Origin of the sequence: Paraburkholderia phenazinium (assembly GCF_900100735.1) — a bacterium.
Taxonomy (GTDB): domain Bacteria; phylum Pseudomonadota; class Gammaproteobacteria; order Burkholderiales; family Burkholderiaceae; genus Paraburkholderia; species Paraburkholderia phenazinia.
Genome location: NZ_FNCJ01000001.1, coordinates 824910 through 868734 on the forward strand (window position 1 = coordinate 824910; position 43825 = coordinate 868734).

35 protein-coding genes (1 of these 35 running past the window's edge) are annotated in these 43825 nt (G+C 62.0%); 17 read left to right on the top strand and 18 right to left on the bottom strand.

Features of this window, described 5'->3' with window-relative positions; translation table 11 throughout:
* A protein-coding gene (locus BLQ92_RS03725; RefSeq protein WP_090681758.1) for a PaaI family thioesterase crosses the window boundary here: on the bottom strand, window positions 1-434 show its 5' portion. It extends 1 nt beyond the left edge of the window; 434 of the gene's 435 nt are visible here — the first part of the coding sequence; it begins with the start codon at window positions 432-434; the stop codon is cut by the window's left edge — 2 of its three bases fall inside, at window positions 1-2.
* Between the two features lie 247 nt (window positions 435-681).
* Here BLQ92_RS03725 and BLQ92_RS03730 point away from each other — a divergent pair, with 247 nt between their 5' ends.
* A complete protein-coding gene (locus BLQ92_RS03730; protein ID WP_090681918.1) occupies window positions 682-2295 on the top strand; it encodes a methyl-accepting chemotaxis protein in 1614 nt (537 codons plus the stop codon).
* A gap of 182 nt (window positions 2296-2477) precedes the next feature.
* Here the strand turns inward: BLQ92_RS03730 and BLQ92_RS03735 are convergent, their stop codons facing one another.
* Entirely contained in the window at window positions 2478-3578 is a 1101-nt protein-coding gene (locus BLQ92_RS03735) for an AGE family epimerase/isomerase (protein WP_090681760.1), read from the bottom strand.
* Between the two features lie 154 nt (window positions 3579-3732).
* Here BLQ92_RS03735 and BLQ92_RS03740 point away from each other — a divergent pair, with 154 nt between their 5' ends.
* From BLQ92_RS03740 to BLQ92_RS03765, 7 genes are all read left to right on the top strand, one after another.
* Window positions 3733-4419, top strand: coding sequence for an MgtC/SapB family protein (locus BLQ92_RS03740; RefSeq protein ID WP_090681761.1), 687 nt, complete (start codon window positions 3733-3735; stop codon window positions 4417-4419).
* A 121-nt stretch (window positions 4420-4540) separates the two neighbouring features.
* Complete coding sequence (locus BLQ92_RS03745; RefSeq protein ID WP_090681763.1) at window positions 4541-6265, top strand: hypothetical protein; 1725 nt, start codon at window positions 4541-4543, stop codon at window positions 6263-6265.
* Window positions 6266-6546: 281 nt separating this feature from the next.
* A complete protein-coding gene (locus tag BLQ92_RS39830; protein WP_175772175.1) occupies window positions 6547-6705 on the top strand; it encodes a hypothetical protein in 159 nt (52 codons plus the stop codon).
* Between the two features lie 448 nt (window positions 6706-7153).
* Window positions 7154-7462, top strand: a complete 309-nt coding sequence (locus BLQ92_RS03750) for a hypothetical protein (protein WP_090681765.1) — start codon at window positions 7154-7156, stop codon at window positions 7460-7462.
* A 189-nt stretch (window positions 7463-7651) separates the two neighbouring features.
* Window positions 7652-8527, top strand: coding sequence for a 3-hydroxyacyl-CoA dehydrogenase family protein (locus BLQ92_RS03755; RefSeq protein ID WP_244106138.1), 876 nt, complete (start codon window positions 7652-7654; stop codon window positions 8525-8527).
* A 143-nt stretch (window positions 8528-8670) separates the two neighbouring features.
* Window positions 8671-9285: a flavin reductase family protein gene (locus BLQ92_RS03760; protein WP_090681768.1), complete on the top strand. Its 615-nt coding sequence runs from the start codon at window positions 8671-8673 to the stop codon at window positions 9283-9285.
* A 140-nt stretch (window positions 9286-9425) separates the two neighbouring features.
* A complete protein-coding gene (locus BLQ92_RS03765) occupies window positions 9426-9860 on the top strand; it encodes a cupin domain-containing protein (RefSeq protein WP_090681770.1) in 435 nt (144 codons plus the stop codon).
* A 21-nt stretch (window positions 9861-9881) separates the two neighbouring features.
* Here the strand turns inward: BLQ92_RS03765 and BLQ92_RS03770 are convergent, their stop codons facing one another.
* Window positions 9882-11279 (bottom strand): polyhydroxyalkanoate depolymerase, encoded by a 1398-nt coding sequence (locus BLQ92_RS03770; RefSeq protein ID WP_090681920.1) that lies wholly within the window; start codon window positions 11277-11279, stop codon window positions 9882-9884.
* A gap of 227 nt (window positions 11280-11506) precedes the next feature.
* On the opposite strand from BLQ92_RS03770, the gene BLQ92_RS03775 reads away from it, so the two are divergent.
* Window positions 11507-12160, top strand: a complete 654-nt coding sequence (locus BLQ92_RS03775) for a glutathione S-transferase family protein (protein WP_090681771.1) — start codon at window positions 11507-11509, stop codon at window positions 12158-12160.
* 26 nt (window positions 12161-12186) lie between these two features.
* Here the strand turns inward: BLQ92_RS03775 and BLQ92_RS03780 are convergent, their stop codons facing one another.
* On the bottom strand, window positions 12187-14163 hold the full coding sequence (locus tag BLQ92_RS03780; RefSeq protein ID WP_090681773.1) for a methyl-accepting chemotaxis protein: 1977 nt from the start codon (window positions 14161-14163) through the stop codon (window positions 12187-12189).
* Between the two features lie 242 nt (window positions 14164-14405).
* Between BLQ92_RS03780 and BLQ92_RS03785 the strand changes: the two genes are divergently transcribed.
* Window positions 14406-14747 (top strand): helix-turn-helix domain-containing protein, encoded by a 342-nt coding sequence (locus BLQ92_RS03785; protein WP_090681774.1) that lies wholly within the window; start codon window positions 14406-14408, stop codon window positions 14745-14747.
* Window positions 14748-14888: 141 nt separating this feature from the next.
* Here BLQ92_RS03785 and BLQ92_RS03790 read toward each other — a convergent pair whose 3' ends face one another.
* Together BLQ92_RS03790 and BLQ92_RS03795 are read right to left on the bottom strand one after the other, a co-directional pair.
* Window positions 14889-17291 (bottom strand): heavy metal translocating P-type ATPase, encoded by a 2403-nt coding sequence (locus tag BLQ92_RS03790; protein WP_090681775.1) that lies wholly within the window; start codon window positions 17289-17291, stop codon window positions 14889-14891.
* A gap of 246 nt (window positions 17292-17537) precedes the next feature.
* Window positions 17538-18179, bottom strand: a complete 642-nt coding sequence (locus BLQ92_RS03795; RefSeq protein WP_090681776.1) for an FMN-binding negative transcriptional regulator — start codon at window positions 18177-18179, stop codon at window positions 17538-17540.
* 206 nt (window positions 18180-18385) lie between these two features.
* Between BLQ92_RS03795 and BLQ92_RS03800 the strand changes: the two genes are divergently transcribed.
* On the top strand, window positions 18386-19804 hold the full coding sequence (locus BLQ92_RS03800; RefSeq protein ID WP_090681778.1) for a DUF1254 domain-containing protein: 1419 nt from the start codon (window positions 18386-18388) through the stop codon (window positions 19802-19804).
* 181 nt (window positions 19805-19985) lie between these two features.
* Window positions 19986-23816: a DUF748 domain-containing protein gene (locus BLQ92_RS03805; RefSeq protein ID WP_090681779.1), complete on the top strand. Its 3831-nt coding sequence runs from the start codon at window positions 19986-19988 to the stop codon at window positions 23814-23816.
* A gap of 26 nt (window positions 23817-23842) precedes the next feature.
* Here BLQ92_RS03805 and BLQ92_RS03810 read toward each other — a convergent pair whose 3' ends face one another.
* The 8 genes from BLQ92_RS03810 to BLQ92_RS03840 form a co-directional block, all read right to left on the bottom strand.
* On the bottom strand, window positions 23843-25210 hold the full coding sequence (locus BLQ92_RS03810) for a tetratricopeptide repeat protein (RefSeq protein WP_342342383.1): 1368 nt from the start codon (window positions 25208-25210) through the stop codon (window positions 23843-23845).
* Between the two features lie 292 nt (window positions 25211-25502).
* Window positions 25503-26954 (bottom strand): efflux transporter outer membrane subunit, encoded by a 1452-nt coding sequence (locus BLQ92_RS03815; RefSeq protein ID WP_090681782.1) that lies wholly within the window; start codon window positions 26952-26954, stop codon window positions 25503-25505.
* Between the two features lie 12 nt (window positions 26955-26966).
* The gene (locus BLQ92_RS03820) at window positions 26967-28109 is read right to left on the bottom strand and encodes an ABC transporter permease (RefSeq protein WP_090681784.1); all 1143 of its coding nucleotides are present in this window, start codon (window positions 28107-28109) and stop codon (window positions 26967-26969) included.
* Complete coding sequence (locus tag BLQ92_RS03825; protein WP_090681785.1) at window positions 28106-29050, bottom strand: ABC transporter ATP-binding protein; 945 nt, start codon at window positions 29048-29050, stop codon at window positions 28106-28108. The genes BLQ92_RS03820 and BLQ92_RS03825 overlap by 4 nt, the downstream gene beginning before the upstream one ends.
* On the bottom strand, window positions 29047-30006 hold the full coding sequence (locus tag BLQ92_RS03830) for an HlyD family secretion protein (protein WP_090681787.1): 960 nt from the start codon (window positions 30004-30006) through the stop codon (window positions 29047-29049). The genes BLQ92_RS03825 and BLQ92_RS03830 overlap by 4 nt, the downstream gene beginning before the upstream one ends.
* Complete coding sequence (locus BLQ92_RS03835; RefSeq protein WP_090681788.1) at window positions 30003-30797, bottom strand: TetR/AcrR family transcriptional regulator; 795 nt, start codon at window positions 30795-30797, stop codon at window positions 30003-30005. The genes BLQ92_RS03830 and BLQ92_RS03835 overlap by 4 nt, the downstream gene beginning before the upstream one ends.
* A gap of 98 nt (window positions 30798-30895) precedes the next feature.
* Complete coding sequence (locus tag BLQ92_RS41230) at window positions 30896-31201, bottom strand: glycosyltransferase family 9 protein (protein WP_342342385.1); 306 nt, start codon at window positions 31199-31201, stop codon at window positions 30896-30898.
* A 9-nt stretch (window positions 31202-31210) separates the two neighbouring features.
* Window positions 31211-32485, bottom strand: coding sequence for a tetratricopeptide repeat protein (locus BLQ92_RS03840; protein ID WP_342342384.1), 1275 nt, complete (start codon window positions 32483-32485; stop codon window positions 31211-31213).
* A 387-nt stretch (window positions 32486-32872) separates the two neighbouring features.
* On the opposite strand from BLQ92_RS03840, the gene BLQ92_RS03845 reads away from it, so the two are divergent.
* From BLQ92_RS03845 to BLQ92_RS03865, 5 genes are all read left to right on the top strand, one after another.
* Complete coding sequence (locus tag BLQ92_RS03845; RefSeq protein WP_090681789.1) at window positions 32873-33934, top strand: OmpA family protein; 1062 nt, start codon at window positions 32873-32875, stop codon at window positions 33932-33934.
* Between the two features lie 64 nt (window positions 33935-33998).
* Complete coding sequence (locus BLQ92_RS03850; protein WP_090681791.1) at window positions 33999-34628, top strand: response regulator transcription factor; 630 nt, start codon at window positions 33999-34001, stop codon at window positions 34626-34628.
* 18 nt (window positions 34629-34646) lie between these two features.
* Window positions 34647-36209 carry an ATP-binding protein gene (locus BLQ92_RS03855; protein WP_175772180.1) on the top strand — a complete coding sequence of 521 codons (1563 nt, stop codon included), beginning with the start codon at window positions 34647-34649 and terminating at the stop codon, window positions 36207-36209.
* On the top strand, window positions 36206-37279 hold the full coding sequence (locus BLQ92_RS03860) for a hypothetical protein (protein ID WP_143016503.1): 1074 nt from the start codon (window positions 36206-36208) through the stop codon (window positions 37277-37279). Before BLQ92_RS03855 ends, BLQ92_RS03860 begins: the two co-directional genes overlap by 4 nt.
* Before the next feature lie 186 nt (window positions 37280-37465).
* On the top strand, window positions 37466-38326 hold the full coding sequence (locus BLQ92_RS03865; RefSeq protein WP_090681796.1) for a prolyl hydroxylase family protein: 861 nt from the start codon (window positions 37466-37468) through the stop codon (window positions 38324-38326).
* 186 nt (window positions 38327-38512) lie between these two features.
* Here BLQ92_RS03865 and acnA read toward each other — a convergent pair whose 3' ends face one another.
* The 4 genes from acnA to BLQ92_RS03885 form a co-directional block, all read right to left on the bottom strand.
* Window positions 38513-41230 (bottom strand): aconitate hydratase AcnA, encoded by a 2718-nt coding sequence (gene acnA / locus BLQ92_RS03870; protein ID WP_090681798.1) that lies wholly within the window; start codon window positions 41228-41230, stop codon window positions 38513-38515.
* 40 nt (window positions 41231-41270) lie between these two features.
* Window positions 41271-42722, bottom strand: coding sequence for a bifunctional 2-methylcitrate dehydratase/aconitate hydratase (locus BLQ92_RS03875; protein WP_090681799.1), 1452 nt, complete (start codon window positions 42720-42722; stop codon window positions 41271-41273).
* 25 nt (window positions 42723-42747) lie between these two features.
* On the bottom strand, window positions 42748-43263 hold the full coding sequence (locus tag BLQ92_RS03880) for a hypothetical protein (protein ID WP_090681802.1): 516 nt from the start codon (window positions 43261-43263) through the stop codon (window positions 42748-42750).
* A 102-nt stretch (window positions 43264-43365) separates the two neighbouring features.
* On the bottom strand, window positions 43366-43825 hold a 460-nt coding region (locus tag BLQ92_RS03885; RefSeq protein WP_280517434.1), incomplete at its 5' end, for a citrate/2-methylcitrate synthase.

Genomic DNA, 43825 nt, shown 5'->3' on the forward strand with positions numbered 1-43825 from the left:
CAATTGGTCGGCACGGTTTCTCCGCCGTCGCCGATCCGGTTGATGGTTCCTTGCGCGACCGCGACGAGCCGCTCGCGATCGCCATCCATCACAAAGATATTGCACTGACAGGTCGCCTGATGCCGCCCGGCATAGACGACCTGCGCCCGCGCTACCAGCATGCCGTTCATTGCTGGCCGCAGATAGTTGATCTTGTATTCGCCCGTGACGACCCGTGGTCCGAGCGCGAGCGCCCCGGCGAAGGTGAGCGCATTGTCGGCCAGATAACTGATCACTCCCCCGTGGACGAAGCCGTGTTGTTGCCGTAGCTCATCGCGAATCGGCAGGCAGAGCGTCAGCTCGTTGGTGCTCGTGTGCATCAGTTCGGCACCGAGCAACATGCTGAACGGCTGAGCGTGGAGTGCGCCGCGCGCCCGGTCCAGTAAATCTGTCATCGTCGAATCCTTCGGGCGATGCCCGTGGTGGCGTCCCTACCCACTCTAGGAAGTGCTTCCGCGCCGCGTCAAGGTGAATCGCAAAAATGACGTCCAGATTATTGTGTAAAACAATGTCAATAGAGGCATTGCGCGACGAAAGAGCACGTAAGACGGCTTTTCGCTGCGTTTTGCTCAAGAGAACGTTTGCGTTGCCGTAAACATCGTCGTAGCTCCCCCGTCATTTATTGCAACTCAGGTGTTCACGATGTTTAGCAAGATCAAGGTCGCATCCGGCCTGCTGTGTGTTTTGGCCGCTTTCTGCTTGCTGCAGCTTGTGACGGAAGGATTGGGCTTCTGGTCGCTGACGCGGACCCACGACGACGTCGGCGATCTGTCGAATGTCGCGTTGAAGCAGGTCGACGCGGTGAACCGCACCACCCAGGCGATGATGGACGCGCGTATCAATCTGTCGCGTGCCGGCACGCGGATGGTGAAGGGCGGCGCCGAGCCGACCGACATCGTTCAGCATGCTCGCGACCAGTTGGCGGTGGCGGACCAGTCGTTCAGCGCCTTCACCAACGCCCCCAAGATCAACGACGACAACAGCGCCCGTGCCGCTGCGTTGGCCGAGCGCTATCAGAAGCTGCACTCGGCGTTGGGCGAGCTGGCGCAGGACCTCGATTCCGGCAACATCCAGGCTTTCCTCGACCAGCCGACCCAATCGTTCCAGGACGCTTACCTTGCCGAGTTGCACAATTTCGTGCAGTACGGCGACGCCGCGAGCCGGGCATCGCTCGATTCGATCGACAGCCGCCTTGCGCTGTTCCGCAGCGTCGGCGCGGTGATTCTGCTGTTGCTGATGGCGGGCACGGTGGGCGTGTACGTGGCGCTCAAACGCGGCGTAGTAGCGCCGCTCGAAGAAGCGGGCCGCCATTTCGACCGGATTGCCCAAGGCCGCTTGGATCAGGCGATCGCCTCGCGCGGCACCAACGAGATCGGCCATCTGTTTTCCGGGCTGGCGCGGATGCAGGCAAGCGTCGCGCGCACGGTGAAGACGGTGCGCGAATCAGCCGATTCGATCCACCTCGGTGCAGACGAAATTGCCACCGGCAACGCGGATCTGTCGGCGCGCACGGAGAACCAGGCTGCCTCGCTGGAAGAGACCGCTTCGAGCATGGAAGAGCTGACGGCGACCGTGCGGCAGAATGCCGATCACGCCCGCGAAGCCAATGCGCTGGCGCAGACCGCCTTGGACGCCACCTCGCGCGGCACTGATGTGGTCAACCAGGTGGTCGACAAGATGCATGGGATCGCGCAAAGCTCGGACAAGATTGCGGAAATCATCTCGGTGATCGACGGCATTGCGTTTCAGACCAACATCCTCGCGCTGAACGCGGCGGTCGAAGCAGCACGGGCTGGTGAGCAAGGCCGCGGCTTCGCGGTGGTGGCGGGCGAAGTGCGCGGGCTGGCCCAGCGCAGCGCGCAGTCGGCCAAGGAAATCAAGACGCTGATCAGCGAGTCGGTCACGGAAATCAAGGGCGGCTCGACGCTCGTCGAGCACGCGGGCGACGCGATGCGCAACGTCTCGGCGTCGATTTCGCGCGTCACTCAGATGATGGCGGAGATCAGCGCGTCGTCGCTCGAGCAGAGCACGGGCATCGAGCAGGTCAATCAGGCGGTGGTGCAGATGGACGAGATGACGCAGCAAAACGCGGCGCTCGTTGAACAAGCCGCAGCGGCTGCGGCCTCGTTGCATCAACAGACCCAGCAGTTGAAGGAAGCGGTGTCAGTGTTCGAGATTTCCGATGTTGTGCTGAGGACGCAGCACTTCGGCGCCGTACAGGCGCATGAGCAGGAGTTTTCGTTCGGGGCGGCGTAGGCCGGTCTAGACGCTTTTTCTCATCGGGACATAGCAAGGCCCGCGAACCGAACGGTTTCGCGGGCCTTGTTCTTTGTGGTGCGGTGAGCCTGTTTGTTGGGCCGAGCTGACCTGACCTGACTTGGTTCGGCTACCTCAATGCCATGGCTGTCCGCTCACTTACCAGGAGCTGCGCGCCCCGCTTAGGCTGGCAGCGCGGCATACGCGGTGGCGAGATGGTATGGCGTCGTCGACGGCATGTCGGCGCGCGACACCTCGCCCGCAGCCGTCTTGCATTCGTACCACCCCTTCGCGTGCAGGAAGCGCTGCTGGAAGCGCTCGATCTGCCCGGGCAAGATAGCGCGCGCTGCAGCGTCGTCGCGCGTGGCGAGGGCGCGCAGATATTCGCTTTGTGCCCAGATCCGCTGCGTGGCGTCCTTGACGCCGCCGGCTTCGTCGAGCGAGGCGCAGACCCCGCCCGTCAGCGGATCGACGCCATGTTGCTGCGCGAAGTCGAACGCCCGCGACAGCGCATCGTCGAGCCCCGAGCCGTCCAGCAGTGCGCCTGCCTGCTTGACCAGCCAGAACCATTCGAACTGATGGCCCGGTTCGAGACGATTATCGTCTGCCCCCAGCGGCAACTCCGCGATACAGCCCGTGGGCGCATGCACGAAGGTGCGTTCTATGGCGCCGGCCAGCTTGCCCAAGGCGGTATCGAACGCGCTATCGCCGGTCGCGGCGCGGGCCGCGAGCCAGGCTTCGGTAAGGTGCATCAACGGGTTTTGGATCGGCGTGCCGGTGACAGTCGAGAAACCTGCGTCGAGCGTCGCGTTCAGCAAGCCATGTGGCGCCGCAAAGCGGTCTTCGATCAGCGCCGAGGTGCTATGAACGAGCTCGAGCGCGTCGCGATTGCCGGAGCGCCCGCCATATTCGGCGCAAGCGAACACCAGAAACGCGTGCGTGTAGAGGTCCTTGGTCGTGTCCAGCGGCGTGCCTTGCGCGTCGACGCTATAGAACCATCCGCCGCGCCGCTTGTCCTGAAAGTAGTGCACGAGGGCATCGAACAATACCTGGGCGTGGGCCGTCTCGCCCGCCTGGGAGAACACGAACAACTGCCTCGCGCAGGCCATCGCCCGGTAACGCCCGGCCGGTAGCGGACGGTGGTCGTCGGCGCTGACCGCCTCGTAGGGCAGCTTCAACGCCTGGTTGAAGCCCGGCCCGCGCCAGATCGGCAGAACGACGCGGGCGAAGTGATCGCGCAGCGTGGCGGCGGCAAGGGTGGTCGCGGAGGCGGGTGTGTTCATGCTGTGAAGCTAGCTTGGCTAGGGTCGTAAAAGTGGCAGGCGCCCGGTCTGGCGACGGCGGCGCGCGACCAAGCATAAAGCAAACCGCTGGCGATGGCACGCCGTTGCGCCCTCAAATGCGTTTCCATTGATGTCTGAATAAGGAGGAACAACCGTGCTGGGGAATTTCGAACTCGTCTCGCGTCTAGTATTGGCTGCGGCGCTCGGCAGTGTCATCGGCATCGAGCGGGAGCGTCTTTCGTGGGCTGCCGGACTGCGCACGCATATGTTGGTGTGCGTCGGCTCGGCGCTCATCATGATCGTCTCGGCGTTCGGCTTTGCCGATGTGCTGGGTGCCAAGGATGTCGTGCTCGACCCGTCGCGGATGGCCGCCCAGGTGGTCTCGGGCATCGGCTTTCTGGGCGCGGGCTCGATCCTCATGCGCGGCGAGATCGTACGCGGGCTGACCACTGCGGCCAGCCTCTGGTCGGTGGCGGCGATCGGGTTGGCGGTGGGTGGCGGCATGTACACGGCGTCGATTGCGGCAACCATCATCATTTTGATCATCCTGGCCGGGATCAAGCCGCTCGAACGACGCTTCATCACAGTCAAGCAGCGCCGCCAGGTGACGATGCTGGTCGAACGCGGCGCGCTGACCTTCCATTCGCTGCATGAAGCGCTTGGCGCGGCGAGCCCGCGCGTCAAGCAGTTCGTGATGCAGCAGAGCGACGATGCGCCCGAATACGATGTGGTGATGATCACCTTGCATCGCGTCTCCACGACTGAATACACGGCGATTCGCGACCGCTTGCGGGAATTACCCTGCGTCAAGGAACTGCGCGAGGACGATCCGGCCGTCTAAAACGGCGGATTGGCTTTAGCGGGCGCGCGTGGCCGTGAGACAATGCGGTCTCGAAAAATACTGATGGCATTTTGTAGCGGTAGACGGCGCCCGGTGGCCGGCGACGACCGCTTGATTCTCTATGGCAGATTCCGCAGCATCCCCGCAGTCCCGCACGACCCGCGCCCGCTCGACGAAGCGGCGCGCCAGCACCGTCTCCACTGAGACCGAAAACAAACTGGCACGTGCTGCCCGCTCGGCGCAGCGCCTCGCCCAACTGAGCGGCGCGTCGCGCGACGACAGCACGCTCGATATGTTCCCCGACGATCCCACCCGTGCGACGCTGGAGGCGATGAATATCGATATCCGGCAGGGGACGCTGCACGGCTTTGAATTGCCGGATGTGGTGCTGGCTGCGGTGGGCGCGCCGGTGGGTTTGGATAGTGCCGCGAATGGTTCGTCCGAGGCGCGGGCGGCGCGTCGTGCGCCGCGCGAGAAGGTCGAGGCCGCCTACGCGTCGGTGCCGTTGGCCGGGTTTGAGCGTATCGAGCCGACGAACAACGCGAGCAAGTTGGCCGATGAGCCTTCCAATGCTGCGGGCTTGAGTGGTTCGAGTGGTTCGAGCACCTCGGCGCTCGCAGAGGTGAGCGGCGAGGTGGCGCGAGTCGTTGAGCCGCAGCTTTCGCAACCGGTTGCGCCGACGCTGGTTTCGCCGTCGATGGCGGCAGCGAGTCTCGTGCGCAGCGTGACCGCGCGCCGGCAGGAAACCAACCCAGCGGTCGAACCGGCTGCCACTGGCAAACCTGGCGGCGTGCCGCCCCGGCGGTTCGAGGCGACCAACGCCCAGCCGGCGACGGCTTCGCGCGAGGCGGCTACGGCATTGCCGCGCGGCGAGGCCCCGGACGGCGCGTCGGCTTCTGCTGCTGCGGGACAAGCCAAGCCGCAGATTGATGACGCGGCAGGCGTGGTCAAGGCGTCGGCAATCACCAGTGTGGATCGGGCGGCGGATGCTGCCGCAGCCGTAGCCGCAGCCACGGGGGCTTCGGGGATGGCGGTTGCACCGGCAACGGCTGGGGCGGCCAGAACTGCAACTGCAGCGGCAACCGCGACGGGGGCAACGAAGGCCGCAGCGGGAGCCACGGATGTAAATGCTGCATCGGCAACCGTTGCATCGGCGGCGAAGGCGGCAAACCCAGCAATGGCCTCGACCGCTGGCGCGGCGGTAATTGGAGCAGGCGCACTGAAGGTGCCTACGGTCGCAAACCCAACCGTAGCAACTGCAACCAAGGCGGCGGCGTCCGCAAACGCAACGGCGGCAACGGCTGCAACCGCAACCGGCGCAACCTCAGCGATGGTTGATCCAGTACGCACCACGGCGACCCCGCGCTCGAACGCGGAGTTTGCCGCGCCGCTGCATGAAGCAGCGCCCACCGTCCCCGAACTGGACCGAGCCCGCGCGACGGCGTTCGCTGACACGGTCGATGCGCTGTACGGCGTGATCTCCGACCAGCGCCATGCGGCGACCGATCACTCGCGCCGGATGAAATGGATGTTGTCGATCGTGGTCGGCGCGCTGCTGATGACGGTCGCGATCGGCATCACGCAAACCGTGCTGCTAATGCGTTTGACGCGCGAAACCACCGCGCAGCAACACCGCATCGAGCAGATGATGCAGAACCAGCAGACCGCGATGACGAGCCTGCTCGACGCCCATCTGGCGATGGCGAATACGGCTGCAGCGGCGCCGTCCGCTGCCTCGACGCCGGTTGCTACGTCCCATCAGGCTGCTGCCGCTGCGGCGCCTGCGAGCAAACGCAAAACCCACACGCACGCTCACAAGCCCAAAGCGGCGACCCCTAGCCACTGATCTTACAGAGCTGGCCGGCCGCGCTATCGCAGCGTCGGCGGCCGGGTCAGCCAGCCGTTCCCTCCCTCTATTTCTAACTCTCGACGCACTGTGCCTCGCGGACGCGAAATTCGCGCCCAGCTTGGCTTTCTTGTTGCGATGACGCAACGCAACATCCCGCCCAAGCTATGCGACAACGGACCACATCCAAAAAATGTTGCATTGCACTAGCTTTTTCCTAGGGAAAACCCTATACTTCTTCTTAAGGGAAAACCCTAGCACCAAATTAACCGGGAGTCGCCATGAGCGTTATCTTTGCAATGTTCCAAAAGGTCAGCGACCTCTTTGCGTCGCCCCATCTGCCGATGGATTCTGATTACTCGTACGAAGCGCGTCACCGCGAAGCTGAACGCCAACGCCGCGCGCAGTCGACGCTGTTCGGCATCAAGCTGAGCGACTAAGTCGTCTGACCTTGGCGCGGGGAACCGCGCCGGCTGTGCGCTCTGTCGGGCGCGCGAATGCTGTATTTAAGCCACGGTCTTGCCGTGGCTTTTGTTCGTTTACGACCTGGCTTTTAGACGCTCCGGCGTGCGGCCCGGTCAATCATCATAAGAAAGCGCGCTCGGCGCAGGCCGTTGCCGGATATTTCCACGCCGAAATGAATGTAACGGTGGCTGACAGCCATTACGCATCAAATTTCGCGGACGAGACTTCGTGAAGACGCTGAGAAACCGGCTTTTCCCTAAGGAGCAAGGCCGCTCATCGCGCCCCGAATTTGAAACGTCCTCTTACAAGCGCTCACGTATTTAAGCGATTCGCCCCGTTAAAGTGGGTTTCAGGCGTACGGCACTGGACGTCCCGGCGATCAGCCAGTCCGGTCCGACACACAACCTTGAACGGGAGGTCACTATGAAAACCTTGAATAAGACATCACGCACAATTCTCGCCACGGTGTTGGCTGGCGGTGCACTGCTGAGCGCAGGTAGCGCATTTGCCCAGGCGGACCGGATCGTCATTTCGGCACCGGGTCCGATCGTTACCTACGGTCAGCCGCACATGATGCCGGTTGGCGTGCAGATTGACATTGGCTGGCACGGCGACCGTTACTGGGACGGCCATCGTTACTGGGAGCACGACGAGTGGATGCGCCACCATCCGCACGATTGGGACCCGCATCACTCCGGCGACCACCGTCCGCCGCCCCCGCACGAGTATTAATGCGGTGGTAGCGGCGCCGACGGCGCTGTCGTAAGGTACGGCGAGGCCGGTCTTCCCGAAAGGGGGACCGGCCTTGTTGCGTTGGGCTCGCAAATTCCCACTCTGCATTATCCTTAAGCACTTTCATCGACGAACCAGCGGGAGAGCAGCTTGGACAAGGCAGTAGTGGGGGTAGTAGGCACGGGCTTGATGGGCGTCGGCATTGCCACGCAGAGCGCACTGCACGGACACAGGACCATCGTCCACGACGTCGACGCTGCGCGTCTCGCCAGCGTGGCGCCGAAGGCGGAAGCGGTGCTCGACGAACTGATCGACGCCGGCCGGATCGACGCCGCAGCCAAGCGCGCCGCGCTCGCGCGCATCGAAACGCACGCTACGCTCGAACCCATGGCGGACGCGCAATTCATCATCGAAGCGATTCCCGAAGTATTGGAGTCGAAGCACCGCTTATACGCGTCGCTCTCGCAACTGCTTGCCGACGATGCCATTCTCGCCAGCAACACCAGCGGTTTCCCTCCCGATCTATTGGCCGCCTCGTTGCGTGCGAAAGACCGCTTCCTGATCGCGCATTTCTGGAATCCGCCGCATATGATTCCGCTCGTCGAAGTGGTGCCCGGCACGGCGACCGATCCGCGTGTCATCGAGCAGACGGTCGCCTTGATGAGCGCAATCGGCATGGAGCCGGTGGTGCTGGCCAAAGCCATTCCGGGGTTTGTCGGTAACCGCCTGCAGTTCGCCGTGCTGCGCGAAGCGCTGAACATCGTGCGCTCGGGCGCGGCGACGCCGGAGGTGGTCGACCACGTGATGAAGGCTTCGCTCGGACGCCGCTGGGGCATTATTGGCCCGCTCGAAGGCGCGGACCTGGGCGGCCTCGATACCTTCCTCGATATCTCTACCCACCTGATGCCTGAACTGGCAAAAGATGAAGGCGTGCTCGACCTGTTGCGTGAACAAGTCGAAGCAGGACGCGTCGGCGTGCGCAGCGGCGCTGGCTTCTATGATTGGGATGAGGCGCATCTTGCCCAGGTGAGGGAAGGGCGCAAACGGGTGATCAGCCGCGGCTGACAACCAACGTCCTAAACGCGATGCCCGAACACTCAGCGCGCGCTGTGCCCTGCTAACACGACGCGGCGCTGTTCAGGCACACCACCCGCCGCGCACACGCAGATTGGAACGACACAACCCTCTCACGCCCCAAGCCCGCCACCATGAATGACACCTACTTCTACGACCCGGCCAAGGGTCACGGTCTCAAGCACGACCCGTTCAAGGCGATTGTCGCGCCGCGTCTGATCGGCTGGATCTCGACCCGCAGCGCCGCGGGCCATCTCAACCTCGCGCCGTACAGTTTCTTCGGCGCCTTCGCGACCTTTCCGGCCATCATCGGTTTCTGCAGTGAAGGCCACAAGGACAGCATCAGCAACATCGAGGAAACCGGTGAGTTCGTCTGGAACCTCGCCACCAAGCCGCTCGCCGAGCAGATGAATCGCAGCTCCGCACCGGTCGGGCCTGAGGTGGACGAATTCGAACTGGCAGGCCTCACGCCAGCGCCGGGCCGCAGCGTCGCGGTGCCGCACGTCGGCGAATCGCCCGCGGCGCTCGAATGCAAGCTGCTGCAGATCGTGCGCCTGAAGACACTTGATGGCGCGCTGATGGATAACTACCTCGCACTCGGCCAGGTGGTGGGCGTCCATATCCAGAACGCCTATCTCAAGGATGGCCTGTTCGACACGCATGCGGCGCAGCCCATCATGCGCGCGGGCTATCGCGCGGACTATGCGCAGATCGGCGAGATGTTCGAGATGTTCCGCCCGACGGCGTGAGCCGTCGCATCGTCTGAACAGGGTTGCCCACGCTTGATTGAATTTGACAATCGCCCTCGCGAAGCTGGAACGCTTGATGCTTGAAAACGGCGCTTACCGTGCCGTTTTCCCTGCCTCGTTCATCCTTCAGGAGCGCGATCATGTCTACCGAATTCGCCACGCAGTTCTCGCACGTCCGTCCGCAAGACACTTCGTATCAGGACCAGGGGCTGCGCGACTTTTTCCTTTACCGCGATCTCGGCATCGCGCAAGCGACGGGCGGCAAGGTGCTCGCGCAGCTCGTCAAGGCGAACCATGCACCAGAGCAAGGCACCGGCTGGCACCGTCATGAGGCCGATTTCCATATCGTGATCATGCTGAAAGGTTGGGCGCGCTTCATGTACGGCGACAAGGAGACGCTCGTCGCCGCTGGCGATTGCGTGCACCAGGCACCCGGGATTGTTCACTATCTGTTCGATTACTCTGAAGATATGGAGTACATCGAAATAGTTTCACCGGCGGATTTCAAGTCGATCGACGTGGAGGGTCCGTGCGACGTGCCGGCTGTCACGCCGTGGAAAAGCGTGCCGGCTTGAAGCAGGCTCGGCCGCTTCGTCTTAAGCGGCGTTACTGTGTGGCGGCGTGATGACCTCGCCCGTGCCGTTGGATGAGGTGTTGGCCGCAGCACCCGCCGTCACAGCCGATGCGGCCGGCGCCGCTATGGGGGCGGCCGCCACCGCCACCGGCCGGATCGCCTGAGCACGTGAACCGACCGATACCGCCCGCGGCTCGTTGTCGTAGATCACAGCCCGCACGCGTGGATAGATATGCCGCTCCCAGCGGTGACCGTTGAACACGCCGTAGTGCCCGACACCAGTCTGCACGTGGTGTGTTTTGAGATAAGGCCGCAGTTTGTCGCACATGTCTTGAGCGGCCAGTGTCTGCCCGACCGCGCAGATATCGTCCTTCTCGCCCTCCACGGTCAGCAGGGCCGTGCGGCGAATCTTCGACGGTTCGATCAGGCGCCCTCCCACGGCCAACTCATGCAGCGGCAGCGCATGCTGCTGGAACACGGTTTCGACGGTTTCCAGATAGAAGTCCGCCGTCAAATCCATCGTGGCGAAATACTCTTCGTAGAAGACCCGAATCGTCTCCGCCTTGGCCGGATCGCCTTTGGCGCGTTCGTAGTGCATGGTTTCGAACGAATCGAGGTGACGGCCGAGGTTCATCGCCATGAACGCGTTCAATTGCACGAAGCCAGGATAGACGCGGCGGTGCGCGCCTGCAAAGCCAATCGGCACCGCGCTGATCAGATTGCGCTCGAACCACTCGATCGGCTTGCTCTTGGCGAGCGCGTTGACCTTGGTCGGGTTGATGCGCGTGTCGAGCGGCCCCGCCATCAACGTCATGCTCGCGGGTTGCGCGGGGTGGTCGTCTGCGGCCATGAGCGAGACCGCCGCGAGGGCGGCGACGGTCGGCTGGCACACCGCCAGCAGATGGGTGCCGGGGCCGATCGCTTCGGTGAAATCGATGATGTGCTGGACGAATTCGTCAAAGCCGAAACGTCCCTGCGAGAGCGGTACGTCGCGCGGGTTATGCCAGTCCGTAATGTAGACGTCGTGCTCGGCGAGCATCGTCTTGACGGTGCCGCGCAGCAGCGTCGCGAAGTGGCCGGACATCGGCGCGATCACCAGCACGCGCGGCTGAGCGGGCGAGATCGCCTTATCCTTGCGGAAATGCAACAGCGAGCAGAACGGCGTGTGCGCGGCCACTTCCTCGACGATCTTGACCGGCTTGCCGTCCACCTCTACCTCATCGAGTCCGAACGGTGGCCGCTGATGCGTGAGTCCCGCCAGCGAAATCAGCTCGCACGAAGCACGCAGCGAGCGGCCGTGCGGCGTTTCGCTGAACGCGGGCCATGCGTTCAGCGAATGATTGATGAGCGCAGCGCCGTGCCGAACCGGTAGCATCAGGTCGGCAATTGCCTGGTAAGCGGGATATGCGAACAGGTTCATAGCCTTCGCACGAATGCCGAAAAGGAAGGAGCCCGAATAGAGGCAATACATGTGCCAACGTTGGAGCGAGCGTTCAACACACGCCCATGCTGGCATAGCATTTGCGCTATTCCTCTCAGGGTGCCGGTTTTGCCGTGATTTGGTGCGCTTACGCACCAGCGCGTGCATGTGACTGTTACGTTACGCCGTGCGGCACGAACGTGCGTCTGCTTCAGGAGGAGATTCGTATGGCGAATACCACGCTTACCATCAGCAGCAAGAATTATTCGTCATGGTCGCTGCGAGGCTGGTTGCTGACGAAGTTCAGCGGGTTGCCTTTCGAAGAGATCGTGATGCCGGTGGACGATCCTGGTGCGCGCGCGGAATTGCTGTTGCTGTCGCCGTCGATTCTGGTGCCGTGTCTGTTCCATGACGGCATTAAGGTCTGGGACACGCTGGCGATTGCCGAGTATCTCAACGAGGTGCAGCCCGACGCCAAACTGTTGCCGGATGACCGGCGTGCGCGGGCGCACTGCCGGGCCATCAGCGGCGAGATGCATTCGGGTTTTGGCTCGCTGCGCTCGGCCTTGCCGATGAACCTGAAGGCGCACTTTCCGGGCTTCAAGGTCTGGGCGCGCGCGCAGTCAGATATTGACCGGATCGTAACGATCTGGCGCGAGTGTCTGGAGCAGTATGGCGGACCTTACCTGTTCGGCGAACGGAGCGCTGCCGATGCCATGTACGCACCGGTGGTGACGCGCTTTGTCACCTACGACGTCAAGCTAGACCCGGATATCGTCGAATACGGGCAGCGCATTCTCGCGCTGCCGGAGATGCAGCAATGGATGGCCGAGGCACAGCAGGAAGTCGACGAGATCGATGAACTGGACGTCGAATTCTGAGCGCGCCGACTTGCTTGACGCTGGCGTCAACCTCGCCGAGTGGTGTCCAGCTTGAATACGCTGACTACCTGCGCGAGCCGCGCGGCCTGATCGCGTAGTTCGGCGGCGGCATGTTCCGCGTTTCCGACAATCGTGGCGTTCTGCTGCGTAGCCTCGCCAATCTGCGTGACGGCGATGTTCACCTGTTCGATGCCGTCGGATTGCTCGCGCGATGCCACGCTGATCTCGCTCATGATGGCGCGCACCTGACCGACGCGTTCAACGATGCTGTGCATCGTCGCGCTCGCTTCCTCGGCAATCTTGAAGCCACCCTGGACGCGCGCTGTCGATTCGCCGATTAGCGCTTCGATCTCCTTCACAGCCGCCGCGCTGCGTTGCGCGAGGGCGCGCACTTCTGACGCCACCACCGCAAAGCCCCGGCCGTGTTCGCCAGCCCGCGCCGCCTCGACGGCGGCATTCAACGCGAGGATGTTGGTCTGAAACGCGATGCCTTCGATCACGCTGGTGATATCCGAGATCTTCTGCGAGGAACGGCTGATCTCGCCCATCGTCGAGACGACGCGCTCCACCGCGCGGCCGCCTTCCATCGCCGCTTCGGAGGCGCTCGTCACGAGCGTATTGGCCTGCGCCGCGTGATCCGCGTTCTGCTGCACGTTCGACGTCATCTGCTCCATGCTCGCCGCGGTTTCTTCGAGGCTGCTCGCTTGCGTGGCGATGCGCGAGGCGATATCGCCGCTGCCGGCGGCGATTTTGGCCGTGCCTTGCGTCATGTCCGACGACGCATTGCGCACCTGGGTCACGATTCTTGCAAGACCTTCGCCGATGCCGTTAATGGCTTGCATCAGGCGGCCGATTTCATCGGCACGCTGGCTGTTGTCGTCCGCGAGCCGCACGCTCAGGTCGCCCGCTGCGAGACGCTCGGACGCCTTCGCTGCGGCCTCTAGCGGACGACTCACGAGGCGTCGCACGGCAATCAGGAACAACACGGCGAACGCGGCCACCAGCGCGAGGCCGATCAGCAGGAAGTGATTGCGGGTGGCCACGACCTCGTCCATCACCTCGTCGCGCGGCGCGACGCCGCCCACCAGCCAGTGCCACTCCGGCACCGTGGTGAACGACACGTATTTGTCGTGCGCGGCGGTCTCGCCAAGCGTTGCGTCGGCCGAGCTGTATTCGAGCTGGCCCTGCTGCATGTCGAGCATTTGCTTGTAGGGGGCGTTGGCATTGTCGGCGGGCTGGCCGGCGGCGGCCGGATGCACGAGGAACTTGCCGCGGTCCGCGCCGTTCGACGCATCGAGCACGAAGTAGTAGCCGCTGTCGCCAATCTTCAGCTCGCGGATACCGTCCTGGACCGACTGGATCTGCGCGCCGACGTCCACACCGACGAAAAGCGCGCCGATCACGCGGCCGTTCGCGTCCGTGATGGGACGGTACTGCGTGATGTAGCGCTTGCCAAATAGCGCGGCAAGACCGGTATAGGGCTTGCCGGCAAGGATCAGCGCGTAAGCGGGGCCCTTGCGGTCGAGCAGGGTGCCGATCGCGCGGCTGCCGTCCTGCTTCTTCAACGACGTGGTGACGCGCACGAAGTCGTCGCCGGTGCGCGCGAACACGGTGGCGATGGCGCCGCTGCTCTGCAGAAACTGGTCGGGAATCGAGAAGTCCATGTTGAGGACTTTGTCGCCGGCCTTGATGGTGGGCGTGGCGACGCCGTTGATATCGACCTTCTGGGTCTCGTCGAGCGTGTAGGTGGCCGGCAGGAGGCTGGCGAACAGGGTCATGGAGCGACCGACTTCGGCGGAAAGCCCCTTGTCGAACAGGGCGATCATCGCGGCGATCGAGCGGTCTTTTTCGGCAATTCGAGCCAGCACCTGCTCGCTGACCTGCGCGCCGGCCGAGCGGGTGAGGGCCCAGGTGAAGGCGGCGAAGATCAGCGCCACTAGCGCGCACGAAAGCATGGCGAGCCTGGCGCCGACGCTGGCGCGACGCAAAGAGAGAAATTCCATGGGGTTTCTGCGCGTAAGGATGAGGGAGGGGGCGCGTTCCGTGCGTTGTCGCGGAATGCGCCACGAATCGTTTTACGGCAGATGGGGTGAATTCTTGAGGTTGGAAACGTTTACGCGGAGGTGGGGAGACCTGGGGTCGAACAACCCGGTTCGGGCGCTGTTGGTGGGCGGGCTTGGGGCGATCTCAGCGATATTTGGTCTATGTTGAACAAATAAGCCATCTAATTTGCCAACATAGACCTATGCGACGCCAGAACAAGGAATTTGCCTCTTCCGATTTGAGACGGCGCTCCGAAGCGTTAGGCGCGGCGATTTCCGCTGCGCGTATTGCCCGCAATATGAGCCGGCAAGACTTCTCGGAGCGGGCCAACATCAGCCCGAGCACCCTCGTGCGGATAGAAAAAGGTGACGTATCAGTCAACTTTCTGGCGTGGCTTCAGGCCTTGGAACGCGCCGGTTTGCTTGGGCTACTTGAGCCCTTATCGAATTTGCAAGCTGACGTCGTAGGCGAGTCGAAACGAAAGGCCGAGGCGCGTAAGCGGCCTCGCAGGAGTGACGCAAAGGATGATCCGTACGACTTCTGACACAACGGACTGGACGAAAACCGTCTTCATTTGTCGTGCGTGAATGGCGCACCTATTTTGATGAACTGGGGGTGCCGCAAAGTGAATGCGACAAAGTGGCCGGTGCTTTCCGCAACCCTAAAGACATTGGACTTTCACTCGTCAGGTAGTCGCCTTCGCGCTGCTCCAGGCGCGTAGCAAAAGCGCGTTGGTGACGACGCTCACGCTCGAAAACGCCATCGCGGCGCCCGCCAGCATGGGATTCAGCAACCCGAGCGCGGCAAGCGGAATACCCACCAGGTTGTAGACGAACGCCCAGAAAAGGTTCTGCTGGATCTTGCGCCAGGTGCGGCGCGAGATATCGATCGCGTCGGCGACGAGCGTGGGGTCGCCACGCATCAGCGTGATGCCGGCGGCGTGCATGGCGACATCGGTGCCGGTTGCCATGGCGATGCCCAGGTCGGCTGCGGCGAGGGCGGGGGCGTCGTTGATGCCGTCGCCCGCCATCGCAACGATGCCAGCGCTGCGGATCTTGAGATCGCGGATCACGCGCGCTTTGTCTTCCGGCAGCACCTGGGCGTGGAATTCGTCGATACCGAGCGCCGCTGCGACGCTGGCCGCGCTGCCCTTGTTGTCGCCGGTTAGCAGCACGCTGCGGATGCCCATTTCCTTCAGGCGCTCGATCGCGGCGCGTGCGCCTGGCTTGAGGGTGTCGCCAAAGGCGAGCAAGGCGAGCGCCTGTGGCGGCGTGGTGCTGTGGCTTTGGAGATTCTCAGGGCCCCCGTGGCTCATCAGCCATGACACGGTGTTGCCGGCGCTTTCGAGTTGTTCTGCACGGGCGGCGAGTTCTGGCGTTAAAACAATCCCCAGTTCCTTGAGCCAGCGGCTGCTGCCGATTGCCAAGGTGCGGCCGTCGATTTCGGCTTCTACGCCACGTCCGGGCACGGCACGCGCTTTGGAGGCCGTCGGCGTTCCAACGCTCGCGAGCCCTGCGTTGTTGGCGATAACCGTCGCGCTAGCATGAGACGTGTTGTTGGCCGTTGAGGCTTCACTGTCCGCTATCGCCAGCGACCTTTCCCGGCCACCCGGCGCGTCCTCGTAAGCCTTCACTATGGCCCGCGCCAGCGGATGATCGCTGTTGCGCTGCACAGCCGCCGCGAGCGACAGCGCCTCATCCCGCTCGATGCCGATCGGCTCAAACGCCGTCAATGAAGGTTGCCCCACGGTCAGCGTCCCGGTCTTGTCGAACGCGACCAGATTGACGCGATGCGCGATTTCTAACGCCTCCGCATCTTTGATCAACACGCCGTGCCGCGCCGCCACGCCGGTGCCCGCCATGATCGCCGCAGGCGTCGCCAACCCAAGCGCGCACGGACAGGCAATCACCAGCACGGCGACCGCGTTGAGGATCGCAGTCTCGCCACCCGCCCCAGCGATCAGCCAGCCTGCTAGCGTGAGCAGCGCGATCACCAGAATCGCGGGCACGAAGATTTCGCTCACCCGGTCCACCAGCCGCTGAATCGGCGCCTTCTCGGCCTGGGCGGTTTCGACGAGTCGAATGATTCGCGCCAGCGTGGTTTCAGCACCCGTCGCCTTCGTCGTGACGGTAATCGCGCCTTCGCCGTTGATCGACCCTGCCGTAACCGGATCGTCCGGCTGCTTGGCTACGGGCAGGCTCTCACCGGTAATCAGCGATTCGTCGATATGGGTGCGGCCTTCGAGCACCGCACCGTCCACTGGCACCCGCTCGCCCGGCCGCACGACGACGATCATGCCGACCCGCACCTGTGCGAGCGGCAACTCGTGCTCCTTGTCGCCAACGCGGATGCGCGCGCGTTCGGGCCGCAGCGCGTTCAACGCGCGGATCGCATCGGTGGTCTGGCGCTTGGCGCGCGCTTCCAGCCATTTGCCGAAGCGTACCAGCGTAATCACGACCGCTGACGCCTCGAAATACAGATGCATCGTATTGCCCGGATGGGCGATCAACTCGTAGACACTGATGCCGTACGCCGCCGACGTGCCGAGCGCGACCAGCAGATCCATATTGCCGGCGCCGGCCCGCAGCGCCCGGTAGGCCGCCCGGTAAAACCGCGCACCGAACCCGAACTGAACGAGCGTCGCGAGCCCGAACTGCAGCCAAGGGGGCACGATCGCGTCGATGCCGTGTGGCGCCGCGCCGCCGCTGAAGCCTTCGCTGATCATCGGCAGCATGAGCGGCAGTGTCAGCACTGCGCAGATCGCAACGGCTGCGAGTTCGCGACGGGTTCGATCCTGCGCGCGCTGCGCGTCGGAAGCCGCGGCATCCACAGCTACTTCCTCGACAACCGGCGTCGCCTGATAGCCCGCTTTGGTCACGGCGACCACAAGCGCATCGATGCCGGTGGCGCCATCGCTCAGGTTGACTGTCGCCTTTTCCGTCGCCAGATTCACGGACACGCTGGCGACGCCGGGCACCTTCGCCAGCGCCTTTTCCACCCGCGCCGCGCACGAGGCGCAGGTCATGCCGCTGATATCGAGTTCCGCGCTGGCCTGCGGAGCGCGGTCGGGAGTGGAAAGATCGGTCATGGTGGTATCGGCTCGGGCGGCATCAGGCCGCATCATGAGTCCAGTATTCACCTTCCCATGATGGGAAGGTCAAGGACTCATGTTGGAGCGGGAGAAGAGGTGAGATGCAGCTGCCGCGCGAACGGTCACATTCGCGCGGGCGAGCTATCGCGTTTTAGCTCCGAGAGATTAGCGCCAGATCAGAGTGAGCGGTCCGAACCCTGACTAGGGCCAGAACGTACGCCAAGCCGTGCGCAAAACTGAGGCCTAAAACGACGGCGGCGCGCTCAGCATTGCCTCGGCCACCGCCTCTTGGGTCTCGCTGCCGCCGGCCAGCAAAGCCTCCACCGCGCCGCGGCGGTCGCGTGCTTCCTTGTTCTGACTCAGCTTCCATTTCCCCACCAGCCGCGTGACTTCAATTTCAATGCCGACAATCGCGCCCAGCATCTGCGAGATAAAGTCGGCCGGCGCGTCGCCCATCTTCCATGGCTTGGGTTCATTCGCCTCCATCGTGCGCGTGAGTCGCGCCACGAGGCCGCGCACGAACGCTTCGTCGTCGCGCACGACGATCTTGCCGTGCGCGTGAACCACCATATAGTTGTAGGTCGGCACCTGACGATGGGTTTCGTGCTTGCTCGGATACCAGGTCGGCGAAATATAGGCGGCTGGCCCCTGGAAAATCACCAGCGTGTCCGGGTGCGTGGCGACTTCCTGCCAGACCGGATTGGCGCGTGCCACGTGGGCCCGCAGCGTGCCATGCGGACCCTCGCCCGGCGCGAATTCGAACGGCACATGATTCGCGTCGAGACCGTTCGGGCCGGTGGTGACGAGTGTGCCGAGCGGATGGTCGGCGATCATTTGATGCAGAACCTCGGGACGGTTCTCTTCGAAATGCGCGGGGACGTACATGGAGCGCTCCGGATGCGATAGGGCGGCGGGTCGTGCGAAAGGTGTGTTTGTGCCTTTGCGCTTGCTAGCTGTCAAGGATACGATACAACCCGTTGTTGTCGGGATCGAGATACGAGGCGCGCTTGCGGTGGGCTTGGGAACCACGCGGGCAGAGCACTCGCTGACCGGCGCATCTTCCTGGACCGAACGTTCTGCCACCTGAACGAATGATAAAAACTCGCCGAGAGCTGTTTTCGCTTCAACGGACCTGCGCCTCGTTCGCAGGCCTCGCATTCCTCGCCGGCTGTGCCGCGACCCACGTTGACGCACCCAAGCCGACCGGCTGGATCAAGGACGAGGTGGCCGACTCTTACGTGTTTGGCTACCCGCTCGTATTGATGGAAACGGCGCGCGACGCCGCAGTCGGCACCGATCCGGGCCAGGCGCCCATCAATTCGTTGCGTCACGCACAGGCCTTGCCGCCGGTCGGCTCAGCCAATCCACCGACGCCGAGTATCGACACGTTCGATTCGAGCGGCTGGCTCGATCTGAGCACCGAACCGGTGATCCTGACGCTGCCCGATTCGCACGGCCGTTATGTCGATGCCCGCGCGCTCGATATGTGGACCAACGTGGTCTGGTCGACCAGCGCCCAGATCGGGCCGCGTGCCAACGGGATCAAGGAACAGACGGTTGCGTTCGTCGGTCCCGGTTGGCAAGGCGATTTGCCAAAGAATGTTAAACGCATCGACGTGCCGACCCACAACGCGTGGGTGACAGTGCGGATCCAGTCGAACAACGGTCGCGATGTGACAGCGGTGCGCAAACTGCAGCGCGGCATGCGCCTCGTGCCGCTGAGCGTGTACACGAGCGCTGCGCGCTCGGCGTCGATTGCGCCGGGTGGCAATGCCGCTGCGACCGCTGCACTGGCCACCTCCGGCACGCCGGCCGCGCAGGTTGCCGCGCTCGATGCTAGCGGCTTCTTCAACCGGCTGGCGCAGGAGCTGCGGGACAACCCGCCGGTGCCCGACGATCCGCACGCGTTGAAGATTCTCGTCGACCTCGGTGTCAAACCCGATGAGCCGGTCAAACTGCCGGATGCTAACGACGTGATCAGCGCGGGCTTCGCCGATGGCCGCGAGCGGGTGGTCACGCCGCCGCCGAATCTGCTGAGCGTCAACGGCTGGAGCTGGTTTGGCGACGGCGTGGGCAACTACGGGCCGGACTACGCGCTGCGTGCCTACGCGGCGTACGCTCAGCCGGGCATCGGTACGAAAGACGACGAAGTGCGCGCCACGGTCACGATGGATAGCGACGGCCACGTGCTGAACGGCGCGAACCGTTATGTGATCCATTTCGCGCCGAACCAGTTGCCGCCGGTACGTGGCTTCTGGACGATTACCGCCTACACGAAGGAAGGCGCACTCGGCGAAAGCGCGCCGGCACGGCTTGCGGTGGGCGATCGCAACGGTGCGCGCCGCAACCGTGACGGCTCGCTCGACGTGGTCGTGTCGTCAGTCCGCACGCGGGCGGCGAACTGGCTGCCGGCGCCGCGCACGGATCTGCAGCTCGTGCTGCGGCTCTACGCACCGAAGCCACAAGCAACCGACGGTACGTGGCAACCGCCCGCGGTTATCCGTCAGTGATGAAGAGAGGTGCGCCGCGTGAACGCGGCGCACCCCCTTGCGAGCGTCGAGGCGCGCGCGAGGCGATTGTTGGCATTCAGCTTACATTTCTATCCCAGATAAGCCTCAAGACATATACTTGCCCGAGCAAGACTCTTTAGTTATCGCGGCGGGCTTGCCGCCGCATCACCCATGACCGAGCATGGCAAGCCTCAATAAAGCAACCCTGGCATCTTCCCTGCAGGCCGTGCGCGGTGTCGCGCAGGCACGCCGTACACGGCGTATCGTGATCGGCCTGCTGATCTTCATCGTAGTGTTCGGTCTGTTCGGCTTTTTTGCGGCGCCGCCGTTGATTCGCCACATCGCCGAGCAACAACTCAGCAAACAGCTCGACCGGCCGGCTACGATTGGCCGCATCGCGCTCAATCCCTACACGCTCAGGCTCGAAGCGGACCGCATTCATATTGGCGAGCGCGGCGGTCAGGGTGACTTCGTGGATATCTCGCGGCTGATCGTGAAACCGTCGTGGAGCTCGCTGTTTCGCGCCGCCCCGATTGTGGATGAAGTGCAGCTAGATTCGCCGCGTTTCAACATCATTCGCTACGACGCGCAACGCTTCAATTTCACGGACCTGATCGAGAAGTTCGCCAGGCAGCCGTCCCAACCGAACAGCAAACCGACGCTGTTCTCCGTGTCGAATATCAGGCTCGAAAACGGCCAGATCACCTTCGATGACCGTTTGCTTGGCGTCAAGCACGTGATCGACCAGTGGAAGCTCGGCATTCCGTTTATCGCTACGCTGCCGTCGAAGACCGATATCTTTGTTGAACCGCTGCTGCGCGCGCGCATCGACGGCAGCCCGCTCGCAATCGACGGCAAGACCAAGCCGTTTGCTGCTTCGCGTGAGTCGGAGGTGTCGCTGCGTTTCGATGGGCTCGACGTGCCGCAGATCCTTTCGTACGCGCCGGAGAAGCTGCCGGTGACGGTGCAGGCGGGCAAGCTCTCGACTGACCTCAAGCTCAATTTCATCGTATCGGACGATGCGCCTTCGTTGCGCGTGACCGGTACGGTCGACCTGAACGACGTCGACGTGCTCGACGAAAACAAGCAGCCGTTCTTTGCGGCGCACGCGTTGCATGTGGCAGCAGCGACGCTCGAACCGCTGAAGAGCGTGTATCACTTCGACGAGATCCGCCTCGACTCACCGACCGTCAATCTGGCGCGTGACAAGGATGGCGTGTTGAGTGTCGAACGCACGTTTACGCCGGCGGCAGCGCCCGCACCCGCCTCGGCGAGCGCGCCGACACCTGCCGCGAGCGCGGCGCAGGGCGCGGCAAGCGCACCGGAGGCGGCGTCGGAAGCAGCCGCGCCAGCCAAGGCCCCGGCGCCGCTCGACCTCGCGATCAAACGGTTTTCGCTCAATGACGGGACCGTGAATGTTCAGGATAACGCTGCGTCGAAACCTGTGGCCCTCGGCTTGAAGAGCCTTGCAGTTTCGCTGGCGGATTTTTCGACGTTGGCTCAAGCGCCCGCGCGCTACACAGTGAATACCGCATTCAAGGACAGCCCGGGCTCGCTCGACGCGGCGGGTTCGCTGGGCCTTGTGGCGAAGAGCGCGGACTCGAAGATCGACCTCAAGACCTTATCGCTGCCCATGCTGCAGCCGTATCTCGACAGCGTGACTGCCGCCCAGGTAACGGACGGCGCGCTCTCCGCGACGGTCAATCTCAGCGCCAACTGGGCGAAATCGCCGCCGGATATTCAGATTGGCGAGAGTCAACTCGATCTGCAGTCGCTGAAACTTGCGACCCGCGGTAGTAAGGAGCCGGTTGTTGCGCTCGCGCAGGGCCAGGTGAACGTCAAGCAGGTAGACGTCTCGGGCCGTAATGCGGAGATCACGGGCGTCGACACCACGGGGCTGGTGATCAATGCGCAGCGTTTGAAGGACGGCAGGATCGATCTCGCGGCGCTCGCCGGACCGCATCAGGAGGCCCAGCAGCGCACCGCAATCCACGCGGTCAAGAAGGAGCAGGAGCAGGGTCCGGCGTGGCACTACAAGATCGGCGAACTGAGCCTGAAGGACGCGACGGCCAATTTCACCGACAACACGACGCCGCGGCCGGTCAAACTCGAGATCACGCCGCTGCAACTGAAAGTGCAGCAAATCAGCGACGACCTGAGCCGGCCGCTGCCGATCGATCTGCAGGCGACGCTCAATCGCAAGGGCACGCTCGGCGTTACGGGCGACGTGACCGCGACACCGCTCAAACTCGCGCTGAAAGTGGATGCCAACCGGCTGGACGCCGCGGCATTCGAACCGTACTTCGGCAGCGCGCTGAATGCGACGATTGCGAGCGCGTTGCTGAACATGAAGGGCGATGTGGCGTTGTCGCAGGTATCGAAATCGCTCAAGGCTTCGTACCGTGGCAATGCGGCACTCGTCGACGTGCGCATGCTCGACAAGGCGACCTCAGACTCGTTCGCGGGATGGGGCTCGCTGGCGCTGACGAACCTCAAGGCCAATTATGACGAGCACGGCACCGATGTCGACGCGGGGCGTGTGACGTTCTCGAACTTCTACGGGCGGGTGTTGCTGGATCCGCAAGGCAAGCTGAATCTCTCTGAGGTGGTGGCGCATGAGAGTGGTGCGCCGCAGTCGCTCACGCGTAGCAAGAGTTCGACAGAACCGGTGCCGTTGACGCCAGGTACGGCGTCTGAGGCGGCGGCTTCTGCGCCGGCGTCCGCTCCCGCTCTCGCTCCTGCGACGACAGCCGCAGCGCCGAAGGCTGCTTCTGCGACGGCCGCATCGGCAACAGTGACTGCGGCGACACCACCCTCCAGTCCGGTGAAGCTGCACTTCGGTCAACTGGTGCTGCAACAGGGCCGTGTCACTTACACCGACAACTTCATCAAGCCGAACTTCACGGCGAACCTGATCGGGATTCAGGGGACCATTGGCGCGTTCGGCACGCAATCGACCACGTCCGCACCGGTGGACGTCTCCGCCAAGCTCGCGGCAAACGGCCCGCTGTCGATTCGTGGTAGCGTCAATCCGCTGATCGCCAAGCCGGCGCTCGATCTGACGGCGAGCGCGCACGATATCGAGCTAACGAACCTTACGCCGTATTCGGCGAAGTACGCCGGCTATCCGATTACGAAAGGCAAGCTCAACGTCGATCTGCACTACAAGCTGGATAACGACCAGTTGACCGCGAACAATCACATCTTCATCGATCAACTGACGTTTGGCGATCATGTGGACAACGACACGGCCACCAAATTGCCGGTGCGCTTTGCGATTTCGCTGCTGAAGAACTCGAAGGGCGAAATCGATGTGAATATTCCGGTGTCTGGGTCGCTATCCAATCCGGAGTTCAGTATTGGTGGGCTGATCTGGCGTGCGGTGCTGAATCTGCTGGAGAAGGCGGTGACCGCGCCGTTCTCGCTGCTCGCGAATGCGTTTGGCGGCAGTGGTGAGGAAATGGGCTATGTCGAATTCGATGCGGGTTCTGCGAAACTCTCCGATGCCGCAGACAAGAAACTCGACACCATTGCGAAGGCGCTGGCCGATAAGTCTTCGATTCGCATCGACCTGATCGGACGCGTCGATCCGGCGGTGGATACGCCGGCCTTGCGCACGGAATACGTGGAGAAGCTGGTCAAGCAGGAGAAGATCAAGGACGTGGTCGGCAATGGTGAGAGTGTCGATCTCTCGACTGTTACCGTTGATCCAAAGGACTACGACAAGTATCTGACCAAGGCTTATAAAGACGCCGACTTCAAGAAGCCGCGCAATTTTGTCGGTCTGACCAAGACGCTGCCCGACGACGAGATGAAGAGCGCTTTGGCCGAACACGCGCCGATTAACGATGCCAGTTTGCGTGACCTCGCGCAGCAGCGCGCGCAGAGCGTGCAGCAGTATTTCGAGGGCAAGATCGACAGCAGCCGGGTGTTTATCGTTGCACCGAAGCTGGACGCGCAAGGCATCAAGGACAAGGGCGCGACGACGCGGGTGGATTTTGGGTTGAAGTGAGGCGGTGATGTTTCAGGTCACGCCCGTCACGTCGCGGGGAATTGCTGCTGCAGGGCGGCAGCAACCCGCTCCAGCACCTCGTCCCAGTTACCCAGTTGCGATTGGGTGAAGAGGCGCAAGGTGGGATACCACGGGCTGTCGTCCCGGCCATGCAGCCAGCGCCAGCAACCGGCGAAGCGATTGAGAAGCCACACCGGCTTGCCCAGCGCCGCGGCAAGGTGCGCTACGGAGGTATCCACGGAAATCACCAGGTCCAGGTTTTCGATCAGCGCGGCAGTTTCCGCAAAGTCCGTCACTTCATCCATCCAGTCGATGAGAAGCGTTTTGCTTGCCGCGTCGGGGCGCTTTTCCGGCGCATCTGGTTTTTGCAGACTGATCCAGCGTACGCGGGATAAACCCAGCAGTGGGGCAATTTGCGCGGAGGACAGGCTGCGCACCCTGTCCTCCTTCCAGCCCGAATGACCGCCTGCCCACACCACGCCTACACGCGGCAGGTGAGGCGCCGGCAACGCCGCAAATCGGGTGTGCCACCGGGCGGCGCGCTCCGGGTTCGCATACAGGTAAGGGACGGCAGCGGGAATGTTGTCCAGACGGGTGCCGAATGCCATGGGCAAAGACATTAAAGGACAATACCAGTCCCAGTCGCCAAGGTCGGCGGGTACTGCATCGAGCAGCACGAGGCCGGGCCAGCGCGAGCACAACGCCTCTTCGTATAGGCGACGCAGGGCCGGCGGGCAGACATAAGCGACCTGTGAAAAGCGTTTGAGCGCTAGCGGCAGGTAGCGCACAAATTGGAGGCTGTCGCCATAGCCCTGCTCGTCAAGGACGAGCAGGCGCACACCACGTCCGGGTATCGTCGCCGTACGATTTGTCGTGGACGGATTTTCGCCTTTCCACTGCGGTAGCGCCACTTGTGGGCGTACCCGGTGAGGGCGCCCATCTGCATCCTTCAACGCGACCCAGCGATCTTCGAAATAAGGCCAGGCTTCTTCGTAACGACCGGTGATGAGCAATAGATTGCTTAGGTTGTTGCGCGCGCTGAGATTGGCCGGTGCGAGCGTGATGGCGCGCTGATAGTACTGGTGTGCATCGCCGAATGCGCCGCACTCCCTGAGGATAACGCCCAGGTTATTGCACGCCTCAGAGTTGCCCGGTTCGAGTTCGAGCGTCCGGCGGTAGCTGATGACTGCTTCGTCAGGACAATTCAGATGTTGCAGCGTCAACGCCAGGTTGTAGTGGAAGCGCGGAAAGTCGGGATAAAGCGCGAGACCCTGGCGGATACTTTGCATCGCACTGGTGAAGTCCTCCAGTCCGAGATGAATGGCGTACAGGGTGTTGTAGAAGTTCGGGTGGGGGCGAATAAGAATCGCTTGCTCAACCCAGCGTTGTGCCATTTCGTTCTGGCCTGCTACAAGCGCCAACAGTCCCTTTAGGTGCAAGCCGTGGGCATGCCCTGGGTCATGCTCAAGGATCCGATCGACGAGGGACTGTACCGCGTCAAAGCGACCCGCATGATAGGCTTTTACTGCGTCGTTGTACCAGATTGAAGGTGCGTTGGAGCTGACTGGGGCGGGGGATGGCATAAGCGGCGGGGCGCGAGAAAACTCTGTCGGACGTCGATTTTATGTGCTGGGGAGCCGCCAATCTTTAGGAGAGGTCCGAAACGCCTGGCAAATATCGGATACCCTACGGCGCCGCCGGAGCCTGCCAGTTCCCGCCCAACGACTGAAACAGCGCCGCCGTATCGGTCAGCCGGTCGGCTTGCGTGCGGGTTCTGTCGAGTGCGGTTTGCAAGGCTTGTCGCTGCGAATCGAGCAAACCAAATTGGCTGACGCCGCCCGCCGAATATTGCGCATGCGCAATGTCCAGACTGGCCTGTGCCTGCTGCGCAGCGTCATCACGAGCTTGCAGTTCAAGGGCGTCGTTCTGTAGGGCGGTTAGCGTATCCGCCACCTGTTGCAGCGCTTGTAACACTGTCTGCTGATAGTCGGCGAGCGCCGCGTCATAAGCCGCTTGTGCCGAACGCTTCTTCGCGCGCAGTTCGCCGCCGTGGAAGATTGGCTGCGTGAGATTCAGGCCGACATTCCAGATATTCAATCCGCTCACGACATCCTGGATATTCGTGCGCTCCGAACCGATTCCCGCCGAAAGCGAAAACTGCGGATACAGGTTCGCCGTCGCCACGCCGACATTCGCGCTTGCCTGATGCAGTAACGCTTCCGATGCACGGATGTCAGGACGTTCGCGCGCGAGCGTCGACGGCAACGTAAGCGGTAGCGTATCGGGAAGATGTAGAGAATCGAGCGTGATGTCGGCGAAGTCCGTCTTGGATGGCACAACGCCCAGCAGGATAGCGAGTTGATGATCGGCCTGCGCGAGTTGGGTCGCAAGCGGCGCCAGTGAGGCACGGGTTTGCGCGAGCTGCGTGCGCTGGCTGCGCACGTCGAGCTGCGAGACTCCGCCTGCTGCGAAGCGCCCCTCCGTGATCGCAAGCTGCTGCGCTTGTGTATCGGCAAGGCGCTGCGTCAGCGTGATCTGCTGTTGCAGCGACGCGCGGCGGACGGCAGTCGAAACCACATTGCCCGCAAGCGAGAGCCGTGCTGCTTCGAGTTCGAACGATTGATAGTCGACTTGCGCCATCAATCCTTCCAGCGCCCGACGATTGCCGCCGAAGATATCGAGCGCATATGAGACGCTGATCGAGGCGTTATACAACGTGAACGGACCCGTGCTTGGCACGTTCGGTATGCCGAATGCTGCTACATCGACCTTTTGCCGCGTGCCTGATACTGTCGCATCGACGCTCGGGAATTCGGTCGCACCAAATTGCGCGTTGTAATTCTCGCGTGCCTCGGTAAGTTTCGCGCGCGCCTGTGCGAGCGTGGGGCTCTGCTGCAAGGCGCTCTCGACGAGACGATTCAGCGCGTCGGATTGAAACTGTATCCACCACATGGGCGTGGCATGTTGCGCAGCGGTAAACGTCTGGGCTGTTCCCGCCGCGCCGCTAGCTGCTACAGTCGTATGAGGCTGTGCATCGCGCGTGTAGGACTGGGTATCGGGCGCAGTGGGCGGTTGAAAATCCGGCCCGACCGCGCAGCTGCATAGCGCGATGACGGATACGAGAGCGAGCGGTTTCATCGGCCTGTCCTCCTAGTCGAGGGTGCGCCGATAGATGCGCAGCGCAACGCCCATCACGATGACCATGAACAGCGCCATCGGCCACACGGACGGCCACAGGTCTACCCAACCGTTTCCTTTGAGCAGGATGCCGCGAATCAGCCGATTGAAATAGGTCAGCGGCAGCAGATTGCCGATGAAGCGCGCCCACACCGGCATGCCCGCAAAGGGGAACATAAAGCCTGACAGCAGGATGCTCGGCAGAAAATAGAACACAGTCAGTTGCATGGCCTGCAACTGGTTTTGCGCCAGCGACGAAAGCGTAATACCCACCGTCAGATTCGCGGCGATAAAGAGGAGCGCGGACAGATAGATCGCGATCACACTGCCGACGAACGGCACATGAAACACAAAGCGCGCCGCCGTAAGAATGATCGACGCTTGAATGAGTCCGATCAACACGTAAGGCACGATCTTGCCGGTCATCACTTCGATAGGCAGCACAGGGGTGGCAAGCAGATTCTCCATCGTGCCGCGCTCGCGTTCACGCGTGATCGCGAGGCCGGTCATCATCACCATCGTCATGGTCAGGATCACACCCATCAGGCCCGGCACTACGTTGTATTGCGTGATGGCTTCGGGGTTGTACATCTGGTGGACCTGCACGCCGAAGGCGGCGGGAGTGCCGTTCAGATGCGCGAGCGGTCCGGTGATATCTTTGTCTGCCACTGGCTGCACAAGGCCGGGGAGCGCTGCGACGGCGGTGCTGGTCGCGGTGGGATCGGTCGCATCGGCTTCGACCAGCAGCGACGGGTGTTCGCCACGCAGCAAACGCCGCGAGAAATCCACCGGCACGGAAAGCACGAACTGCACGCGGCCTTGGGCGAGTGCGCGGCGGCCGGCTTCTTCGTTGGGCAGCGTCTCGACGATGTCGAAATAGTCCGAGTTCTTCATCGCGATGACGAAGCTGCGCGAGAAGGGGCTCTCGTCGCCCATGATGACGGCGGTCGGCAGATGCTTCGGGTTGGTGTTGATCGCGAAGCCAAACAGCGTGAGTTGGATGATCGGCACGCCGACGATCATCGCAAACGTGACGCGGTCGCGCCGCAACTGGCGGAATTCCTTGAGCACGATGCTCCACCAGCGCGCGAACGAGAACAACGTGCGTGCGGTCACGATGGTGCCCCGTAGTTGTCGGTCGAGTGGCTCATCAGGTAGATGAACACGTCTTCGAGGCCGGTTTCGATGCGCTCGGCGCGTAACGTCGTGCCTTGGATGGCCTGTTTTACCGCGGCTTCGAGTGTGGCGTGTTCAATGCCGCTCACGTGCAGCGCCGAACCGAACACGACGGTTTGATCGACACCGGGTGTTTTACGCAATTGCTCGGAGAGTTTGCTGAGATGCTCGCCGTAGATGGTCCAGGTGGCGAGGTTTTGCGATTCAATGACTTCCCGCGCCGTGCCTTGTGCAAGCAACTTGCCGTAGGCGATGTAGGCGAGCTTGTGGCAACGCTCGGCCTCATCCATGTAATGCGTGCTGACCAGCACCGAGATTCCACGCGCAGCAAGGCGATGTAGTTCCTCCCAAAAGTCGCGCCGCGCCGTGGGATCTACACCCGCAGTCGGTTCGTCGAGCAACAGGAGTTGCGGCTCATGCAGCATGCAGGCTGCGAGCGCCAGGCGCTGTTTCCAACCGCCCGAGAGCGCTCCCGTCAACTGGTTCGCGCGGCTTTGCAGGCCAAGCGATTCGAGTGATCGCTCGACCGCCTCGCGCCGGTTCGGCATCTCATAGATGCGCGCGACGAAGTCGAGGTTCTCGCGGATGGTCAGATCGTCCCAATACGAGAAGCGCTGGGTCATATAGCCGACGTTGCGCTTGATCTGCGCGCTCTCACGCACAATGTCGTAGCCGAGGCACGTGCCGGTGCCCGAGTCCGGCGTCAGCAGGCCGCACATCAGGCGGATCGAGGTGGTCTTGCCGCTGCCGTTCGGCCCGAGAAAGCCGAAGATCTCGCCGCGCGCAACCTGCAGCGAAACATCGTCGACAACATGCTTGTCGCCGAAGTGCTTGTTGAGCTTCTGCACGTCGATTGCGTATGTCGGTGCGGGTTGGTTCATTGCAGCGTCACCGCGATCGGTTGGCCTGGGTGCAGCTTTACCGCGTCGGCGGCGGATGGATGCGCTTCAACCATAAACACAAGCTTCGCGCGGTTCTCGTTGCTGTAGATCACTGGGGGCGTGTATTCGGCCTGATTGGAGATGTACGTGATGTTCGCGGGGACTTCTGCGGCACAACCGTCGCAATGGATCTTCAAGGCGAGCCCCGGAGCAAGCTTGCCGACCACGGTTTCCGATACGAAGAAACGGATCTTGATGTTCTGCGGCGGCAGCATCTGCACCACGGGATTGCCGGCCTGCACCCACTCGCCGACGCGATATAGCGTGTCGTAGACGAGTCCCGCGGCCGGTGCGGTGACGCGCTTCTGGTCGAGCTTCCATTGTGCCTGGGCGACAGCCGCCTCGGCCGCCTGAACCTGGGCCGTCTGCGCAGAGAGTTGCTGCTTGCGGCCGGGGAGCAGCGCGACGTCGACCTCGTTGCTTAGTTCGCGGACCTGTGCTGCGGTGGCGTCAGCATCGGCGCGCGAGTCGTCGAGCTGGGCCTTGGCGATGCCGCCGACGCGATACTGTGCCTCATCTCGCGTCAGTTGCAGCGAGGCCTTGCGTGAGTTAGCGATGGCCTGCGCGAGCTGCGCTTTCGTGACGTTGACTTCGGGTGGGCGCTTGCCTGTCTCGATGTCCGCCAGCTGCGCGCGTGCGGCAGTGAGTTGTTGTTGAGCCTGTTGTAATGCAGCGGTTTCGTCTACGGATTCGAGCGTGAATACCGGGGCGCTTGGCTCGACGGTCTGTCCGCGTGTGACAGATAGTTGGGTGAGCGTGCCGGACTGTGAGGAGGCGAGATAGACGAACTCGCCTTCCACGTAACCCTGATACGTGTTGTCGTCGTGATGTGTGCATGCGGCGAGGAGGGTTGCCGTGAGCAGCACAGCAACGCTGGCGCCGAAAATACGGCTCATGACTTGCTCCGTGTGGCTTCGTGGGGGCCGCGTGTGCGGGGGGCACCCTTGCCGTCGCTGCGTTTGCCTTGATCGTGGTCCGGTGAGGGCTCACGTTGCTCCTGAGCTTGCGCTTGGGCCAGTGCCGGCGCCGCACGCAGCACCGGCTGCATGCCACCGATCAGCAGCGCGGTCACGTGCCGACGCAACCCGTCACGTCCGATGGCGGGCAGGCCGCGCACGCTTTGCCAAAGTTTCGACGTAGCGAGCGGCAACATCACGAGCGCCAGAATCGAGTTGAACAACAACGTGGCTTCCAACTCACCATTGACCGCGCCATCCAGCTGCGCGTGGGCGACACGGCTGCCGAACTGCCTGATGTTGTCGAGTGGAATGCGTTGCATCATCCGTTCGCGCAGCAAGCCGCCTTCGTTGACGATCTCCCGCAGCCAGAGCGGTGGTAACCACGGCATGCGGTCGGTCACCTCGAAGAGGCGTGCGACGAACTCGTGGACCAGCGCGAACGGATCGGTGGCGGCGCCTTCGGTTACCGGGCGCCAGACGAATTCCGCCGCGGGGGCGAGCCGTTCGTCGACCACTGCGTCGAGGAGTTTTTCGCGGTTCGTGAAGTAGTAGTGGACCAGTGCCGATGTCACGCCCGCTTCGGTTGCGATCTGCGCAACCGTAGTTGCGGCGATGCCGTGTTCGGAGAAGAGCCGGGTGGCGGTGTCGAGGAGATGCTCGCGCACATCGAAGTCCTCGACGGCCGGGCGGCGGCCGAGGGGCTTGGTGGGAGTGCGCTTCGGGCTCATCAATCTAGACTAATTGATGAGTTAGTTAAATTCAAGATTCGTTTCGGGGCGCCTTGGGTGTGCTGAAGGTGCGCGACAAGGTTAAAGCGGCGGATTTCCTAGGTGACCAAGGGCGGGAACTCGTCGCGATATCTGCCTTGTGACGGAAAGTGCTGCACCAGGGCGGCGGCGACCCGCGCCAGCACTTCGTCCCAGTTACCTCGCTGCGACTGGGTGAAGATGCGAACGGTGGGATACCACGGGCTGTCCTCCCGGTCACGCAGCCAGCGCCAGCAACCGGCGAAGCGGTTGAGCAGCCAGACGGGTTTGCCCATTGCTGCAGCGAGATGGGCCACGGAGGTATCGACGGAGATCACCAGGTCGAGGTTCGCGATTAGCGCGGCGGTGTCGGCAAAATCCGTAATTTCGTCTGTCTAGTCGATCAGACGTGCGTGGCTTGCGCGGTCGGAGCGCTTTGCCGGGTCATTGATCTTTTGCAGGCTGATCCAGCGTAGGTTTGGCAGCGGGAGTAGCGAGGCAATTTGCGTGAACGTCAGACTGCGTTCCCGATCCATGGGAAAGCCTGAATTGCCGCCCCACACCAGGCCAATGCGCGGCATGTTCGGCTCCGGCAATGTGGCCAGTTTCGTACCCCATCGGGCAGCACGCCTGGTGTGAGCGTAGAGGTAGGGGATCCTGGCTGGAACGTTGTCCAGCCGGGTACCGAACGCCATAGGCAACGACATCAACGGGCAATGCCAGTCCCAGTCGCGCGGGCCACCACGGGTAGGATCCACCAGTACGAGGCCCGGCCACCGCGAACAGAGTGATTCCTGGTAGAGCCGGCGTAAGGCGCGTGGGCATATGTAGCCTACGTGCGAAAAGCGTTCGAGGGCCAGTGGCAGATAGCGAGCAAATTGCAGGTTGTCGCCGTAGCCTTGTTCGGGGATCACGACGAGGCGCGCCCCCCGTTTATGCACCTTTTCGACTCGATTGGCTGCATTGGGAACATCACCTGTCCATTGAGCGAGTGGCAGTTGATGGCGCAGCGCATGAACACGCCGATCTGCATTCACGTCGTCGGTCCAGCGAGCTTCGAAATGAGACCAGCCTTCCTCGTAGCGGCCCGCAGTGAGTAGGGCTTGGCTGAGCCCAAAGCGAATAGTCTGGTCAGTCGGGGTAAGAGCGAGGGCGTGCCGAAAGTGCTGCTCGGCCTCGTCAGTCGCACCAAGACCCATGGCGAGGGTGGCAAGACGGGTGCGTGCCGCTCGATGGCCTGGTTCGATTTCAAGCGTTCGACGATAGCTGGTTGCTGCCTCCTCGATACGGTCCTGTTGTTCTAGCGTCACCGCCAGGTTGTAGTGAAACTCAGGGATGTTGGGCTCGAGTGCCACCGCATGCTGGGCGTTCTGTATAGCGTCGGCGAACGCGCCCAATTTGGCTTGAGCAATATGCAGAATGTTGTACACATGCGGATCGGGGCGAATCTGGATCGATTGTTCGATCCATTTTTTTGCCAATTCGAGTTCGCCTGCCTTGAGCGCCAACGTACCGCAAGTGTGCAGGAGTGCGGCATGCTCGGGATCTCGCAGAGGGATTTGGTCAAGAAGCTTCTTGGCCATGTCGAATTGACCGGCCTGACAGGCTTTTACAGGCTGGTCGTGCAAAGTGGCGAGTTCGTCAGACGATGTAGGTGAGGGGATTGACATGATCGGTTCGCAAGTTGTGCGATGAGCCGTCAATCGGGTTGCCATAAGCAGGGGGACCGAAGCGGCAATCTGTAACTCGTGGGCGTGACAAATGCTTTACGGATTGCGCAATGAGAGTTTGGAGACGCGATTTGTACCGGTTGACAAGTATGCAAGCCGTGCCCTCTTGCGTCTCTAAGACCGCTCCGAAACCTGTGGTGCGTAAAATCGGTTCTCATGCAATCGCATGAAGCGTGGACGCCCAACAGATTTGTGCAGAGCGACCGTCCGTCCCAAAGGCCCTACGCTATCCGACACCACTCTAAGAATCTTCCCATTCCGCCCCCGCTTTTGCCTGTCCATACTGCAAACCTTCTTATAAGGGAATGCGTTTTGCGTTTGGAACCCATGAAATTTCAACTAACGATATTGGCATGCGCACTGGCGTTGTCAGGTTGCGCCGGACAGGCCGCCCGGGACCGACTCGGTATCGAAGACCCCACCGTTGTAAAGACCGGTATTGGCACACCACAAGACGCAGCGGCTGGAGCGCCGACACCCCAATGGCTGAGCACTTACTCGCCGATCACAAGCGGTGGCGAAGCACTGGCTGCTCTGCAACAGCGGTTGGACAAACTTCCCGGTGACAAGAGCAGTTATTTCCATGCGAAGGCGCAATGCTGGATCGATGCCGGGCAGCAGGAATGGCGCGCACATGACCACTGGGGTTTCGTCGAAGAAGCCATCGGACAAGCCGCGATGATTACCATCGGCCTGGAAAACGGTTCGACGCTATCCGCCGTTAATCCGGAATTGCGCACGGTGTCGACGGTACGTCCTGACCTGTGGAAGATCGTCAACGTGATCAAGAGCGATCCGGCCACGGCACGTTGCCCAGAGGCGCAGCAGCCGCTCGCTTGTGCCGAGGTCGAACTGATCCATGCTGGGCATCTCGCATGGGCGCGCAATTTCGACGCTGCCGAAAAGGCGGTACCGGGTATTCAAAGTGAACTGCAAAAATCGGCGCAAGCAGCTTTGCGGTGCGCCGCGCCGCAGCAGTCTACGCAGGAACAACCGGCACCCTCAGCCGTACAGGTCATCACGCTCAGAGCCGACTCGGCATTCCGTTTCAACAGTGGCGACGTGGCGGGGATGCTGCCGGCCGGCAAGGCGCAGCTCGATAAAGTCGCGGCGGGCATGAAACAGGTGAAGGGTATCAGCCAGTTGAATATCAACGGCTTCACCGATCGTCTGGGTAGCGACGTATACAACCAGAAACTCTCGTTGCAGCGCGCGCAAACGGTGCAGGACTACTTGCGCAAACACGGTGTCACGGTACCTATCACGGTCCAGGGACGTGGCAAGGAGAATCAGGTTACCGAATGCTCTCAAACGAACCGCGATGAATTGGTGAAGTGTCTTGCGCCGAACCGCCGTGTCGAAATCGAATTCGTCCGTGGGCAGGAATAACGTCAAGTCGCTCTGCGTGATCTCGACTTCAGATCCGCAGAAACGTATTTAGGATAACAAAAGTATGGCTACAATTTTGATTGTCGATGATCACCCCGCGTTACGGCTGGTCATCAAAACTCATCTCTTGCAGTTGCTAGGCGTTGGCGACGTCATCGAGGCCGACAACGGGCAGGCGGCTGTTGAACTGGCCCGGCAGCATTTGCCCGATATTGCCATTCTCGACCTCGATATTCCGCGCATCAGCGGGCTTGATGTCATCCCGCGCCTGAAGCTCGCCCATTCGTCGATTCGTGTGCTGGTTCTATCGGGCCAAGACCCGGTTACGTTTGCACCGCGAGCGATGCGCTCGGGGGCTCAAGGCTTCGTCGCCAAGTCACAGGAGATGAAGGAGATCGTGCGGGGCGTCGAAGCAGTGCTGGCGGGTTACACCGTTTTTCCGATGGGTGCGGGTGCAGCCGGAATGTCGCCGTCGGAGGCGGGGGAGGAAGATAAGCTCAAGCTGCTGTCGGACAAGGAGCTTGTGATCTTGCAAATGCTGTCCAAGGGTATGTCGAACAAAACGATCGGCGACGCGCTGTTCATGAGCGACAAAACGGTCAGTACATACAAGAGCCGCATTCAGGAAAAGCTGGGTCTGTCTTCACTGGCAGGGCTGATCGAATTTGCGACGCTGCAAAAGCTGATCGACTGAGTTAGGCAGAGTATGGACATGACGAACCTGCCAGGTTCCCGGGCGCGCGCGCAGGATCGCGCGCGTCGCTTTTCCCACACAGCGCGCACGGCCTCGATCCGCTATGCGACCGTGTTCGGCAGCATCTTTGCATTCACGCTGTTGTGCGTCGTGTCGGCTCGCGCCAACACCCGGACGGAAGTGAACGCCAACCCGCACGTACCGTCCGCTGACCTCAGTCATGCGGCTATCGCATGGTGTGGCTTGTTGGCCTTGGTGCTCGTGCTGGGGGCACTGGCGGTCTTCGCCTTGGGCGGTTGGTGTAGGGCGAGTGCGCTGCTGCGTCGGGCCACTGAGGCCGCGCGCGGTGCCGAGAGCGAATGGCAGCGCCGGTATGAGGCCGTCGAAGCACGCGAGCAGGCTGCGAGGGCAGTGAGTGAGGCGCAGGCGGCGGTCGTCGCCACCCAGGAGCGTGATCGGATCCAGACGGCCATGCGCCATTTCGTGAGCGGTCCGTTGTCCGCGCTAGCCGGTCTGCTCGCGGCTCTCAATGGCGCTTCTTTGCCGCTGGCTCACCGTCCGCTGGCAGGAAGGATCGAGTCTGCATTACGCACTTGTGTTCGTGCACTGGAGGACATGCTTGCGCCCTCGCCGGTTGAATCGCGCGATATTGTGCTTGATGAAAGTCTGACGGACTTGCGTGAACTGATCGACGGTGTCGTTGCGTTGTTCTCACCCGCTGCTGCGCAGAAGGGTTTGTATCTGAGCGTGAGTATCGACCGCTCGATCGCCACGCGCATCCTTGCCGACGGTGCCCGGGTTGGGCAGATTCTCTTCCATCTGGTGAGTCGCGCTGTTCGGGCTACCGAACATGGCCAGATTACGATTGCCGCGCGAGCAGAACGCCTGAACGCGGGTTCGCAGCGCATCTTTATCAGTGTGCGGGATGTGGGGGCCAACGCCGCTCGTTCCACTCGCGCGATTCAAGCACAACTACCCTGGCCGCTCGACGGCGGCGCACGCGTCGACGGGACGCATGATGAGAATGTGTCCGGCCTTGCACTATGCCAGCGGCTGGCGCGACAGATGCGCGGTGAACTCACGGTGGGCAGCGAGCCAGGCTTCGGTACCTGCAGCACCTTCAGTGCGTCGTTCGCTATCGAGCACGCCCGCCAGCCTATGGCGCCGGCTCGCGCCGATTATGTGCTGTCCCAACAGGCCGTCGAACCACAGCCGGCGGATACGGTAGCCGACCCGTCGAGCGAATCGTTTGATCGAAGCTATCTCGAGGCGCTATCGAACGAAGGTATCGACCTCCAAACGTTTTCGCGTGCCTGGCTGCAATCAATACGCGACGATCTGCTGCAGATGCGGCGCTTGCGCGATCTCGACGACGTTGGCGGCCTGCGCGCTTCGCTGCACAGATTGAGCGGAGCCGTCGGCCTGGTCGGCGCCCGCAGCTTGATGGAAATGTTGAGGCGCGCCAGCGTAGCCCAACCCAAACCCGAAGCGGGCGCGATTGACGCACTCACAAAGCGTATTGAAGCGCTGATGATGCAACTCGACCGCGCGATCGACCCACACCGGAGCAACCTGTCATGACTCGACCGATGGCCTTGATCGAAGGCGATCTGACGATACCGCTGCCGCGTCCTTACGACGGGTTGCCGCCGCCGTTTGGCATCCGTCGCCGTGTTATGCGCGAAGCGGTGCATCAGGCCGTGCGTGAAACCGCGGCCCCTGCGCAGCTCGACCGCTTTCCCCCGGGTGTGCAGCACGTTCTCTTTTACAAGGCGCCGCCGCAACGCGTGGATACCGGACGCTGGGATGCCGCGCTGGCGGAGGCGAAGCGTTATCTGGAGATGAACACGGCTCGCCCGCGCTCGTCGCGCTCGGATCACCTGCTCGCCGGGGCAATTTTTGCTGGTTGCACCATAGCGTTGACATGGTTGCTGGTCACGTGCTCGATGAAGGAAGCGGAGAAGGCCAAAGCGGTGCCTTTGGCGCCCGCGGTCTTGTCAGCTGTGAGCCCGCACGTGGATTCGCCAAAGCCGGTAGCCAAACCGGCCGTTGCGGATACGCAGACCGCGGTTGCGGTCGAAAAGACTTCGCCACCGGCAGCTAGCGCGGTTACTAATGTGGCGGCGAAGCCGGCCGATGCTGATGCGCCGTTGGCCGCGTCAATAAGCCAGCTTGCCCAGACAGGGCCGTTGCCTTCGCTCGTACCGAAGCAGGTTGGTCACGTTGCAGCACTTTCGCCAGCTGAGCCGAAGCAGACCGCTCAAGTCTTGCCGCGGCAGACCGTGCAGGTTTCCGCTCATGAAGACGACACGGCGACGTCACCGACAACCCCGCCGAAGCGAGTCAAGGTGGCACGCCTGTCCGAAACTCACGTCAAGGAGCGTGTGGCCTTGAACCGCGCAACGCGGCCGGTGACCCAACCGGCCGTATCGAAGCAGCCGGAGTGGACTGCTGGCACGTCGCATTCGCATAGTGGCGCTTCAACAGACAACGCGCCGTGGCTGAACTGGTCGGCCCAGCAACTCCGTCCTGCTCCGACGATACGACAGGCCGCGCCGGTACCCGGCGACAGCAGCTGGAACGACCACATGACGCAGCGCCGGATCACCGACGATCCCACCGCCTTCCATGTTGGTGGCAGCGGGCAGTAAAAGCTGTACGAGGCGACCTTAGGGCGCTGTGAATTTTTCGCCCGATGCGTACGCGAACCGCTCGGTGCATATAGGAATCGTCTCGCATTCGACCACAAATGCGAGACCTATCATCTGGTCTTTCTTAGCAAGTTGCCCATAGGACTCCGCGCTGAAAGACCAAATTCAATGTTGGACGAAATATCTATGCCAGACATCAATCCGGCCGTCGAGGAATGGCTGACCGACCATGCAAACCGCGGTTGTAATCCCCAGTCCATGTTTGAAGCCATGCTCAAGGAAGGTTTTGAACCGGGGGTGGCGAGTGGCGTAATCCGGGCAACCTTCAAAGGCATTCAGTCAAATGAGCCGTCGTCGATGGGTGTAGAAGCCACGCGTCCCGGTGAGTATCAATATGACGCATGCCCCGTCGCTGCGGGCAATGTCGTTCGCGCGTTCGACCGTGACGTCACCGTGTCGATGCGTTGCGAGCGCCCGCAAATCATCGCATTTGATAATGTCCTTTCTCCAGAGGAGTGCGCCGAGGTAATCGAGCGTTCGCGACCCAGGCTTAAACGTTCGGCTACCGGCGCTGGCGCCTACAACAGCATTCGCACTAGCGATACCGCTGGATTGGCTCCGGGTGAGGACGCATTCATACAGCGTATCGAGCAACGTTTCGCGAGCCTGATGAATTGGCCAGTGGAGAATGGCGAAACCTTGCAAGTCCAGCGCTACAAGGTGACAGGCGAATATAAGCCGCATCATGACTACTACTCCCCACAACAACGGGGTGCGATTATTCGCGGTAAAGATGGTGGGCAACGGGTTGCGACGCTTATCGTCTACCTGAACGATGTGCCACAAGGCGGTACAACTCAATTTCCGCTACTGGGGCTATCCGTTGCTGCGAGGCAAGGTAGAGCGGTGTATTTCCGGTATATGAATTCCCTTCGGCAACTGGACCCATTGACCTTGCACGCGGGCGCACCGGTGTTGGCTGGAGAGAAGTGGATCGTAACAAAGTGGGTCACCGAGCGCCCTTTGGAAATTCGTCTCGGGCGCTGACGAGCGAGCTGGGCACCGACACAACCGTGTGTGTCCAGTTCAACAGGGTCCACCGAGTCACCATTTCTCCCGATGACTCACAAAAAAAAGCCCGACCAAAGTCGGGCTCTCAAATCGGCTGCGTCCTTTCCACAAGGACGCAGCACCTGCAAAACAGCTTTCGCGTCTACATCACGCGCCGGGTGCTTAAGCAGCCAGCAGCGAACGCAGCACGAACGGCAGAATCCCGCCGTGCTTGTAGTAGTCCACTTCGATCGGCGTATCGATACGCAGCAGAACCGGCACGCGCTTCGTCTTGCCGTCCTTACCGTTGATCACCAGCGTGACTTCCTGCTGCGGCTTGAAGTCGTCGCCCAGGCCTTCAACATCAAACGTCTCTTCGCCGGTAATCCCCAGCGATTGCACGCTATCCGAGCCCTTGAACTGCAGCGGCAGCACGCCCATACCGACCAGGTTCGAACGGTGGATCCGCTCGAAGCTGCGAGCAACCACAGCCTTCACGCCCAGCAGTTGCGTACCCTTGGCCGCCCAGTCACGCGACGAACCCGTACCGTACTCTTCACCCGCGAACACAACAGTCGGCGTACCCGCGTCGATGTACTTCATCGCTGCGTCGTAAATCGACAGTTGTTCGCCGCTCGGCTGATGAATCGTCAGGCCGCCTTCAACACGCGTACCGTCTGCCTTCGCCGGGATCATCAGGTTCTTGATCCGGACGTTAGCGAACGTGCCGCGCATCATCACGTCGTGGTTGCCGCGGCGCGAGCCGTAGCTGTTGAAGTCGGCCTTCTGCACGCCGTTTGCCTTCAGCCACTTGCCTGCCGGCGAGTCTTCCTTGATCGAGCCAGCTGGGCTGATGTGGTCGGTCGTGACCGAGTCACCGAAGATGCCCAGTGCGCGAGCGCCCGTCACAGCAGCAATGCTGTCAGCCGGCGTCATCGAGAAGTCCTTGCCGAAGAACGGCGGCTCAGCGATGTAGGTCGACTTCGGCCAGTCGTACACTTGGCCTTCTTCGCCCTCGATCTTGCTCCAAAGGTCGCCCTTCTTGGTGAGCTGTGCGTAGTTCTTGCGGAACGCTTCTGCGTCCAGCGCGAACTTGAGCAACTCGTTGACTTCTTCGCTGGTCGGCCAAATGTCGCCCAGGTAGATGTCCTTGCCGCCCTTGCCCTTGCCAACCGGCTCAGTCATCAGGTCGCGCGTGATGTTGCCTGCAATCGCGTAGGCCACAACCAGCGGCGGCGATGCCAGGAAGTTGGCGCGAATGTTCGGGTGAATACGCGCTTCGAAGTTACGGTTGCCCGACAGCACAGCTGCAGCAACGATGTCGTTCTTCGTGATCGCTTCGTTCAGTTCCGGCGTCAGGTCGCCCGCGTTACCGATACAGGTCGTGCAACCATAAGCAGCCAGTTCGAAGCCGAGTTTCGACAGGAACGGCAGCAGGCCCGTTTTCGTCAGGTACTCGGTGACGATACGCGATCCCGGAGCCAGCGAGGTCTTGATGTGCGGAGCGACCGTCAGGCCAGCTTCCACAGCCTTCTTTGCCAGCAAACCAGCAGCCAGCAGCACGCTCGGGTTCGACGTGTTCGTGCACGACGTGATGGCAGCGATCAGGATGTCGCCGTTCTTCACGTTCACGCCGTTGCTCGTCGTGTATTGCGCGTCCAGATCAGCAGCCTTCTTGGCAAAGCCGTTTTCGCCGACCGGCTTCGAGAACAGGTCGCCGAAGGTCGACTTCACGTGGCCGATTTCGATACGGTCTTGCGGACGCTTTGGGCCCGCCAGCGACGGCGTCACGGTGCCGAGGTCGAGCTTGACGACCTTGGTGTAGTCGATTTCGCCAGCCTTCGGAATACCGAACAGGTTCTGCGCCTTGAAGTAGTTTTCGAAGGCGGAGATTTCTGCGTCGGTGCGGCCCGTGCCCTTGAAGTACTCGATGGTCTTTTCGTCGACCGGGAAGAAGCCCATGGTTGCGCCGTATTCCGGCGCCATGTTGCCGATCGTTGCACGGTCCGGCAGCGACAGCGACTTCGTGCCTTCGCCGAAGAACTCGACGAACTTGCCGACCACCTTCTCTTTACGCAGCAGTTCGGTAACGGTCAGGACCAGGTCGGTTGCCGTCAGGCCTTCGCGCAGCTTGCCCTTCAGCTCGACACCCACCACGTCCGGCGTCAGGAAGTACACCGGCTGGCCGAGCATGCCTGCTTCTGCTTCGATGCCGCCCACGCCCCAGCCCACCACGCCGATACCGTTGATCATCGTCGTGTGGCTGTCCGTGCCCACCAGCGTGTCCGGGTAGTACACGGTGTCGCTGCCGTCGGCCTTCTTGTGCACACCACGTGCGAGGTACTCGAGGTTCACCTGGTGAACGATACCCACGCCCGGCGGCACGACCTTGAACGTGTCGAATGCCTGCATGCCCCACTTCATGAACTGGTAGCGCTCGTTGTTGCGCTGGAATTCCAGTTTCATGTTCAGGTCGAGTGCATCCTTTTGACGGAAGTAATCGATCTGCACCGAGTGGTCGACCACCAGATCAACCGGGACCAGCGGTTCGATCGACTTCGGGTTCTTGCCGGCGCGTTGCGCGACGCCGCGCATCGCTGCGATGTCGGCGAGCAGCGGCACGCCGGTAAAGTCCTGCAGCACGACGCGCGAAACCACAAACGGGATTTCGTCGACGCGCGCAGCGGTCGGCTTCCAGTTTGCCAGTTGTGTGATGTGTTCTTCGGCGATCTTCTTGCCGTCGTAATTACGCAGCACCGACTCCAGCACGATACGGATCGAAACCGGCAGGCGGTCGATCTTGATGTTCAGTGCCTTGCCGAGTTGCGGCAGCGAATAAAACTTGCCTTTGCCGGAACCGCTGTCGAATTCCTTGAGCGTTTTGTGGAGGTTGTGGGCCATGGTGTTTTCCTTGGTTTGATCGCGGAACTACAGTACTGAACTAGATGACATACAGATCGACGTATTCATTGACCGGCATGGCTTCGAGCCTTGCCTGATCCAGCGACACATCGAGAATCGCTTGTTGCTGCTTGACCGGAAACTTGCGCGCGAGGTTGGTCTTGAACTTCTCGACCAGCAACGGGATGCCGTCTGCACGGCGGCGCTTGTGTCCGATCGGGTATTCGACAATGACCTCGTCGAATGTCGACCCGTCGTTGAATTCGACCGTCAGTGCATTGGCGATCGAACGCTTCTCCGGATCGTGATAATCCTTGGTGAACTGCGGGTCTTCCACGCAGCTCATCTTGTCGCGCAGCGCGTCGATGCGTGGGTCTTGCGCCACGGAATCTTCGTAGTCCGCGGCCGTCAGGTGGCCGTAGATCAGCGGCACCGCAATCATGTACTGGATGCAGTGGTCGCGGTCGGCTGGGTTGTTCAGCGGCCCTTTCTTGTCGATGATACGGATCGCCGCTTCGTGTGTGCGAATCGTGATCTTGCTGATGTCTTCCAGCGTCTTGCCCGCTGCGCGCAGTTGCGCATACAGCGTCATGGCCGCTTCCACTGCCGTTTGCGAGTGGAACTCGGCCGGGAACGAGATCTTGAACAGCACGTTCTCCATCACGTACGAGCCGTACGGGCGCTGGAACTTGAACTCGCGACCCTTGAACAGCACGTCGTAGAAGCCCCACGTCTTCGCGGTCAGTACAGACGGATAGCCCATCTCGCCGGTCTTCGCGATCAGCGCGAGACGCACGGCGCGCGAGGTGGCGTCGCCCGCGGCCCACGACTTGCGCGAGCCGGTGTTCGGCGCGTGACGGTAGGTGCGCAGCGCCTGGCCATCTACGAGAGCCAGGGAAATGGCATTGATCAGCTCGTCGCGCGTGAGGCCCAGGAGCTGGCCAACTACGGCGGTCGAGGCGAGCTTCACGAGCAGCACGTGATCGAGCCCGACTTTGTTAAACGAGTTTTCCAGCGCGATGCAGCCCTGGATCTCGTGCGCCTTGACCATGCCGATCAGGACGTCTTTCATCGTCAGCGGCTTTTTGCCGGCGGCGATGGCGGTGCGCGAGAGCCAGTCGGCCGTGGCGAGAATCCCGCCCAGGTTGTCCGACGGGTGGCCCCACTCGGCGGCAAGCCAGGTGTCGTTGAAGTCCAGCCAGCGGATCATCGCGCCAATATTAAAGGCGGCCTGAACCGGATCCAGCTGGAACGGCGTGCCCGGCACCTTGGCGCCGTTGGGGACGATCGTGCCCGGCACGATTGGTCCCATCAGCTTGGTGCATGCCGGATAGGTGAGCGCCTCGAGTCCGCAGCCGAGCGTATCGATCAGGCAATGTCGCGCCGTTTCCAGCGCGAGCGTGCTGTCGATCGGGAAATCCAGCACGTAATCGGCAATCTCGACCAGGACTTTGTCCGGGTCGGGCCGTACGTTGGATATCGGAGCGGACATCGGGGCTTTTCCTCGGAAAGGAAACTTAGTTGCTCGGGTTCTTGATCAGCTCGTTCGACTGCGTCGGAGCCGGTGCGCCTTGTGCCATTTCCGGCGTCTTGCACTCGTCGGCGAGGCGCGAGCCGTCGTTGTCCGAGAACAACATTGCCTTGGTCGGGATCACGACCAGGTCCAGACCCGAAGCGGCGTCGTGGAAGCGGTCAGCGCCCGTCGTGGTGGTTTCGCGCGGCAGGTTGTAGTTCTTGTTCGCCCAGTGAACCGTGACGATCTGGTCGCGCTTCATGTCGCCCTTCAGTTCGAACGACAGGCCTTCGTTACATGCCCACTTCACCGAGCCGTCCGGTACCGGATCGACCTTCGCTTCCTTGGCCGGGTTCGCCTTACGCTTGATCAGGCGCTTCGGAGCCGGGCGTTTCGCCACGGCCTTCTTGGTGGTGGTCGCGGCGGTGCCCGACGCCGTTTGTGCGGAAGCGTCCGTCGTGGCGATCAGCATCGTCGTGGACAAGGCGCCGACAACGGCGGCGATCAGCAGCTTTTTCATGGAGTTAGCCTTTCTATCTATATCGGTTGAACAGTGCGCGGCTACGGGTACAGGCAGCCGCCAGGGTGGAACTGCACGCGCCCTGAAAGCGCACAGCGGACGCTATTTTCTCCTATTTAGCGCCACGAACTTCAAATTCTCTGGACCGGTGTAATTCGCGCTCGGCCGGATGATCTTGTTGTCGATGCGTTGCTCGATGATGTGCGCGCTCCAGCCCGCCGTGCGGGCGATCACGAAGAGCGGCGTGAACATCGCCGTCGGCACGCCCATCATGTGGTACGACACCGCGCTGAACCAGTCCAGGTTCGGGAACATCTTCTTGACCTCCCACATCACGGTCTCCAGCCGCTCGGCGATGTCGAACAGCTTCGTGCTGCCGGCTTCCTTCGAGAGCTTCTTCGCCACTTCCTTGATCACCTTGTTGCGCGGGTCGGAGATCGTGTACACCGGGTGGCCGAAGCCGATCACGACTTCCTTGGCCTCGACGCGGCGACGGATGTCCGCTTCGGCCTGGTCGGGGCTCGTGTAGCGCGACTGGATTTCAAATGCCACCTCGTTCGCG

What these genes read in the sequence shown, in the direction of transcription:
- BLQ92_RS03730 (WP_090681918.1), top strand. Translation starts at nt 682, where the DNA reads ATGTTTAGCAAGATCAAGGTCGCATCCGGCCTGCTGTGTGTTTTGGCC.
- BLQ92_RS03735 (WP_090681760.1), bottom strand. Translation starts at nt 3,578, where the DNA reads ATGAACACACCCGCCTCCGCGACCACCCTTGCCGCCGCCACGCTGCGC.
- BLQ92_RS03745 (WP_090681763.1), top strand. Translation starts at nt 4,541, where the DNA reads ATGGCAGATTCCGCAGCATCCCCGCAGTCCCGCACGACCCGCGCCCGC.
- BLQ92_RS39830 (WP_175772175.1), top strand. Translation starts at nt 6,547, where the DNA reads ATGAGCGTTATCTTTGCAATGTTCCAAAAGGTCAGCGACCTCTTTGCG.
- BLQ92_RS03750 (WP_090681765.1), top strand. Translation starts at nt 7,154, where the DNA reads ATGAAAACCTTGAATAAGACATCACGCACAATTCTCGCCACGGTGTTG.
- BLQ92_RS03755 (WP_244106138.1), top strand. Translation starts at nt 7,652, where the DNA reads ATGGGCGTCGGCATTGCCACGCAGAGCGCACTGCACGGACACAGGACC.
- BLQ92_RS03760 (WP_090681768.1), top strand. Translation starts at nt 8,671, where the DNA reads ATGAATGACACCTACTTCTACGACCCGGCCAAGGGTCACGGTCTCAAG.
- BLQ92_RS03765 (WP_090681770.1), top strand. Translation starts at nt 9,426, where the DNA reads ATGTCTACCGAATTCGCCACGCAGTTCTCGCACGTCCGTCCGCAAGAC.
- BLQ92_RS03770 (WP_090681920.1), bottom strand. Translation starts at nt 11,279, where the DNA reads ATGAACCTGTTCGCATATCCCGCTTACCAGGCAATTGCCGACCTGATG.
- BLQ92_RS03775 (WP_090681771.1), top strand. Translation starts at nt 11,507, where the DNA reads ATGGCGAATACCACGCTTACCATCAGCAGCAAGAATTATTCGTCATGG.
- BLQ92_RS03780 (WP_090681773.1), bottom strand. Translation starts at nt 14,163, where the DNA reads ATGGAATTTCTCTCTTTGCGTCGCGCCAGCGTCGGCGCCAGGCTCGCC.
- BLQ92_RS03785 (WP_090681774.1), top strand. Translation starts at nt 14,406, where the DNA reads ATGCGACGCCAGAACAAGGAATTTGCCTCTTCCGATTTGAGACGGCGC.
- BLQ92_RS03790 (WP_090681775.1), bottom strand. Translation starts at nt 17,291, where the DNA reads ATGACCGATCTTTCCACTCCCGACCGCGCTCCGCAGGCCAGCGCGGAA.
- BLQ92_RS03795 (WP_090681776.1), bottom strand. Translation starts at nt 18,179, where the DNA reads ATGTACGTCCCCGCGCATTTCGAAGAGAACCGTCCCGAGGTTCTGCAT.
- BLQ92_RS03800 (WP_090681778.1), top strand. Translation starts at nt 18,386, where the DNA reads ATGATAAAAACTCGCCGAGAGCTGTTTTCGCTTCAACGGACCTGCGCC.
- BLQ92_RS03805 (WP_090681779.1), top strand. Translation starts at nt 19,986, where the DNA reads ATGGCAAGCCTCAATAAAGCAACCCTGGCATCTTCCCTGCAGGCCGTG.
- BLQ92_RS03810 (WP_342342383.1), bottom strand. Translation starts at nt 25,210, where the DNA reads ATGGCACAACGCTGGGTTGAGCAAGCGATTCTTATTCGCCCCCACCCG.
- BLQ92_RS03815 (WP_090681782.1), bottom strand. Translation starts at nt 26,954, where the DNA reads ATGAAACCGCTCGCTCTCGTATCCGTCATCGCGCTATGCAGCTGCGCG.
- BLQ92_RS03825 (WP_090681785.1), bottom strand. Translation starts at nt 29,050, where the DNA reads ATGAACCAACCCGCACCGACATACGCAATCGACGTGCAGAAGCTCAAC.
- BLQ92_RS03830 (WP_090681787.1), bottom strand. Translation starts at nt 30,006, where the DNA reads ATGAGCCGTATTTTCGGCGCCAGCGTTGCTGTGCTGCTCACGGCAACC.
- BLQ92_RS03835 (WP_090681788.1), bottom strand. Translation starts at nt 30,797, where the DNA reads ATGAGCCCGAAGCGCACTCCCACCAAGCCCCTCGGCCGCCGCCCGGCC.
- BLQ92_RS03840 (WP_342342384.1), bottom strand. Translation starts at nt 32,485, where the DNA reads ATGTCAATCCCCTCACCTACATCGTCTGACGAACTCGCCACTTTGCAC.
- BLQ92_RS03845 (WP_090681789.1), top strand. Translation starts at nt 32,873, where the DNA reads ATGAAATTTCAACTAACGATATTGGCATGCGCACTGGCGTTGTCAGGT.
- BLQ92_RS03850 (WP_090681791.1), top strand. Translation starts at nt 33,999, where the DNA reads ATGGCTACAATTTTGATTGTCGATGATCACCCCGCGTTACGGCTGGTC.
- BLQ92_RS03855 (WP_175772180.1), top strand. Translation starts at nt 34,647, where the DNA reads ATGACGAACCTGCCAGGTTCCCGGGCGCGCGCGCAGGATCGCGCGCGT.
- BLQ92_RS03860 (WP_143016503.1), top strand. Translation starts at nt 36,206, where the DNA reads ATGACTCGACCGATGGCCTTGATCGAAGGCGATCTGACGATACCGCTG.
- BLQ92_RS03865 (WP_090681796.1), top strand. Translation starts at nt 37,466, where the DNA reads ATGCCAGACATCAATCCGGCCGTCGAGGAATGGCTGACCGACCATGCA.
- acnA (WP_090681798.1), bottom strand. Translation starts at nt 41,230, where the DNA reads ATGGCCCACAACCTCCACAAAACGCTCAAGGAATTCGACAGCGGTTCC.
- BLQ92_RS03875 (WP_090681799.1), bottom strand. Translation starts at nt 42,722, where the DNA reads ATGTCCGCTCCGATATCCAACGTACGGCCCGACCCGGACAAAGTCCTG.
- BLQ92_RS03880 (WP_090681802.1), bottom strand. Translation starts at nt 43,263, where the DNA reads ATGAAAAAGCTGCTGATCGCCGCCGTTGTCGGCGCCTTGTCCACGACG.